Origin of the sequence: Knoellia aerolata DSM 18566 (assembly GCF_000768695.1) — a bacterium.
GTDB classification, from domain to species: Bacteria; Actinomycetota; Actinomycetes; order Actinomycetales; family Dermatophilaceae; genus Knoellia; species Knoellia aerolata.
The window spans coordinates 1-55,984 of record NZ_AVPL01000017.1 but is presented as its reverse complement, the minus strand read 5'-3'; the positions used below and the strand labels follow the sequence as shown (position 1 = coordinate 55,984).

Sequence of the window (55,984 nt, the reverse complement as noted above, 5' to 3'; positions counted from 1 at the left end):
GCGCTGCAGGCGCACACGGACGCACTCCTCGGTCACACGACGATCGACGGGGTCGGGTTCGTCCTCTCCGAGATCTCCCCGTACGAGGTCGACCTCGCGTGGCACGACCTGTCCGAACCGGACGAGATCGGCATCGTCGTCCGCCAGCTCGGCCAGGCGACGGCGAAGATCCACTGCGCCTCCGACGAGGACAGCGACCAGGAGCTCGTGGACTTCCAGGTCGAGGAGGCCGTCGCCGGCTCGGTGGAGGGGCGGCGCACCGAGTTCACGGCGTGGGTGGTCCAGCGGGCGATGGCGTATGCCGGCCAGGTCCGGACCGACCACGCGCTCTTCGTCGAGGCCTTCAGGGACGGCGGACTGGGCATCGAGGCGGTCTGAGCCGGCGCCCGGCGTCAAGCCGAGTGCACCGTCCCCGGGCGAGATCCGGGCGATATCCGGGCGAGGTCCGGGCAAGGCCCGGGAATAGGATCCGACGCTGCGGCTTTGTTCGATGACATGACCTCCTCCGCACGCGCGACCGACCTGCTCGCCCTCCACCGAGCCCCCGAGCTCCTCACCATGGTCAACGTCTGGGACGCGATCAGCGCGAAGACCGTCGCCGCCGTGACCGGCACCAAGGCCCTGGCGACCGCGAGCCACTCGATCGCCGCCACCCTCGGCTACCCCGACGGGGAGGTCATCCCGGTCGAGGAGATGATCGACATGTGTCGTCGGATCGTCGACGCGACCGACCTGCCCGTCAGCGCCGACCTCGAGGGGGGCTACGGAGACGCACCCGACACCGTCCGTCGTGCCATCGGGGCAGGGATCGTCGGCGCCAACCTCGAGGACCAGATGAAGCCGCTGGCCGAGGCCGCCGCCCAGGTCGAGGCCGTGATGGCCGCGGCCGCCGACGAGGGTGTGCCCGACTTCGTGCTCAACGCCCGGACCGACGCGTTCCACCTCGGCCGCGGCCGCGACCGCAGCGAGGTCCTCGCGGAGGCGGTCGAGCGGGGCCGGGCCTACCTCGACGCCGGCGCCCCCGCCGTGTTCGTGCCGGCGATCCTCAGCGAGGAGGAGATCGTCACGCTCGTCGACGCGTTCGGCCCGCAGCGGCTCACGACCATCGCGATTCCCGGTACGCCGTCGCTCGCCCGCCAGCAGGAGCTCGGGGTGGCCCGCGTCTCGCACGGTCCCCTGTCCCAGAACGTCGCCCTCACCGCGCTGCAGGAGCTGGCCGAGGAGGTCGCGCGCGGAGGCGGCGTCCCCTCGTCGATGCGCATCCTCAACTAGCCGTTCCCCGCTCCGCGCTGCGGCGTCAGCGCTCCGGCGTCAGCGCTCCGGCGTCAGCGCGAGGTGGGGGAGGACGAGGACCTCACCGGCCAGGGACGGCGTCCCGGACGCGTCCGCGCCCTCCCGCGAGAAGACGCGCCGGTCGCGGCGTCCGGTCGCCGGTGGTCACTCGCCGGCCGTGCCGTATGCCGCGCACGGGAGCCGCCGGTGCCGGCGTCGAGAACACCGGGCCCATCCCGAGGCCGGCGGCCAACCCCACGCTGAGGCGTCGTAGGACCTCGGCACGACGTGGCACGGGGGACGGTCGCGAGGTCGTGGGGGCCATGGTCGTTCCTTTCGTGGTGGGACCACCGACGATCCCGGCCCCGGCCACCCGCTCGCGTCGGGGACATCCCCCATCTCGGGAGGCATCGCCACGATCCCTCGGGGTCGAGCACGTCGCGCCGGCGGCCGCCACGCGCTGACCACCCTCCTAGGGCGCTTCGGTCGCGTCGTCCGCGCGGGCGAACGAGCGCGCCAGCTCGGTCCTCGACCGGAGCCCGAGCTTGCGCAGCACCGCTCCGACGTGGTGTTCGACCGTCTTCGGGCTGAGGAACAGCGAGGCCGCGACCTCGCGGTTGGTCAGCCCCGTGGCCACGAGGAGGGCGACCCTCGTCTCCTGGGACGTGAGCGGCTCCCCCGTCCCCTCGCGCGTCTGCAGACGCTCCCCGGTGGCCGCGGTCTCCGCGGCGGCCCGCCCGGCCCACAGGGTCAGGCCCATCGCCTCGAACTCACGCTGGGCCGTCCGGAGGTGCGTCCGGGCGTCGACTCGGCGGCCGCCCCGGCGCAGGCGCATCCCCAGGATCAACCGGGTCCGGGCGGACTCGAGGCGGTCCGTGCGGGGGTCGTGGAGGGACAGTGCCTGCTCGAGCGCCTTCTCGGCGCGACCGAGGTCGTCCGCGACCAGACCCTCGCACCGGCTGACCATGGCGGCCACCGGGGGGATCTGGGCCTGCGGTCGCCCCTGCACGACGTCCCGGAAGCGGGCGGTCAGCGCTCGCGCGTCCTCGTCCCGGCCCAGCCCGACGTACGCCTCGACGAGGTCCGGGGCCACGCCCAGGGGCTCGAGGTACGCGCCCACCCCCTCGAACCGGGCGATCTGGTCCTCGAGGACCACCACCACCGTCTCGAGGTCACCGGCGCACAGCGCACACGTGGCGACGATGCGCGCCAGGTGCGGTGGCATCGGGTCGAAGCCGTTCGCGGCGACCACCGCGCGGGCGCGGAGCAGGTGTCGACTCGCCTCGTCGTGCGCTCCGCGGTAGGCGCTCTCGAGGGCCATGACCTCCGAGGCAGTCCCGACGTCGAGGCGCAGGTCCAGCGCCTCGAGCAGCTCGACCGACTCCCCGGCGGCGGCGTAGGCGCGGACGTGGTCGCCCATCCACGCCAGGCCCATCGCATAGAGGGCCAGACCACCGGCGAGCACACCGAGCGCGCCCTGCTCACGGGCGCGGCCGATGCGTCGTTCGGCGTACGGGAGCGCCGGCAACGGGTCCATGAGCCACCGGGAGATGAGGAGCGACGTGACGAGGTGACGCGGGTCGTCCCGCAGCCGATCGTCGGACTCCGCCACAGAGGTCGCGTGGTGAAGCAGGCCTGCTCCCACGTCGGGGTGGCCGTCGACCACCCGCGCCGCCCCGAGGACGTACGACGCGAGCATGTCCTGCTCCGGACGGTCTCGGTCAGCGACCGCAGCGGCCCGCTCGGCGGCCACGAGCATGCCGGCGGTGTCGTCGAGCAGGTGGCAGACGCCGAACAGCTCGACCAGCACGCGGAGCAGGACGTCGCCGCTGGCAAGCTCTGCCGCCTGCGCCAGCCTGCCCTTCGCCGCGGTGAGGGTGCCGTGGGCCTGTTCGAGAGTCCCGAGGACGAAGAGAACGTGTGCGCGAGCTGCCGGGCCGGCGTCGGAGGCCAGCACCTCCGCAGCGAGCTGACGAGCCCGCGCGGAGTCACCGGCCACGAAGGCGTCCTCCGTCGCGACCGCCAGCCACTCGCCGCGCTGCGAGGCGTCCGGAGTGAGCCGTGCGGCACGCTCGATCGCCCGCGAGGCGGCACCCGGGCCGTGCCGTGCCCGTTCCTCCTCCGCCACGGCCGCCAGCTGGTCGGCGAGCGCCGGGTCATGTCCTGTCGTCGCCTCGGCACGGTGCCACACACTCACGGCGCCATCGGTGACTGCTGCCAGGGCGGCGTGGGCGGCGCATCGTTCGCGTCCGGATGCTCGCACCCACGCGGTCGACCGCAGCAGCGGGTGCCGGAAGACCAACGCGCCCGGCGCGAGGTCGAGGACGTCCGCCGCGTCCGCGATGCACACCTCGGCGTCCAGCCCCAGCTCCGCCAGGGCCGTGAGGACGGGCCCCGCAGTCCCGTCGAGGTTCGCGGCGCACACGACGACCGCCTGCCACGCGTCGGGTGGGAGAGCCGCGAGCCGGTCCGAGTACACCGTCCGGAGACGCTGCGGCACTGGGAGCGTGGCGGGTAGGGGGGCGGCTCCCGCCCGTTGCGCCCCGTCCAGCACGCGTCGACACTCGCGCAGGGCCAGGGGGTTCCCCCCGGTCTCGGCCACCAGCCGGGCGGCGACGTGGTTCGCGACCCCGGGGCCGAGCAGCTCGCGCGCCGACCCGGGCGTCAGGCCGGCGAGGTCCAGCACGTCGACGTCAGCGAGACGAAGCGGCAGCGCGACGTCCTCGCGGATGCCCAGCGCGGTCGCCACGCGGTCGTGGCCCAGACGACGGGCAGCGAACATGAGGGCGTCGACTGACCCCACGTCGAGCCACTGCACGTCGTCGAGCAGCAGGAGGACCGGGTGCTGCACCGCCGCGGCGGCGAGCAGGCTCAAGGTCGCAGCGCCCACGAGGAAGCGGTCGCCGGATCCGGCGCGCGCCCGACGCCATCCGAGCACGGCCGCCAAGGCCTCCGCCTGCGCGCTGGGAACCGAGGGTAGGAGGTCGCGGAGGGGGCGCAGGACCGCGAGGAGGCCACCCCCCGACAGACCCGTCTCGGCCTCGACACCGCTGACCCCCAGCACGGTCCAGCCGTCGTCCCTGGCGCGCGCTGCCAGGACCTCCAACAGGTGCGTCTTGCCGCTCCCCGCCTCGCCCCGCACGACCGTGATCGCCGGACGACCCCCGCCTGCATCAGCGAGCAGCCGTGCCAGATGGTCCATTTCGACGTCACGGCCGACCGTCACCCTCCCGGCACCGACCTCATGGCTGAAGATCGCCATGAACCGCACGGTACTCCGGCGTCCGTCGACTCGTCCCCGCTCTCGTCGCCCTGACCGTTGACGTCCGATCCCGTGGCCGCCGCGGAGTGTCGACGCCAGCAGCGCCTGTCCGTGGCTTCAGGCGGGACTGGAAGGTGCGTCCGGTGGACGTACTGGCTCTGCACAGTGCCGATCCTGCGGTCCTGAGAGGATGCTCGGCATGACGGTCGCCCGGTCCGCGTTCCTGTTCGCCTTGGCCGCTCTCGCGGAGATCGGCGGCGCGTGGCTGATCTGGCAGGCCGTCCGGGAGCAGCGGGGGTGGGCGTGGGCCGGAGCAGGGGTCATCGCGCTGGGCCTCTACGGCTTCGTCGCCACACTCCAGGCCGACGCGAACTTCGGGCGGATCCTGGCTGCCTACGGCGGCGTCTTCGTGGCCGGGTCGCTGGCCTGGGGCATGGCGCTGGATGGCTTCCGCCCGGACCGGTACGACCTGGCCGGTGCCGCCATCTGTCTCGTCGGGGTCGGGGTCATCATGTACGCGCCTCGCCCCGCCTAGAGTCACCATCCCTGCGATGCTCGGCGAAGGAGCGCCATGAGTGATCCGGTGGACCGGCAGTCCATTCACGCGGAACTGCAGCGCGCTCGCGGGCTGCTGCACGCCCTCGCAGCCAGCGCCTCGTCCACGGATCTGAAACGGCGCACCACCGGCACACGGTGGACCAACCAACAGATGCTGTTCCACATGGTCTTCGGCTACATGATCGTGCTGCGCCTGCTCTGGTTGGTGCGTCTGTTCGGGCGGCTGCCGGACGGCTACAGCCGGAGGTTCGCCCGGACGCTGAATGCCGGCAGGCGACCATTCCAGGTGGTGAACTACTTGGGCTCGTGCGGGGGCGCGATGGTCTTCCACGGCGCCCGTCTCGAAGCGCAGGCCGACCGGGTCATCACCGTTCTGCACCGGCGCCTGGACCACGAGACTGACGAGTCGTTGGCTCGCCGAATGCACTTCCCTGTCGACTGGGACCCGTTCTTCCGCGACACGATGACCCTGCTGGACGTCTACCACTACGGCACCGAGCACTTCGACTTCCACGCCCACCAGCTGACGCTGCCACCTCACGGCCCTGGCCTGGACCGTCACTGAGCGGTGCAAGCCCATGGAGCAGGGCCTCCGCACTCCTCGCAGCCAGGTGTCCCGAGCTAGAAGCCGCCGTCCTTGGCCATGTTGCTGAAGCGGCTGTAGTGGCCCTGAAAGGCGAGAACGAGGTCGGCCGTCGGGCCGTTACGGTGCTTGGCCACGATGACGTCGGCCTCGCCGTCGCGCTCGGGGTCGGAGCGGTCCCGGTGCAGCAGGATGACGAGGTCAGCGTCCTGCTCGATCGAGTTGTGCACGGAGATGCCGTTCGCGATGAAGTTGTGGCAGTCCAGAACGGTCGCGTCGTAGACCTCCTCGACGCCGTCGGGCTCGATCGCCACGACCGAGTCCCAGAACACGTCGTTGACTGCCATGAGCTCCAAGGACGCATCGTCGAGCACCTCGGCCACCTTCGCCAGGCGCTGGCGTGAAGGGTTGCTCGCGTAGAGGGCGGACCCGCAGTACTGGGTGCCCAAGGCCTGCTGGAACGCGCGGGACGTCATTGCCTTCTCGGACATGGAGTCCCGCACGTCGTCCCACACCTGCTTGGGGACGGTGTCGACGTTGGTGTTGCCGGTGAGCTCGAGGACGATCTGGAGCAACCGCTCAGCCGCGACGGCGCGCGCTCCGTGAACACCGATCTCCCTGAGGAAGCGCCGTTGGCTGTCCACGCCGGAGATGTCAAGCGTGTACCCGTCGCGATAGCCGGGCTTCTTGGTGACACGGACGCGTGTCTGGATACCGAATCGGAGGAGCAGTCTCGACACGTCGTCGACCAGTCGTCGTGATGTCGAGGCGTAGTAGACCCGTCCACCTCGGCCGTTCTTCAACACCGTCACAGAGCCGTCGGTGGCCCAGAGGTGTCGGAGGAACAGAGCGATCTGCTCCTTCGGCAGGGTGAACACGTCCGCCGGAACGAACTTCTCGTGCGACCGGGCCCCGAAGAGGCCCATCCCGTCGAGCCACTCCGCGATCGGGTTCCGCTTGCCCCGAGCCAGCCGGAAGGGCGCCGGAAGCCTCAGATTGGTGCATCGCGCGACGGCATACTCGTCGCGCACCGCCGAGATCCCGAAGGCCAGGGCGGCCTTGGTCACCGCCTCCAGGTTGGCCTCGTAGATGCTCGCGTACCGGATCGGCTGGCGCTTCACGAACGACCCGTCACCGATGAGGTGAGCCAGCATGACCACCTCGGAATCCTGCCAGTCACTGACGAGAAGCGGTGAGGGCACGTGGCGCGGGACTGCCACGCGGTCACCCGATCGCAGTGAGGCCAACGGCTTCCAGCCCTCGTAGGTGTGGAAGGGGTGGTTCTCCGTCGCCCGTACGGTCTTGCCCGACGCCAGCGTGAGCCGGAAGACCGGTGCGACTCCCGTCGAGAAGGCGTGCGTCATCGTCCGCTTGGTGTAGCGGAGCCCGTCATCGAGCGCCCACACCGTGAGGTCCTTCTCACCGGACCTCGCGATCTCGCCGATCGACGTCTCGGCGCCAGTGTCAGCCCGCAGGATGCGCGTCTCAGCAGGCAGGCAACCGGACTCACGGAGGTCGGACATCTGCGGACGCTTGTCCGTGCGCTGCTCCGGGCCACGGTTCAGCTGCGAGATGGCGATGACCGGGACCTCGAGCTCCTTGGCCAAGAGCTTGAGCGCACGCGAGAACTCGGCGACCTCCTGCTGGCGGGACTCGACCTTCTTGCCCGAGCTCATCAGCTGGAGGTAGTCGATGATGACCATCTTGAGGTTGTGCTGCTGCTTGAGCCGGCGGCACTTGGCCCGGATCTCCATGAGCGACATGTTGGGCGAGTCGTCGATGAAGAGCGGGGCGTCCGAGATCTTGCCCATGACGCGGGCCAGCTTGTTCCACTGCTCCTGCCCCTTGAGGCCCTTGCGGAGGTCCTGGAGCTGGATGGTGGCCTCGGCCGAGAGGATGCGCATCGTGATCTCGGTGCGGCTCATCTCCAGCGAGAACACGGCCGTCGCCATGCCGTGCTTGATCGCCGCGGCGCGCGCGATGTCGATCCCCAGCGTCGAGTTGTGGGTGGGGATGCGAGTCGGTCCGGCGAGGTAAAGGTGGTCGTCGTTGTCCACCTCGACGCAGCGCACCAGCACCGACGGCGTGGCCCGGACACCTTCGACGTACCGCACGTCATGAGCGATCTTGGGCCTGAGACCGAGGTCGACCATGTGCTGCGTGGTCACGACCTCCCCGTCTTCGATGGCCCACTGGTGCTCGGCGTCCGCGACGATGACCGATCCGTCGGAGAACTCGACCTCATAGCACGGCCGGCCCTCCATGACCTCGGTCGCCGCCACGACACGCGTCGGCCGCCCCGAGGCGTCGAGCAGGAGGTCGCCGGTCGCGACCGCACCCATCGTCGTCCATCCCGACGGAGTGGGCAGGGGCGTGTCGAGCGACAGCGCCTTGCCGACGGCGGGGCGCGCCGCGATGACGATCATCTGACCGGCGTGCAGCCCGTGGGTGAGGTTGTCGAGCTCGATGAACCCCGTCGGCACCCCGATCATCTCGTCGGTGCGGCCGGCCGCGGCCTCGATCTCCTCCATCGTCGCGTTGAGGAGCTCGCCCAGCTGGTGGTAGTCCTCGCCGCCGCGCTTCTCCGCGACCGAGTACACCTCGGCCTGCGCGCGGTTGACGATGTCGTCGATGTCGCCCTCGCCCTGGCCGTACCCCATCTGCACGATGCGGGTGCCGGCCTCGACGAGCCGGCGCAGGACGGCCCGCTCGTGGACGATCTCGGCGTAGTACCCGGCGTTGGCCGCGGTCGGCACCGACTGGATGAGCTGGTGGAGGTAGGCCTGGCCGCCCACGCGGGTGAGGTCACCGCGCTTGGACAGCTCGTCGGCGACCGTGATGGCGTCGGCGGGCTCCCCGCGGCCGTAGAGGTCGAGGACCGCGTCGTAGATCAGCTCGTGCGCCGGACGGTAGAAGTCGACCGACCGGACGACCTCGAGGCAGTCGGCGATCGCGTCCTTGTTGATGAGCATCGAACCGAGGACGGACTGCTCGGCTCCGAGGTCCTGAGGTGGGAGCCGGTCGTCGGAGGGACCGCCGCTGGAGCCCGTGTAGCCGTTGCTGAGCTCCGCGATCGACACCTGCATACCCTTCCGTTCGAACTCCAGTACGCCGTGTCACCCAGTGCAGCAGCCACCACCGACATCTCGCCGTTCACCCGGCTCGGGCCAACCTAGGGCGTTTGCGGGACCGGTTCCACCGCGCCTGTGGACAACCTGTGGACAGGCGGTGCAAAACGCCCGCCCTTGTTGTGCACAGCCGGTGGACAGCCCTGTGGACAAGCCCGCCGGTGGGGCTCGCTCAGCCCTCTGACCTGCAACGATGCTCATCCACCGATGTGTGAAAAAGAAAGTTTCGGGCGTGTCCTGTCCACATGGGCCGACTCGTCCGGCATGACCCGATCGGCCTGTTCGGGCCCCCGGCAAACCCCCATACCACGCAGTAACCGCCGGCGGGAACCCCTCTCGGCGTCGAGATCCGCGAGTGGTCAGCCGGCCCGCCCGTACCTCTCGGCCGACCGGACCCGCGCCTTGGCCGCCTCGATCTCCCGGTCCTTGGGGGGCGCGGTCGTCACGAGGTGGTCGAGCAGGTGCTGGGTCGCGTCCGCGACCTCCCGCACCGCGGCGTCGAACGCCTCCTGGTTCGCCTGCGACGGCCTGGTCGACCCGCTCACCTTGCGCACGTACTGCAGCGCGGCGGCATACACCTCGGAGTCCGTGGCCGGTGGCTCGAAGTTGTGCAGCTGACGGATGTTTCGGCACATGCCCCGAGCGTATGCCGCACGCTCCGGACCCGACACCCCTCACGTGCCGCGGTGGCTAGGGTCGACGCATGCGCCCCGAGGCCCTGCGTGACGGCACCGAACCCGACCCCCGCTTCACCCTCGCGAACGAGCGGACCTTCCTGGCCTGGATCCGCACCGGTCTCGCCCTCATCGCCGGCGCGGTGGCCATCGAGGGCTTCGGCATCGACCTCGACGAGACGGCCCGCGGGATCGTCGCCGTCGGCCTCACCGTCCTCGGCGTCGCGGTGGCAGTGGGCGCCGGCGTCCGCTGGCTGCGGGTCGAGCAGGCGATGCGCCGTGGGCGCCCGCTCCCCTTCCCCACCCTCATCCCGTTCCTCGTCGTGGCGAGCGTGCTTCTCGCGGCCGCGCTGCTCGTCCTCGTCGTCGCGAGGTAACCGTGGCCGACCGCGCCTCCCCCCGCGCCGACCCGGGGCTTCAGCCGGAGCGCACGACGCTGGCCTGGCAGCGCACGGCGATCTCGTTCCTCGCCGCGTCGCTGCTGTTCCTCCGGTGGGCCACGCAGCACGGTCCGGTCGTCGCCGTCGTCGTCGTCATGGCAGCCGTCACTGCCACGTGGATGTTCTTCCACACGCGCACGAGGCTGCGCCGCGTCGCCCACCACTTCCCGGCGCCGGGCCTCGAGCCCGCGACGACCGAGGTCGTCGTGGTCACCCTGGCCACGGCTGCCCTGGCAGTCGCTGCCCTGTGGGTCACCCTCACCACCTGACCGGCACTAGGTTCACACCCGTGACGACGCCGGCCGAGCAGTCCCAGCACCGCGAGGTGCTCCGGCTCGCCCTGCCCGCGTTCCTCGCCCTCGTCGCCGAACCGCTCTTCCTTCTCACCGACTCGGCGATCGTCGGCCACCTCGGCACACCGCAGCTCGCCGGCCTCGGCGTCGCGAGCGCGATGCTCCTCACCGCGGCCAACATCTTCGTCTTCCTCGCCTACGGCACCACGTCCGTCGTCGCCCGCATGCTCGGCGCGGGCAACCGCAACGGCGCCATCGCCGCCGGCATCGACGGCACCTGGCTCGCGGTCGGCCTCGGCACCGTCACTGCCGTCCTCGTGGCCGTGCTCGCCGGGCCGATCTGCCGGCTCTTCGGCGCCTCCCCCGAGGCGCTGGGCCACGCCGTGACCTACCTGCGGATCTCGGCGATCAGCATCCCCGCGATGCTCGTCGTCCTCGCGACCACCGGTGTGCTGCGCGGGCTCCAGGACACGAGGACCCCTCTCGCGGCGAGCGCCCTCGGGTTCACGAGCAACATCGCCCTCAACCTCCTGTTCGTCTACGGGTTCGGCTGGGGCATCGCCGGCTCCGCGCTCGGCACCGTCATCGCCCAGACCGGCATGGCCGCCGCCCTCGTCGTGGTCCTCGTCCGCGAGTCCCGCCGCCACCGGGTGACCCTGCGGGCCCACCCGGGACGGATCCTCGCAGCCGCGCGGACCGGCATACCGCTGCTCGTGCGCACCCTCGCGCTGCGCGCCGTCCTCCTCGTCACCACGTGGGTCGCCGCCGACCTCGGCGACGTGCCGCTCGCGGCGTACCAGGTGTCGGCGACCATCTGGAGCTTCCTCGTCTTCGCCCTCGACGCCATCGCGATCGCGGCGCAGGCCCTCACCGGCAAGGCGCTCGGCGCCGGCGACCTCAAGCGGGCCCGGTCGACGACGACGCTGATGGTCCGGTGGGGCGTCATCGGCGGGGCCGCCCTCGGAGTCGTCGTGCTCCTGCTCCACACCGTCCTGCCGCAGGTCTTCACCGGCGACCCGCAGGTGCAGGCTGCGATCGGCGCCGCGCTCATCGTCGTCGCCCTCTCGCAGCCGCTCAGCGGCTACGTCTTCGTCATCGACGGCGTGCTCATCGGCGCCGGCGACGGGCGCTGGCTGGCGCAGGCGATGCTCGGCAACCTCGTCGCGTACCTGCCGCTCATCCTCGGCGTGCACCTGCTCGGCGACTGGCTGCTCGCCGACGACTCGGGGCGCGGCACGAGCAACGCGGTGACGTGGCTGTGGCTGGCCTTCGCCGGGTTCATGGCGATCCGCGGCGTGCTCATGTGGGCCCGCGTGCGCACCGACCGGTGGATGGTGACGGGTGCGACCCGCTAGGAGACGCCGACCGCCGCCTCGCGACGCGGGTCACCGGCCGCGCGGAGCCCGCCCGCACCATCGCGGTAGGCCGCGCCCACGCCGCCGAAGTACATCGACAGGTCGCCGTGGTCGAGGCCCGGCAGCCCGGCCCGGGTGACCGCGGCGGCGATCGCGGGGTCGGCCTCGTGCTCGACGAGCGCAGCCCCCGACCGGCCGAAGCGCACGTGCATCCGCGGCGCCCGGATCGCCGCGTCGAGGTCGGCGCCCTGCAGGCACAGCTGGTCGAGCACCTGCATCAGGGCCGTGGTGATGCGGTCGGCTCCCGGCGAACCCACCGCGAGGACGCGCCCGTCCGGGGCGCGCCCCACCGTCGGCGCCATGTTCGAGGCGAGCCGGGTCCCGGGCGTCAGCGCGTGCAGCCCGAGCCGGTTGAGCTCGGGTTCGCCGAGCGCGTTGTTGAGCAGCAGGCCGGTCCCGGCGACCGTGACCCCGGCGCCGTAGCCGCTCGACATCGTCACCGCGCAGGCCAGCCCGTCGCTGTCGACGGCCGAGATGTGCGCCGTCGACGCCGACGTCGGCAGGCCCGCCAGCCCGTGTCGGTCGACCGAGGCGAGCAGCGTGTGACCGTCCGCCTCGAGGTCGCGCGAGTGGTCGTGCACCGTGACCCGGTAGGAGAGCACCGCGCGCTGGATCCGCAGGATGTCGTCCCACGACGGCTCGCCCGTCCGCGCCAGCTCACCGAGCATCACCGCGAGCATCGGCCCGCCGACCGACGGTGGTGGGTTCACGGCGATGTCCCAGACCCCCACCGCGCGCCTCAGCGGCTCCCGGACGACGACCTCGTATGCCGCGAGGTCGGCCTCCGTGACCAGCCCACCGTTCGCGACCATCTCGCTCGCGAGCGCACGCCCGACCTCGCCGGTGGTGAGGAGCGAGGCCCCCGTTCGCGAGATCTCGTCGAGGACGGCCGCGAGCTCGGTGTTGCGCGCCACATCGCCTGCCGTGAAAGGGGATCCGTCGGGCCGGCGGGTCACCGTGCGCGCTCCGTCGTCGTGCCCGAAGAGGACGTCGGCGACGATCGAGAGGTAGCGGGCCGCGGCGCCGCCGATGGGGTAGCCGTCGCGACAGGCCGCGGCGGCCGGCTCGACGACCGACGCCCACGGGCGCGACCCGAATCGGGCGATCGCCGTCTCGCAGGCGGCCAGGGCGCCGGGTACGGCCACCGAGCCGTGGCCGGCATACATCGTCACACCGCCGCCGTAGTCGGTGACGACCTCGCGCACCCCACCTCCGAACGCCTCTCGCGGCAGTCCCCGGCCCGGCATGACGACGTTGCCGTCGAGGAGCACCGGGTCACCCGAGGCCGGCCAGACGGTGACGAACGCACCGCCGGCGAGGCTGACGATGCCGGGCTCGGTGCTCATCGACGTGACCGCGGCGGCGATGGCGGCGTCGACCGCGTTGCCGCCCTCCGCGACGACCGCCTGTCCGGCGGCGAGGGACGAGGGACCCGTCGCCGCGACCGCCACCCGCCTCCTCATGCGAGGCATCCTCGCACCACCGGTAGCGTGACGCGTGTGAGCCGCCAGCCCTTGGGAGTCATCGCCGGCAGCGGCTTCCCCACCCTCGACGTACTGGACGGGGCGCGCGCCGAGAGCGTCGGGACGGCATACGGGCCGGTCGACGTGACCCGCGGGACGTGGCACGGACACCCCGTCGTCTTCGTCCCCCGGCACGGCGTCGGGCACGTCGTCCCGCCCCACCGGATCGAGTACCGCGCGATCGTCCGCGCCCTCGCCGATCTCGGCGTCCGCGACGTCGTCGCGGTCAACGTCACCGGCGGGATCGACCCCGACCTCCGGCCCGGCGAGCTGGTCTGCGTCGACGACTTCCTCGACCTCACCCGCCGTCGGGAGTCGACGTTCCACGACGGTGAGGGTGCGGGCGGCGTCGTCCACACGGACATGACGACCGCCTACGACCCGGAGCTGCGGCGCGAGGTGCTGGACGCCGCGAGCGCGATCGGGCAGCCGGTCGTCGACGGCGGTGTCTACGCCTGCTTCGACGGCCCCCGCTTCGAGTCGCCCGCCGAGATCCGCCTCGCCGCCCTCGCCGGCGGCACGGTGGCCGGGATGACCGGCGTGCCCGAGGTGACCCTCGCCGCCGAGGCCGGGCTCCGGTACGCCGCGGTCAGCCTCGTCGTCAACCCGGCGGCGGGCGTCCGGCCGGGCGAGCCGATCACGATGGCGGAGATCTCGGCCGTCATGGAGACGGGTGTGCCGCGGGTCCTCGCCGTCCTCGACGAGCTCGTCCACACCCGCGCCGTGCTCACCGGCGAGGCCGTGCTCACCGGCGAGGACGACGCGTGAGCCGAGTGGTCGTGCGCGACCTCGCCCTCGTGGTGACGGTCGACGCCGAGGACACCGTCATGCGCGACGTCACGCTCGTCGTGGAGGACGGCGTCATCACGGCGATCGGCCCGGACGTGGCCCCGGCCATGGACGGCGACGGGAGCGAGGTCGTCATCGACGGCCGCGGGCGGCTCGCGCTCCCCGGCCTGGTCAACCTCCACACCCACCTGCCGATGACCCTGCTGCGGGGCATCGCCGAGGGCGTCGACCTGCAGGGCTTCCTCGAACGGGTCTGGGCGGCCGAGGGCGCCGTCATGGACCCCGCGACGGTCGAGCTCGGCGCCACCCTCGGGGCCCTGGAGTCGCTGCTGGGCGGCTGCACGACCCAGCTCGACATGTACTTCCACCACGAGGCCGCGCACCGCGGCGCCGTCGCGGCCGGGTCGCGCCACGTCGGCGGGCCGACCTTCTTCGACGGCCCGGGTCCCGACGGGCTGGCGTGGGAGGAGCGGATCGCCGGCCTGCGCGGGTGGCCGTCGGCGATCCGCGAGGCGGGAGGACCGCGGGTGCCGGTGGCGGCGATGCCACACAGCACCTACACCTGCTCGGTCGAGCACCTCGCCGAGGTGGCCCGGGTCCTGGCCGAGGTCACGGACCCCGAGGCCGGCGACCTCCCCCCGGTCCTGCACACCCACGTCTCCGAGAACGCCGCCGAGAACGCCGACCTGGCCGCCCGCCTCGGCGCCACCCCCACCGAGCTCCTTGCGTCCGCAGGAGTGGTCGGGAACGCGACCAGAGTTGCGGACGCGAGCCGGATGCGGGTCGTGTTCGGGCACGGGGTGCACCTGTCCGGCCCGGACCGGGCGACCGCTGCCGCCGCGGGTGTCACCGTCGCCCACTGCCCCGGGTCCAACCTCAAGCTCGCGTCCGGCGCCCTCGACTGGGCGCGGTGGCGGGCGGACGGCATACGGCTGGGGCTGGGCACCGACGGCTGCGCGAGCTCGAACGACCTCGACATGTGGCAGGTGATGCGCCAGGCCGCCCACCTCGCCGCCCTCACCAGCGGACGGCCCGACCTCCACGCGACCGAGATCCTGCGCGCCGCGACGATCGAGGGAGCACGGGCGCTCGGGATGGACGCCCTCATCGGCTCGCTCGAGGTCGGCAAGCGGGCCGACCTCGTCCTCCTCGACCTCGAGCAGCCGCACCTCGCCCCGGTCCACGACGTCCCCGCGCTCCTCGTGCACGCCGCCGGCAGGGGCGACGTCACGCACGTCCTCGTCGACGGCAGGATCGTCGTCAGCGACCGCCGCAGCACCCTGCTGGACACGCGTGAGCTCCTCGACCGGTGTCGCGCCCGGGCTCGCGACGCGGCCGCGGCCGCCGCCGCCGCCCACGCCCACGCCCACGCCCACGCCGCCGCCGTCGTCGACGCTCGGGAAGCCTGACCCGCATGCGCTCCGCCGAGCAGGTCATCGACGAGCTGAGGATGAAGCCCCTCCCCGACGAGGGCGCGTTCTACGTCGAGGGTCCCCGGACGCAGGAGCTGTCCTCCGTCCTCGTCCTGCTCACCGCCGCCCCCGAGGGCTTCTCGGCGATGCACCGGCTCACCGTCGACGAGGGGTGGCAGTGGCTCGAGGGTGCGCCGACGGCCCTGCTCCGTCTGCACGAGAGCCCGAGGCGCAACCGCGGGACCCTCTCGCTGCTCGACGCCACCCGCCGGCAGATGCTCGTGCGCCGAGGGGTGTGGCAGGGTGCGGCGACCCTGGGCGACTGGAGCCTGGTCTCCTGCTGGTGCAGCCCCGCCTACCGACCGCAGCACTTCACCCTCGGCGAGCGCGCTCCGCTCGTCGCGCGCTTCCCGGAGTATGCCGCGGAGATCGCCGCGCTGACCCGCCAGTAACGAGACGGCAACGGATTGGCAAGCCCGTCTCAGAGGGCGGAGCGGACGGCTACAGTTCGGGGGCATCCTGCACACCCCCAAGGAGTAGACCCCTATGAAGGCCAAGCCTTTCCTCGTCGCGGCCCCCGCCGCCCTCGCCCTCGTTCTCGCCGGCTGTGGCGGTAGCACCGGCGACACCAGCTCGGACGGCAGCTCGGCCGCCCCCAAGGACTGCTCCTCGGCGGACGTGTTCTGCATCGGTCTCGTCACCGACAAGGGCACCATCGACGACAAGTCGTTCAACCAGGCCGCCTGGGAGGGCGTCAAGGCTCTCGAGGGCGAAGGTGTCCAGACGAAGTACATCGAGACCAAGGACTCCAAGGACTACCCGGCGAACATCAAGCAGTTCACCGACCAGAAGTACGACTCCATCGTCACCGTCGGCTTCCTCATGGGCGAGGCGACCGTGACCGCGGCCAAGGCCAACCCGACCGTCAAGTTCATCGGTGTCGACCAGTTCCAGGACGCCGCGAAGACGGCCCCGAACGTCACCGGCCTGATCTTCCCCGAGGCTAACGCGGGCTACGCCGCCGGCTACCTCGCCGGCCTCATGACCAAGACGAGCAAGATCGGCATCGTCCTCGGCGAGGAGATCCCGCCGACCCAGATGTACGCCAAGGGCTACGAGCTGGGGTCCAAGGCCGCCAACCCCAAGATCTCGGTCGCGAAGGTCTACCACCCCGCCGGCCCCAACGCCTTCTCCGACTCCCCGTGGGGTGCCGGTGAGGCCAAGAAGATGCTCGCGCAGGGTGCGGACATCATCTTCGGCGCCGGTGGCGGCACCGGCAACGGCGCCCTCGGCGAGGTCGCCAAGTCCTCCGGCGCGGGCACCTCCCTCTTCTGCATCGGCGTCGACGTCGACCAGTGGGAGACCGTCCCCGAGGCGCACCCGTGCCTCGTGACGTCGGCCGAGAAGAAGCTCGTCGACGGCACCACCGAGCTGCTCAAGCAGGCCAAGGACGGCTCCATCAAGGGCGGCAACTTCCTCGGCAAGACCGGCCTGTCCGAGTACCACGACTTCGACTCGAAGATCCCCGCGGACGTCAAGACCAAGGTCGAGGACGTCATCAAGAAGCTCGAGGACGGCAGCCTCAAGGTCGCCTGACCCACAGCACGACCGCACGCTCGGTCGGCTGTGGCGGCGAGCCGCGAACCGCCCGGTTCACGACCGCTCGTCCGATACAGTCCGAGCATGCTTCCGACGGAACGGGTGCCCTCTCCGGAGGGCACCCGTTCCTCCGTTCCCACACCACCGGAGAGTCATGGCTGACCCCGACCGCCCACCGGCGAAGGACACCCCGCCCGACGCCGGCGGTGCCCCCGCGACGGCGCCGGCCGAGGCGCCCGCGGTGCCCGTCGTCGCCGAGCGCGGCGCCCCGCCGCCCCCCACCGGGCTGCTCGGCTTCCTCGTGCGGCACCAGGCGATCGTCGTGCCGATCCTGGCCGTCGTCCTCGCGTTCGCCATCGGCGCGATCCTCATCCGGGCCCAGGGCTTCAACCCGACCTACGCGTACCAGCGGCTCTTCCAGCGCTCCTTCCTCACCGAGGGCGGGTTGCTCGCCACGCTGCAGAAGACGACGCCGCTCATCCTCGTCGGCCTGGCCGTCGCGATCCCGCTCAAGGTCGGCCTGTTCAACATCGGTGGCCAGGGCCAGCTCATGGCCGGCGGCATCGGCGCCGCCTGGATCGCCCACTCGCTGCGCGACCTGCCCGTCCCGGTCCTCGTCATCGTCAGCGTCATCGCCGGCCTGCTCTTCGGCGCGATGTGGGCCTCGATCGCCGCGCTGCTCAAGACCACCCGCGGCGTCCACGAGGTGATCTCGACGATCATGCTCAACTCGATCGCCGTCGGCCTCATCGACTGGCTCATCAACGGCGGGCCGCTGGCCGACACCAGCCAAGTCTTCCCGACCACCCACGCGGTGCGTGAGGACGCGCGGCTCCTCCCGCTCGGTGTCCTCCCCTGGGGCCTCCCGGTCGCCCTCATCCTCGCCGTCCTCGTCGCCTGGATGCTCAAGCGCACCACCCTCGGCTTCGAGCTCCAGACGGTGGGCCGCAACCGGTTCGCCGCCGGGTACGCCGGGATCTCGACAACGAAGGCGACGATCATCGCCATGGCCACGTCCGGTGCGCTCGCCGGACTGGCCGGGACCCTCGAGCTCCTGCAGATCGAGCCGTACCGCTACCAGAGCGGCATCGCCGGCAGCCTCGGCTTCGACGGCATCACCATCGCCCTGCTCGCCCGCGGCAACCCGCTCGGCACGATCCCGGCGGCGATCCTCGTCGGGGCGATGCGTGCCGGGGCGCCGAGCCTGCAGTTCGAGCTGGGCATCCGCCCCGAGGTCGTCGACGTCCTCCTCGCCATCACGCTGCTCATGGTGTCGCTGCCCGTCATCGCGAAGTGGATCTTCCGCCGACACACGGCGAAGCAGACGCAGCTCGCCGGAAGCTGGGGTGCCTGACATGGAGTGGTTCCTGCGCAACAAGGTCTGGGCGACGACGGCCCTGCTCGTCCTCGTGGCGGCATACGCGTTCTACTTCGTGAACTCCAACATCGCCGTGTCGATGTTCTCCTACGCCTGGTTCCTCGCCGTGCCGCTCGTCCTCGGCGCCATGGTCGGCGTCATCGGCGAGCGCTCGGGTGTGGTCAACATCGGCATCGAGGGCCAGATGCTCGTGGGGGCGTTCGCCGCCTTCTTCGCCGCCGCCGCGACCCAGTCGGTCATCATCGGTGTCATCGCCGGCGCGCTGTCCGGCATCGCGATGGGCGCCTTCCTCGCCTTCACCACCGTCAAGGGCCAGCTCGACCAGATCATCGCCGGTGTCGTCATCAACATCGTCGCCACCGGCATCACGTCGTTCTACTACGAGTCCGGCAAGACGATCCCCCGCGGCCTGCCGAACTTCGACGTGCCCCTGCTCTCGAAGATCCCGCTCATCGGGCCGGTGTTCTTCTCGGACGGGCCGATCGCCCTCTTCGCGCTCGTCATCGCGCTCGTGCTGCACGTGCTGCTCTTCAAGACGCGCTGGGGTCTGCGGACCCGCGCCGTCGGCGAGTACCCGTCGGCAGCCGACACCGCCGGCATCAACGTCGTCGGCCTGCGGCTGTTCAACGTCACCGTCGCCGGCACCCTCGCGGGCATCGCCGGCACCTACCTGTCGATGGAGGCGACGAGCACCTTCGAACGGGACATGAGTGCGGGTCGAGGCTTCCTCGCGCTGGCGATCCTCATCTTCGGCGCCTGGCGCCCGATGCGCGCCCTGGCGGCGGCGCTGTTCTTCGGCTTCATGTCGGCGTCCGCCTCGCAGCTCCAGGCGAGCAACGTCGTCGACATCCCCCAGCAGTTCATCAACCTCCTGCCCTACGTCCTCACCCTCGTCGTGCTCGCCGCGGCGGCCGGTCGGGTCCGGGCACCGGGCGCCGTGGGGCAACCGTTCGTGAAGGGCGACTGACATGACCGACACCCAGGCAGAGGTCCACGAGGCCGGCCGCTCCCGCGAGACCCTCCTCGAGATCGAGGGCCTCTCGAAGGCGTTCGGCACCGTCCGCGCCAACGAGGACATCTCGCTGCGGGTCGACCGGGGCGAGATCGTCGCCCTCCTCGGTGAGAACGGCGCCGGCAAGTCGACCCTGGTCAAGCAGATCTTCGGGCTGATGACCCCCGACGCCGGCACGATCACGATCAAGGGTGACTCGAGCCGGATCAAGGACCCCAAGGACGCCATCCGCCGCGGCATCGGCATGGTGCACCAGCACTTCCAGCTCGTGCCGGTCATGACGGTGGCGGAGAACATGATGCTCGGCCACGAGAGCACCCGCAGCGGGATGCTCGACCTCGACGGCGCCCGCGACATGGTCCGTGAGCTGTCGGCGCGGCACAACCTCTCCGTCGACCCCGACGCCGAGGTCGAGGACCTGCCCGTCGGCACCCAGCAGCGCGTCGAGATCCTCAAGGCCCTCTCCCGCGAGGTCGACCTGCTCATCCTCGACGAGCCGACCGCCGTCCTCACCCCCCAGGAGACCGACGAGCTGCTCGGGGTCATGAAGGACCTCGCCGCCGGCGGGACCTCCATCGTCTTCATCACGCACAAGCTGCGCGAGGTGCTCTCGGTGGCCGACCGCTGCTACGTCCTGCGCCAGGGCAAGGTCGTCGGGGGCGTCGACGACCTGTCGTCCACGACGACGAGCGACCTCGCCAGCATGATGGTCGGCCGCGAGGTCGTCCTGCGGGTCGACAAGGCCGAGGCGACGCCGGGCGAGACCGTGCTGTCGATCAAGGACCTCCACGTCCGCGACGACCGTGGCCTTCCGGCCGTCGACGGCTTCGACCTCGAGGTCCGCGCGGGCGAGATCGTCGGGGTCGCGGGGGTCGAGGGCAACGGACAGCGCGAGCTCGTCGAGAGCCTCGCCGGGATGCGTCCCCCGGTCAGCGGCTCCGTCCACCTCGGCTCGGGAGCCGACGCCGTCGACATCACCCGCTCCAACGCCCGCGACACCAACAACGCCGGCGTCGGCCACATCCCCGAGGACCGCGAGAAGCACGGACTCGTCGGGGGCTACTCCATCGCCGACAACCTCGTCCTCAACCGCTTCGACGAGGCGCCCTTCGCCAAGGGGTTCATCCGCGACTTCGGCGCGGTGCGCGAGTACGCCGAGGGCCTGCGGACCGAGTTCGACATCCGCTCTCCCAACGTCGAGGCACCGGCCGCGTCGCTGTCCGGTGGCAACAAGCAGAAGGTCGTCGTCGCCCGGGAGATGTCCGCGCGTCCGCGGCTGCTCATGGCGGCCCAGCCGACCCGCGGCGTCGACGTGGGCTCGATCGAGTTCGTCCACCGCCGCATCGTCGAGGCCCGCGACGCCGGGGCCGCCGTCCTCCTCGTCTCGGCCGAGCTCGACGAGGTGCTCTCGCTCGCGGACCGGATCGCGGTCATCCACGGCGGCAAGGTCGTCGCGGAGATCGCTGGCAAGGACGCCGACCGCACCGAGATCGGACGCCTCATGGCCGGCGACTCCGACTCCCACTGACGTCGACCTTCCCGTGGCACTCTGGGTTCATGGCTGACGCCCCGAAGGTCGTGACCCGGACGCTCGAGCTCCCCGACGTGGACCTCGTCCACGACGTGCGTGGGCCGCTCCCCACCGCGGACGGGCGGCCGCCGCTGCTCATGATCGGGCAACCGATGTGCGCGGACGGCTTCGAGGCCCTGGCGGCCGAGTTCCCCGACCGCACCGTCGTCACCTACGACCCCCGGGGGCTGGGCCGCAGCACGACGCGCAGGGACGGTCGCACCGACCAGACGCCCGAGGACCAGGCGGCGGACCTGCACGCCCTCGTCAAGCACCTGGGTGCCGGTCCCGTCGACGTCTTCGCCAGCAGCGGCGGGGCGGTCGCCGCCCTCACGTGGGTCGCCTCCCACCCCGGGGACCTCGTCACCGTCGTCGCCCACGAACCCCCGGTCATGGGGGCGCTCCCGGATGCGGAGGCCGCGACGCGCGCGTCCGACGAGGTGGCGCGCGCCTACGCGGAGCGCGGTTTCGGGGCGGGGATGGCCGCCTTCATCAGGATGACCAGCTGGCAGGGCGAGTTCACCGACGAGTACTTCGCACAACCCCCGGCCGACCCCGCCCAGTTCGGTCTGCCGACCGAGGACGACGGGTCCCGCGACGACCCGCTGCTCTCGGACCGCGCCGACGCCGTGACGGACGCCCGACCGGACCTCGACGCGCTCCGGCGCTCGGAGCCCCGCCTCGTGCTCGCCGTGGGCGAGGAGACCGGCGACACCATCACGGCGCGCACCACCCGCGGGCTGGCCGAGCAGGTCGGCCTGCCGGTGGCCGTCTTCCCCAGCCACCACGGCGGCTTCGCGAGCGCGGAGGGTCCGTGGCCGGGCCAGCCCGTCGCATTCGGGGCACGGCTCGCCGAGGTGCTCGCCGACCGGTAGCGCCCGTCCGTGGGCCGGATCACGACCTACGGACTCGTAACCTACGGGAACGTAGGTTACGCTGGCGTCCGTGACTGCAACGCTGAACCGCCTCGCCCCCAGCCGACGCCCCGCGCGCCTGGCCGGGCTGCTCGACGGCGCGCGCAAGGTCGCGGAGGCCATCGCGACGCCGCTGGTCCCCTCCGACTACCTCGACCTCATCGACCCGCTCCGGGCCGGCGCCGAACTGCGTGGACGCATCGTCTCGGTGGCCCACGAGACCGCCGACGCCGCCACGATCACGATCCGCCCGGGGAAGGGCTGGCTCGGCCACCGGCCCGGCCAGTACATCCGGATCGGCATCGACATCGACGGCGTCCGCCACTGGCGCGCGTACTCCCTGACCCACCGGGCCGACGCCTCGGACGGCCTCATCAGCATCACCACCAAGGCCATCCCGGACGGCAAGGTGAGCAACCACCTCGTCCGCCAGGCCACCCCGGGCACGCTCGTCATGCTCGACCAGGCGACCGGCGACTTCACCCTCCCCCAGGCAGTGCCCGCCAAGGCACTGTTCCTCACCGCCGGCTCGGGCATCACCCCGGTCATCGGCATGCTGCGCAACCACCTGGGCGAGCTCCCCGACGTCGCCCACGTCCACTGCGCGCCGACCGAGGCCGACGTGATCTTCCGTGAGGAGCTGCGCGGGTATGCCGCCGCGAGCCGGCTCACGCTGCACGAGAACCACGACGACGTGGCCGGGATCCTCGACCTCGCCTCCCTGGACGACCTCGTCCCCGACTGGCGCGAGCGCGAGGTCTGGGTCTGCGGCCCGACCGGCCTCCTCGACGCCGCCGAGGCCCACTGGGCCGAAGCCGGCCTGGCCGAGCTGCTCCACGTCGAGCGCTTCCGGCCCAGCATCATCGAACCCGGCGAGGGTGGCAGCGTCACCTTCGAGGCCAGCGGCGTCACCGTCGACGCCGACGGCTCCACCCCGATCCTCGACGCCGGCGAGGCCGCCGGCGTCCTCATGCCGAGTGGCTGCCGGATGGGCATCTGCTTCGGCTGCGTCGTCACCATGCGCGACGGCGCCGTGCGCGACCTGCGCAGCGGCGAGATCACCGTGGCGGACGAGTCCACCACCGGCACCAAGATCCAGACCTGCATCAACGCCGTCGCCGGCCGCTGCGACATCGAACTCTGACCCACCTCCCCGATGACCCCGTCCTCAACTCGCCAATTCCCCCACTCGGCACAGACACGCCGACGGACCGTGCCCAACGGGGGAATTGGCGAGAAAAGCACACGACGAAGGAGCACCTCATGACTCTCGCCCCTGAGCGCACCCGCACCACCCCCACGACGAGCGCCCCCACGACCCCCGGCATCAACTCGCGGCTGTCGGTGACGAGCGCCGAGCCCCGGCCGCAGCGCCCCGAGTTCAAGAAGTCCGGCCGCCCCAACCCGGCCGCCCACCTCTCCGCGGAGCAGATCGAGGAGATCGGGCGCGAGCTCGACGCCCTGCGCCAGGAGGTCCTGGACTCACGCGGGGCCAAGGACGCGGCCTATATCCGCAAGGTCATCAAGACCCAGCGCTACATCGAGATGGGCAGCCGCGCCGCCCTCCTCTTCTCCGGCGTCAAGGTCAAGGGCGTCCGCCCCATGTGGTGGCTCGGCACGGCCGGGCTCTCCGTCGCCAAGATCCTCGAGAACATGGAGATCGGCCACAACGTCATGCACGGCCAGTGGGACTGGATGCGTGACCCGAAGATCCACTCGACCGCGTGGGAGTGGGACAACGCCTCCCCGTCGAGCCAGTGGAAGCACAGCCACAACGAGATCCACCACACGTTCACCAACGTCCTCGGCCGCGACAACGACCTCGGCTACGGCATCCTGCGGGTCGACGAGGACCAGAAGTGGACCCTCTTCTACCTCTTCCAGCCGATCTGGCACGTCGCCAACGCGCTGCTCTTCGAGTACTCCATCGCGGCGTACGACCTCGAGCTCGGCGGCTACCTCGCCAAGAAGAACCGGATGAGCGACGAGGACAAGGCCAAGTTCCGCGCGGACGCGCAGGAGGTCGTCACCAAGATCAAGCGCCAGGCGACCAAGGACTACCTCGTCCACCCCGCCATGGCCGCGGCGACGTTCACCGGCTCGACCCGGCACACCCTGACCGCGAACATCGTCGCCAACCTCGTCCGCAACGTCTGGACCAACACCGTCATCATCTGCGGCCACTTCCCGCCCGGGATCGAGACCTTCGAGAAGGCCTCGATCGAGGGCGAGACCCGTGGTGACTGGTACCTGCGCCAGATGCTCGGCTCCGGCAACATCTCCGGCTCCAAGGCGATGCACGTCATGACCGGCAACCTCAGCCACCAGATCGAGCACCACCTCTTCCCGGACCTGCCGAGCAACCGCTACGCCGAGATCGCCCCCCGGATCCGTGACCTCATGGACCGCAACGACCTCAAGTACGTCAGCGGCAACCTCGCCAAGCAGGTCGGCGGCGTCTACTGGAAGGTCGTCGAGCTGTCGCTCCCGCCCAAGCGCGAGGGCACGACGCGACGCGCGACGATCCTGCGCGCGGCGAAGCGGGCCGTCCGGGGCAAGGGCGGGGCCGGCCGGCGGTACTGACCGCCACGGCGACACGCGGCACCAGATGTGGTCCCCGCGATGGCTCGCGCGTCCACATATGGTGACGCCTGCAGCTGGTTCACCGCCGCACTCCGGTGCGGTGGTGAGGCAACAGGGAACCCGGTGCAAGACCGGGACTGCCCCGCAGCGGTGAGTGGGAACGACCGCCATCTCCCCGGCATCCGCCGGGGAAACAGCACTTCGCCTTCGGGCGGGGGAAGCGATGGCCAGTAGGCGGCTTCGGCCGAGCCCGCGAGTCCGAAGACCTGCCAGCGCACCGTGCCCGCCCGGGCACGGTGGTCCGAGGCCTCGTGGGACGGCCGACGACAGGTCAGGACATCGTCGCGGCACCCCGTTTTCGGGTATGCCGTCCGCTCCCCTCTCGTGACCGTCGTCCCCCCGCGCGACCACGGACCTCCAGGTCTGGTCTCGCGAGGAGAGAGTCATGACAGTGGTGGAGCACCGCCCCCAGATGCACGTCCGCAAGCGCAACGGCGACAGCGAACCGGTGGACGTCGGCAAGATCGTCCGCGCGGTCGAGCGGGTCAGCGCCGACCTGCTCGAGATCGACCCGCTGCGGGTCGCGACCCGCACCATCAGCGGCCTCTACGACGGGGCCACGACGCAGGAGCTGGACCAGCTGTCGATCCAGACGGCGGCCCAGATGATCGGCGAGGAGCCGCAGTACTCGCGCCTCGCCGCCCGGCTGCTCGCGGGCTTCCTCGACAAGGAGGTCCGGGGCCAGGGCGTCGCGTCGTTCAGCCAGTCGGTCGCGCTCGGGCACGCCGAGGGCCTCATCGGCGACGACACGGCCCGGTTCGTCAAGGACCACGCCCGCAAGCTGGACTCGGCGGTCGACCCGCTCGGTGACCACCGCTTCGAGTACTTCGGGCTGCGCACGGTCGGCGACCGCTACCTGCTGCGCCACCCGACCTCCCGGCTCGTCATCGAGACGCCGCAGTACTTCCTGCTCCGGGTGGCGTGCGGTCTCGCCACCTCGGCCCGGGAGGCGATCGGCTTCTACCGGCTCATGTCGAGCCTGGCCTACCTGCCCTCGAGCCCGACGCTGTTCAACTCGGGCACCGCGCACCCGCAGATGTCCTCCTGCTACCTCGTCGACAGCCCGCGTGACGAGCTCGACTCGATCTACTCGCGCTACCAGCAGGTGGCCCGGCTCTCGAAGTTCGCCGGCGGCATCGGCATCGGCTTCTCCCGCGTGCGCTCGCGGGGCGCGCTCATCCGCGGCACCAACGGGCAGTCGAACGGCATCGTGCCCTTCCTGCGGACCCTCGACTCGTCCGTCGCCGCGGTCAACCAGGGCGGCCGGCGCAAGGGTGCGGCCTGCGTCTACCTCGAGCCGTGGCACCCTGACGTCGAGGAGTTCCTCGAGCTGCGCGACAACACCGGCGAGGACGCCCGCAGGGCCCACAACCTCAACCTCGCCAACTGGATCCCGGACGAGTTCATGCACCGGGTCGAGGCGGACGAGACGTGGTCGCTCGTCGACCCCGACCAGGCGCCCGAGCTCGTCGACCTCTGGGGCCCGGCCTTCGACGAGGCGTACCGGCTGGCCGAGGCCGAGGGCCGCTGGGTCCGCCAGGTCAAGGCACGCGACCTCTACGCGAAGATGATGCGCACCCTGGCGCAGACCGGCAACGGGTGGATCACCTTCAAGGACGCGGCCAACCGCACCTGCAACCAGACCTCCGACGACGGTGGGGTCGGTGCCCCCGTCGTGCACCTGTCCAACCTCTGCACCGAGATCCTCGAGGTCTCCTCCGACGGCGAGACCGCCGTCTGCAACCTCGGGTCGGTCAACGTCGCCGCCCACCTCACCCGGGACCGCGACGCCGTCGACTGGGACCGGCTGCGGGCGACGGTCCGCACGGCCGTGCCGTTCCTCGACCGGGTCATCGACATCAACTACTACCCCTCGCCCGAGTCCGCGGCGTCGAACCCGCGCTGGCGTCCGGTGGGTCTGGGCCTCATGGGGCTGCAGGACGTGTTCTTCGCCCTGCGCCTGCCCTTCGACTCCCCGGAGGCGAAGGAGCTGTCGACCCGCATCTCCGAGGAGATCTACCTCACCGCGCTCGAGGTCTCGACGGGGCTGGCCGAGCGCCACGGTGCGCACCCGGCATACGACTCGACGCGGGCGAGCACCGGGATGCTGCAGCCCGACCTCTGGGACGTGACCGGCACGCAGACGCAGCGGTGGGCGGCGGTCCGCGAGCGCATCGCCGCCCACGGGCTGCGCAACAGCCTGCTCATCGCGATCGCGCCGACGGCGACGATCGCCTCGATCGCCGGCTGCTACGAGTGCATCGAGCCGCAGGTGTCCAACCTCTTCAAGCGCGAGACGCTCAGCGGCGAGTTCATGCAGGTCAACACCGCCCTGGTGCGCGAGCTCAAGACCCGCGGCCTGTGGACGCCGGAGGTCCGCGAGCAGGTCAAGCGCGCCGAGGGGTCGGTCCAGGGAGTCACCGCCCTGCCCGAGGACGTGCGGCTGCTGTTCCGGACGGCGTGGGAGCTGCCGCAGAAGGCGCTCATCGACCTCGCCGCGGCCCGGCAGCCGTTCATCGACCAGAGCCAGTCGCTCAACCTGTTCCTCGCCTCGCCGACGATCGGGAAGCTCTCGTCGATGTACCTCTACGCGTGGAAGGCCGGGCTCAAGACGACGTACTACCTGCGCTCGCGCCCGGCGACCCGGATCCAGCAGGCGACGACGAGCGTCAGCGCGCCCGTCGCGCCCGTCGCGCCCGTGACCACGTCGAGCACCCCCACCACCGACGAGGCGGCGGTCGCCTGCTCCCTCGAGAACCCCGAGACCTGCGAGGCCTGCGAATGAGCACCACCCAACCCCCCAGCCACACCCCGACGCGGATGCTGCTCGACCCGGGGATGAACCTCACCCTGCGGCCGATGCGCTACCCACACTTCTACGACCGCTACCGCGACGCCATCAAGAACACGTGGACCGTCGAGGAGGTCGACCTGCACTCCGACCTCGCGGACCTGCGGCGGCTCACCGACGCCGAGCGGCACCTCGTGTCGCGGCTCGTGGCCTTCTTCGCGACCGGGGACACGATCGTTGCGAACAACCTCGTGCTCAACCTCTACCAGCACGTCAACTCGCCGGAGGGCCGGCTCTACCTCTCGCGCCAGCTGTTCGAGGAGGCCGTGCACGTGCAGTTCTACCTCACGCTGCTCGACACCTACGTGCCCGACGAGGCCGAGCGGCACGAGGCGTTCGCGGCCGTCGACACCATCGCGTCGATCAAGCACAAGGCGGACTTCTGCTTCCGGTGGATCGACACCGTCTTCGAGCTCGACGCCCTCGAGACGCGGGAGCACCGTCGCGCGTTCCTGCTCAACCTCATCTGCTTCGCGGCCGTCATCGAGGGGCTGTTCTTCTACGGCGCCTTCGCCTACGTCTACTTCCTGCGCTCGCGCGGGCTGCTCAACGGGCTGGCGTCGGGGACGAACTGGGTCTTCCGGGACGAGTCGATGCACATGGCGTTCGCGTTCGACGTCGTCGACACCGTCCGCGAGGAGGAGCCGGAGCTGTTCGACGACGAGATGGCCGGCCAGGTCCGCCAGATGCTCGTGGAGGGTGTCGAGGCCGAGGCGCAGTTCGCCGACGACCTCCTCGGGGGCGGGGTCGCGGGGCTCTCGCCGACCGACATGCGCAGCTACCTCGAGCACGTCGCCGACCGCCGGATGCAGCGGCTCGGGCTCGAACCGATCTACGGCTCGCCGAACCCGCTGGCCTTCATGGACCTGCAGGACGTGCAGGAGCTCTCGAACTTCTTCGAGCGCCGGGTCTCCGCCTACCAGGTGGGGGTGAGCGGCTCGGTCGGCTTCGACGAGGACTTCTGAGCCGTCGACCCGACCGCACGTGTATGCCGTGTGCCCACGCAGGGGTGGGCACACGGCATACGCGCTGCTGGGTGTCCGACCCGCACCCGGCGTCGGCACGCACCCGGCGGAGCCGTCATAATTCATCCACCAGGGATGTTGTCCCGGGGAGCTTGTCCACGACGAGAGACCTCAGTCAACCCCCATCACACAGACCACTGCGCGGATGGAGGCACTCACGATGATCACGATCGTGGCGCTGCACTTCCTCGCGGCCGCACTGGCTCCCGTCCTCGTCCGCCATCTGCAGCGACGCGCCTTCCTCCTGCTCGCGCTGGTCCCGCTCGGGTCGTTCGTCTGGCTCCTCGGGCCGGCCGAGGCGGCGTTCGACGGCGACGTGCGGACCGAGCAGGTCACGTGGATCCCGTCCATCGACGTGCAGATCGACCTCGCCCTGACCCCGCTCAACGCCCTCATGGCGCTCGTCGTCACCGGGGTCGGCGCGCTGGTCCTGGCCTACTGCACGTGGTACTTCCGGGAGGGCGACCGCGAGATCTGGCGCTTCTCGGCGGTGCTCACCGCCTTCGCCGGGTCGATGCTCGGGCTCGTCGTCGCCGACAACCTCTACGTGCTCTACGTCTTCTGGGAGCTCACGACCGTCCTGTCGTTCCTGCTCATCGGCCACAACCCCGAGCGCAAGGCCAACCGCCGGGCGGCGATGAACGCCCTCATCGTCACGACCTTCGGCGGGCTGGTCATGCTCGGTGGGCTGTTCGTCCTCGGCCACGAGGCGGGCACCGCGCGGATCACCGAGATCGTCGCCGGGCCGCCGACCGGGACGGCCACGACGGTCGCCGTCCTCCTCATCCTCGTCGGGGCGATCAGCAAGTCCGCGCTCGTGCCGTTCCACTTCTGGCTGCCCGGGGCCATGGCCGCGCCCACCCCGGTGAGCGCCTACCTGCACGCCGCGGCGATGGTCAAGGCCGGCGTCTTCCTCGTCGCCCTGCTCGCCCCCGCCTTCTCCGACATCCCCGGCTGGCGCCCCCTGCTGCTCGTGACCGGCCTGGTGACGATGATCATCGGCGGGCTGCGGGCGCTGCGCCAGCACGACATCAAGCTCCTCCTCGCCTACGGCACCGTGAGCCAGCTCGGGTTCCTCATCGCGGTCGTCGGCGCGGGCACCCAGGCGGCCGCGTTCGCCGGGCTCGCGCTCGTCCTCGGCCACGCGCTCTTCAAGTCGGCCCTCTTCCTCGTCGTCGGGGTCATCGACCGCAGCACCGGCACGCGCGACCTGCGCGAGCTCACCGGGCTCTTCCGCTCGCTCCCCGTGCTGTTCGGCGCCGCGCTGCTCGCCGCCGCGTCGATGGCCGGCATCCCGCCGCTCCTCGGCTTCACCGCCAAGGAGGCCGCACTCGCCGCCTTCCTCGACCTCGGGGAGGACGCCGACCTCGGGGTGTGGGGTCCGCTCGCCCTCGTCGGCCTCGTCGTCGGGTCGACGCTGACGGTCGCGTACACGGCCCGCTTCATGTGGGGGGCGTTCGGGGTCCGCACCGTCACGCCGCCCTCGGTCGCGACGCCCCGCGCCGGCCTCGTCGCCGCCCCGGTGGTCCTCGCCGGCCTGTCCCTCGTGGCCGGGTTCGCCGGCGCCCCGCTCACCTCGCGTCTCATGGCGTATGCCGGTGAGTTCCCCTCGGGTGCGCACGCGCCGCTGCTCACCCTGTGGCACGGCCTCACCCCGGCCCTCGGGCTGTCCGTGCTCGCCGTCACCGGCGGCCTTCTCCTCTGGGTGGCCCGGCGCCGGGTGTCGTCGGCGCAGGGTCGGCTCGTCGACCGGCTGCACGTCCCCGAGGCCGAGATCGTCTACCACGGCGTCATCCGCGCGGTGGACCGGCTGTCGATCGAGGTCACCGGCCGGACCCAGCGGGGCTCGCTGCCGGTCTACCTCGGCATCATCCTGCTCGTGCTGGTCGTCGTCCCCGGCATCACGCTCGTCACGACATGGCAGGGCGTCGACGTCCGCGGCCCCGACAACCTCCTCCAGGTCGCCATCGTCGCCGTCGTCGTCGTGGCGGCCATCCTCACCGTGCGCTCCCGGCGGCGGCTGCGGGCCGTGCTGCTCCTCGGCGTCACCGGCTACGGCACCGCCCTGCTCTTCGTCGCGCACGGCGCCCCCGACCTCGCGCTGACCCAGGTACTCGTCGAGACCTTCTCGATCGTGACGTTCGTGTTCGTCATGCGCCGGCTTCCCCCGTTCTTCTCCGACCGCCCGTTCACGTCGGCGCGACGCATCCGGGTCGCCATCGGGTGCCTCACGGGGCTGGCCGTCGGCGGCTACGCCCTGCTCGCCGCGGACGCCCGGACGGCGTCCCCGGTGGGGTACGACTTCGCCGGGCCGGCCTACGACTACGGCGGCGGCAACAACATCGTCAACATCACCCTCGTCGACATCCGGGTCTGGGACACCTTCGGTGAGATCGCCGTCCTCGTCGTCGCCGCGACCGGTGTCGCGAGCCTCATCTTCCTGCTCACCGACCGGGCCACCTCGCACCGCGAGAGCCGGCGCATCCGGGCCGCCGAGGACTCCGGGTGGCTGCGTGGGGCCGGGCTCATCGCCGACCGCCGACGCTCGGTGGTCTTCGAGATCGTCGCACGCGTCGTCTTCCCCGTGCTCATGGTCTTCTCGATCTACCTCATGTTCGCGGGGCACAACCTGCCCGGCGGAGGCTTCGCCGGTGGGCTCATCGCTGGGCTGGCGCTCATGGTCCGCTACCTCGCCGGAGGACGCGCCGAGCTCGACACCGCGGCCCCGATCGACGCCGGCGTGGTCCTGGGGTCCGGCCTGGTCATCGCCGCCCTGTCAGGTGCCGTCCCGGCGCTCATCGGCTTCAACGCCTTCCAGAGCGGCATCTTCGACATCCCCGTCGGACCGTTCGGCGAGGTCCACCTCGTGACGTCGCTGTTCTTCGACATCGGCGTCTACCTCGTCGTCGTCGGTCTCGCACTCGACGTGCTCCGCAGCCTCGGCGGCGGCATCGACAAGCAGGGTGAGGACAGCGGCGCGGTCGAGGCCGCACCGCGGGAGGTGTCCGTCCCATGAGCACCAACGTCGTGCTCGTCGTCGCGATCGTCGTCCTCGTCGCGTGCGGAACGACCCTCGTCCTCGAGCGGAGCCTCACCCGCATCCTCGTGGGCTTCGTCATGCTCGGCAACGGCGTCAACCTCGTCTTCCTCGTCGCGTCCGGCCCCGCCGGACGTGCTCCGATCATCGGCACGGGCGACGAGCCGATGACCGACCCCCTGCCGCAGGCGATGGTGCTCACGGCCATCGTCATCACCCTCGGCGTCACCGCGTTCGGCCTCGCGCTGGCCTACCGGGCGTGGCAGCTCACCGGGCACGACGACGTGCAGGACGACGTCGAGGACGACCTCGTGATCCGCCGCGCCGACCTCGACCGCCCCTCCGCCTCCTTCGACGACGTCACCGCGGGCATGCCCGACGAGGAGGGCGAGGACGAGCAGTCCGCGTCCGGCGACAACACCGGGACGGACGCGGCCGACCGAATCGCCGCCGAGAGGGGGGAGGCGTGACCCAGATCGTCGTCCTCCCGGTGCTGTTGCCGCTGCTCGGCGCCGGGCTCTGCCTCGTCTTCGGCCGCTCGGCCTCGGCGCAGCGCCTCATCTCCGTCCTCGTGCTCGGCACCGTCGTGGTCACCGCAGCGACCCTGCTCGTGCGCGCCGACCGCTACGGCCCGCAGTCGGTCTCGATCGGCGGCTGGGGGCCCGACATCGGCATCTCGCTCGTCGCCGACCGGCTCTCGGCGCTCATGCTGCTCGTGTCGACCTTCGTCACCCTCTGCGTCCTGCTGTACTCGTTCGGCCAGGGCATCGTCGAGTACGGCCGCGAGACCCCGCTGTCGGTCTTCCACCCGACCTTCCTCGTCCTCAGCGCCGGGGTGTCCAACGCGTTCCTCTCGGCCGACCTGTTCAACCTCTTCGTCGGGTTCGAGGTCCTGCTCGCCGCGAGCTACGTGCTCATCACCCTCGGCGGCACCGAGGCCCGCATCCGGGCGGGCACGATCTACGTCATCGTCAGCCTCATCTCGTCGACGATCTTCCTCATCGCCCTCGCCTGCGTCTACGCCGCGACCGGCACGGTGAACTTCGCCGAGCTCGCCGTCCGCGTCGGCGACCTGCCCCCCGGCGTGGCCCAGATGCTGCAGCTGCTGCTGCTCACGACGTTCTGCATCAAGGCGGCGGTGTTCCCGCTGTCGGCCTGGCTGCCCGACTCGTACCCGACGGCGCCGGCACCCGTGACCGCCGTCTTCGCCGGTCTCCTCACCAAGGTCGGCATCTACGCGATCGTGCGGACCCAGACGCTGCTCTTCCCCGGCGACAACCTGCGCGGCCTGCTCCTGTGGGCCTCGATCCTCACGATGGTCATCGGGATCCTCGGCGCGGTCGCACAGTCCGACGTCAAACGCATCCTGTCCTTCACGCTCGTCAGCCACATCGGGTTCATGCTGTTCGGCATCGCCTACGCCACGCAGCTCGGGCTCTCGGGCGCCATCTTCTACATCGCCCACCACATCACCGTGCAGACCGTCCTGTTCCTCATCGCCGGGCTCATCGAGTACCGCACCGGCACGACGAACCTCAGCCGTCTCGGCGGCCTGGCCCGCTCCGCTCCGGTGCTGTCGGTGCTGTTCTTCGTGCCCGCGATGAACCTCGCCGGCATACCGCCGTTCTCCGGCTTCCTCGGGAAGGTCGCCCTCGGGCAGGCCGGCATCGCGGCCGGCGACTGGCTGGCGATCACCGCGGTGGCCGCCTCGATCCTCACGAGCCTGCTCACCCTCTATGCGATCGCCAAGGTGTGGAACCGTGCGTTCTGGCAGCCGGTCGACCCCGACGCCGAGCACGACGACGACGACGAGTGGTCGCACGGACCGCTGCACGGGCACCAGCAGGTCTCCACCGGGACCCAGGTCATGACCATGTGGGAGAAGGTCGCGACCACGCAGCGGATCCCACTCGCGATGGGCCTGCCGACCGTCCTGCTCGTCGCCTTCAGCGTCGCGCTCACCGTCTTCGCCGGACCGCTCTTCGAGATCACCGACCGGGCCGGCGCCGAGCTCCTCCAGCGCACGCCGTACATCGAGGCCGTCCTCGGGGACCGGCCATGAGCGGGTCCTGGCCGATGATCGTCGTGCTGACCGTCATCTGGGTGCTGCTCTGGGGTGCCGTGACGCCGACCATCGTCGTGGGTGGCGTCCTCGCCGCCGTGCTCGTCGTCACCGTCTTCCCGTTCCCCAAGGCGCCGTGGACGTGGGTCGTGCGTCCGTGGCCGACGCTCGTCCTCACGGTGCGATTCCTGTGGGACCTCGTCCGGGCGAGCATCGAGGTGTCCTGGTTCGCGCTGCGCCCCAGCGGCCCGCCACCCAGCGCCCTGCTGCGGATCGACCTGCGCAGCCGCTCGGAGCTGCTCATGACCATCACGTCCGAGCTCGTCTGCCTCGTCCCGGGGTCCCTGCTCGTCGAGCTCGACTCCGAGGAGGGCGCCATCTACCTGCACGTCATGTCGGCCGCGACCGACGACGACATCGAGGCGTTCCGCCTGTCCGTCCTCGAGCAGGAGCGGCGGGTCGTCAGGGCGTTCGCCCCCCGCGTCGAGCGCGACGCCGTGTGCAGCGGAGTGCGGGCATGACCGTCGTCGGGATCATCTGTGCCGCCCTGCTCGCCGTCAGCGGGGCCCTCTGCCTCATCCGCGTCGTCCGGGGGCCCTCGATGCTCGACCGGACCGTCGCCACCGACGTCTTCGTCGCGGCCATCGTCGGCGCGGTCGGGGTGCACGCCGCCGTCGGGCGCTACTCGACCACCGTCTCGGTGCTGCTCGCCCTGTCGCTCGTGGGCTTCCTCGGGTCGGTGAGCATCGCCCGGTTCGCCGCCCGCGACGGCGACGGCAGCCCGCACCTCGAGGACGGTGACCACGCATGATCGACGTCCTCGCCGGGGCCTGCCTCATCCTCGGTTCGCTGCTCGCCCTCATCGCCGGCATCGGCCTGGTGCGCTTCCCCGACGTGCTCACCCGGATGCACGCGGCGACCAAGCCGCAGACCCTCGGCGTCCTGCTCATCCTGCTCGGCCTGGCCCTGCGCGTGGAGGACCGCAGCGTCCTCGCCGTCATCGCCCTCGCGGCCGTCTTCCAGCTCGTCACCGCTCCGGTGTCGGCGCACATGCTCGGCCGGGCGGCCCTGCGGGCAGGCCACATCGACCGCGCGCGACTGTCCCGCGACGACCTCCTCGAGCACGACGCCGAGACGAGGTCCGACCCGGCGGCGGACGGCCCGACGACGACCCACAGGGACCACGGCTAGCCTGCCCGCATGGCTGACATCGTCGAGGTCCTCGGCGTCTATGACGCGGACGGCGGCGTGCGCGGCGAGGTGTCCTACGTCGTCGGTCACCTGCTCGGCCGCGTCGAGTGCGCATTGTGCGACGTCACCCACTCGCTGGTGCGTCGCAAGTCCCGGTGGGACGCCATGGTCTCGCGGCTGCCCGTCCCGGTGCGCCTCGTGCACCGCAACGAGGTGACCGCTGCCGAACGCACCGCGTGGTCGGACGTCGGGCTTCCCGTCGTGCTCGCAGCCACGCCGATCGGCGGGCACCACGTGCTGCTGGACCGAGCCGACCTCGCGGCCCTCGATGGCTCGGTCGAGGCGTTCGACGCGGCCCTGCGTGACGCCCTCGTCGCGGCCACCGACGCCCCATGAGCTCCCTGCGGCCCGTCCCCGACGTGCCCGGCCCCGGTCAGGAGTCGGTCTGGGACTACCCCCGACCGCCTCGCGTCGAGGCGACCGGGGAGACCGTCGAGGTCCGGCTGGGCGGCGAGGTCGTCGCCCGCTCGACCCGGGCCCTGCGCGTCCTCGAGACGAGCCACCCGCCGACCTACTACGTGCCGGTCGCGGACTTCGCCGCCGGAGCCCTGCGGCCGGTCGCCGGGTCGAGCTGGTGCGAGTTCAAGGGCGTCGCGGCCTACTTCGACGTCGTCGCCGGTCCCGTCACCGCGGCTCGCGCGGGCTGGACGTACCCACGCCCGACACCCGGCTTCGAGGCGCTCGTCGACCACGTCGCGGTCATGCCCGGCGAGGTGGACGAGTGCACGGTCGACGGTGAGGTCGTGCTCGCCCAGGAGGGCGGCTTCTACGGCGGGTGGGTCACGAGCCGCGTCGTCGGCCCGTTCAAGGGCGGACCCGGCACCCGAGGCTGGTGACCGAGCCCCCAGCCTGTGCTCCCCATGGGCGAAGGTTGGGGGTCCGCACCCGCCGTATGCCGTCCGCGCCAGCCGGCGCGGGCCGCCCGGTCAGGTGTTCTGCGGGAACCCCAGCTCGATCCCGCCGTGGCTGGGGTCGAGCCAGCGCGAGGTGACGACCTTGCCGCGGGTGAAGAAGTGCACGCCCTCCATGCCGTGGGCGTGGCTGTCGCCGAAGAGCGAGTTCTTCCAGCCTCCGAACGAGTAGTACGACACCGGCACGGGGATCGGCACGTTGATCCCGACCATGCCCACCTCGACCTCGTGCTGGAAGCGGCGCGCGGCACCACCGTCGTTGGTGAAGATGGCCGTGCCGTTGCCGTAGGGGTTGGCGTTGATGAGCGCGAGGCCCTCGTCGTAGGACTGGACCCGCAGCACCGACAGCACCGGACCGAAGATCTCGTCCCGGTAGATCGACATCTCGGGTGAGACCTTGTCGAAGAGCGTCGGCGCGAGGAAGTAGCCGTCACCGTCGGCGTCGAAGTCCGCCTCGCGCCCGTCGACGACGAGCTCCGCGCCCGCCTCGACACCCGCGTCGAGGTAGGACGTCACCTTGTCGCGGTGCTGCGAGGTGACGAGCGGCCCCATGTCGGTGCCCCGCGTCCCGTCGCCGGTGACGAGCTTGCCCACCCGGTCCTTGATCTTCTCGATGAGCTCGTCGGCGATCGGCTCGACCGCCAGCAGGGCGGAGATCGCCATGCAGCGCTCGCCCGCCGAGCCGAAGCCGGCGTTGACGGCGGCGTCCGCGGCGAGGTCGAGGTCGGCGTCGGGGAGCACGAGCATGTGGTTCTTCGCGCCACCCAGGGCCTGGACGCGCTTGCCGTGGGCCGTGCCGGTCTCGTAGACGTAGCGGGCGATCGGCGTGGACCCGACGAACGACACGGCCTTGACGTCGGGGTGGGTGAGCAGCGCGTCGACGGCCTCCTTGTCGCCGTGGACGACGTTCATCACGCCGTCGGGCAGCCCGGCCTCGCGCCACAGCTCGGCGACGGCGACCGCGGCGGAGGGGTCCTTCTCGCTCGGCTTGAGGATGACCGCGTTGCCGCAGGCGATCGCCACGGGGACGAACCACAGCGGCACCATGGCCGGGAAGTTGAACGGCGAGATCACCGCGACGACGCCGATCGACTGGCGGATCGAGTAGACGTCGACCTTGGTCGACGCGTTCTCGGTGAAGCCGCCCTTGAGCAGGTGGGGGATGCCGCAGGCGAACTCGGCGACCTCGAGGCCACGGGTCACCTCACCGAGGGCGTCGGAGAGGACCTTGCCGTGCTCGGCGGTGATGAGCGCGGCGATGTCCTCCTTGCGCTCGTTGAGCAGCTCGCGGAAGCGGAAGAGCACCTGGGTGCGCTTGGCGAGCGAGGAGCTCCCCCAGCCCGAGGCCCAGGCCTCCTTGGCGACGGCGACAGCCTCGCCGACGAGCTCGGCGGAGGCGAGGTCGAGGTCGGCGCTCTGCTGACCCGTCGCGGGGTTGAATACCGGGCTGGTGCGGGCGGCGGTGCCGTCCCAGGACTGGCCACCGAACAGGTGGGTGATGCGGGTGGGCGTGCTCACGGCAGGCTCCTTCGTGCTGGAAGTGACTCTAGGACAACGTATCTGGACTGACGAGGTGGACATCGACGCGCTCACCGGAGGCGAGCGAGGCCATGCCGGCGGTGGACACGGCGGTGGCGGCGTACCCGTCCCAGGTGGACGCGCCGACGGCCTCGCCGCCCAGTGCCGAGTCGACCCAGGCCTGCACCTCGATGTCGTATGCCGTCGCGAACCTCGTGCGGTAGTCCGCCGGGACGCTGCCGCCCCACCGTCCACCCCCGACCGCGACGGAGGTGGAGTAGAGCCCGGTGGACGGACGGCCGATGACGAGCGAGCCGCGCTCGGCGACCGCCTCGCACCTGACCTCGTAGCGGACCTGGCTGTTGACGAACACCTCGTTGGTGACGAGTCCGCCACCGGCCATCGTGAAGATCGCGACCTGCGGGTCGACGACCCCCTCGGCCGCGTGGGACGTGGGGGCGGGCGACATCACCTGGATCGCGACGACCTCCTCACCGAAGAGGAAGCGCGCGACGTCGACCTCGTGGACGAGGCTGTCGCGCACGATCATCTCCGAGCGGAAGTCGGTGCTGGGGACCGAGGCGTTGCGGTGCACGTTGTGCAGCAGCAGCGTCCGGCCGAGCGAGCCGCCGGCGAGGACCGACCGCACCTGGGCGTACTCCGGGTCGAAGCGCCGCATGAAACCCACCTGCACGAGTCGGCGGCCGACCTCCCGCTCGGCACGGACGAGCCGCAGCGAGGACTCCGAGTCCATGGTCAGGGGCTTCTCGCAGAGCACCGGCTTCCCCGCCGCGAGACAGGCGAGGACCTGTTCCTCGTGGACGAAGCCCGGTGAGGCGATGACGACCGCGTCGACGTCGTCCGCGGCGATGAGCTCCAGCGCGTCGGCGCCCGAGCGCACGCCGTCCCAGCGGGTGGCGAGCTCCTTGGCCCGGACCTCGTCGGGGTCGGCGACGGCGACGAGCCGGGCACGCGCGGTGCGACGGGCCAGCCGTTCGGCGTGGTCGGCGCCCATGATGCCGACGCCGATGACGCCGATGCGGAGGTCGTCGGTCATGGCTGCTCCCCCGGGGTCACGTGGCTGCGCTGGTCTCGCTTGTGCTCGACGTAACCGGCGTGAGCCGACTGGGTCGAGGAGAGGGTGCTCTCCTGCGCGACCGGCACGTCCCACCAGCTCGCACTGTCCGGGGCGAAGACGCGCGGATCGGTCTCGACGTGGATGACGACCGGACCGCCGTCGGAGGGCCACGCCTTGGCCGCGGCGATGGCCTCGGCGAGCTCGTCCCGGGAGTGGACCTCGATGACGTGGGCACCGAGGCTGCGCGCGTTGGCGGCGAGGTCGACGGGCAGCACGTCACCCTCGAGCCGGTGGGACGCGGCGTCTCGCATCCGGTACGCCGTGCCGAACCGCTGCGACCCGAGGCCCTCGGAGAGCGAGCCGATCGAGTGGAAGCCGTGGTTCTGCACGAGGACGACGATGACCTTGACGCGCTCCTGCACCGCGGTGACGAGCTCGGTCGGCATCATGAGCCAGCCGCCGTCTCCGACCATGGCGAAGACGTCGCGTGTCGGGTCGGCGAGCCGGATCCCGATCGAGGCCGGCACCTCGTAGCCCATGCAGGAGTAGCCGTACTCGACGTGGTAGCCCTTCCGGTCGCGCACGCGCCACAGCTTGTGCAGGTCGCCGGGCATGGAGCCGGCCGCGCAGAGGACGACGTCGCGCGGGTCGCTCAGGTCGTTGACCGCGCCGATGACGCTCGCCTGGGTGAGCAGCCCGTCGGCGAGCCGGTCGGTGACCGAGGACGGCGGGTCGTATGCCGTGTCGACCTGCGCGTCCCACTCACCCCAGAGCGTGGCCTGGTGATCGCGGTAGTCCTGCGGGACCGACCATCCGGCCAGCGCCCCGGTGAGGGCGGTCAGTGCCTCCCGGGCGTCCGCGACCACCCCGACACCGGACTGCTTCCCGGCGTCGAACCCGGCGACGTTGATGTTGACGAAGCGCACCCCGTCGTGGGCGAACGCCGTCCGCGAGGCGGTGGTGAAGTCCCCCCAGCGCGTCCCGATGCCGATGACGACGTCGGCCTCGGCGGCGACGGCGTTGGCGGCGGTGGTGCCGGTGGAGCCGATCGCCCCGAGCAGCCGGTCGTGGCCGTGCAGCAACGATCCCTTGCCGGCCTGCGTCTCGACCACCGGGACGCCGGTCGCCTCGGCGAATGCCGCCAGGGCGTCCTCGGCTCCCGAGTAGTGCACGCCACCACCGGCCACGACGAGCGGTCGGCGGGCCGAGCGGATGACCTCGGCGGCGGCGGCGATGCGCGACGCCTCGGGCACGGGGCGGGCCACGTGCCAGACCCGCGCGTCGAAGAGCTCGACCGGCCAGTCGAAGGCCTCCGCCTGGACGTCCTGCGGCAGCGACAGCGTCACCGCACCCGTCTCGGCCGGGTCGGTGAGGACGCGCATCGCCGAGAGCAGCGCCGACGGGAGCTGCTCGGGCCGCACGACCTCGTCGAAGAAGCGGGACAGCGGACGGAAGGCGTCGTTGACGGTGACGTCACCGGCATACGGTGCCTCGAGCTCCTGGAGCACCGGGGCCGAGACGCGCGTCGCGAAGGTGCCCGAGGGCAGGAGCAGGACGGGGATCCGGTTGATCGTCGCGAGGGCCGCGCCGGTGAGCATGTTGGTGGAGCCGGGTCCGACCGAGGCGGTGCACACCCACGTCTGGAGCCGGTCCTTCTGCTTGGCGTAGCCGACGGCGGTGTGCACCATCGCCTGCTCGTTGCGCGCGAGGACGTAGGGCAGGTCGGCAACCCGGCCGGACTCGCTGGCGGCCAGCTCCTCCTGGAGGAGCGCCTGGCCGATGCCGGCGACGTTCCCGTGCCCGAAGATGCCGAGGCAGCCGGCGAAGAGGCGTTGCCGCTCGCCGTCGCGCTCGGACCACTGCTGGCCGAGGAAGCGGATCGTGGCCTGGGCCACCGTGAGCCGCACGGTCTCACTCATCGTCGGCACCTCCGTCGTGGGTGAAGGGGAGTCTGGGGTCCACCGCGTCGTCGGCCCAACCCTCGCGCACCCAGGCGTGGGCCGGGTCGTCGCGGATGAGCCAGGCCCGTTCGGCCCCGGGCCCGGCCATGACGTTGAGGTAGTAGAGGTCGGCGTCGGGGGCGGCCATCGCCGGGCCGTGCCAGCCGTGCGGGACGAGGACGACGTCGCCGGTGCGGACCTCGGCGAGCACGTCGATCGGGCGCTCGTCGGTGCCGTAGACGCGCTGGTAGCCCACCGGGTCCGTACCGCGCGGGTCGGTCGAGCGGACCTCGAAGTAGTAGATCTCCTCGAGCTCGGACTCCACCCCGGGCCGGTCCTCGTCGTGCTTGTGCGGCGGCCACGAGCTCCAGTTGCCGGCCGGGGTGATGACCTCGCACACCAGAATGGCATCCGCGTGCAGGGTTGGAGGCAGGCCGAACGCCCGCACCTCACGGCTCGCGATCCCGGCACCTCGCAGCTCCGGCTGGGCGTCCTCGGCGGCGATCCGCCTGGGCTCCCGGTCGGTCGTCCCGCGGGCACCACACAGAGCCACGCGCGAGCCGGCTCCGTTGTCGCGCAGCGTCATCGTGCGACCACGGGGGACGTATGCCGTGTCGCTCGGTCCCTCGAAGACGCTCACCCGGCCCTCGAGCCGGATCGGCTCGGAACCGGAGATCTCGATCGTCACCGACCCGGCCAGGGGCACGACCACGAGCTCCTCGTCGGCAGTGGCGTGCGTGATGGAGCCGCCGGACGGGAGCTCGGCGACCCGCAGGGACGTGTGCTGCCAGCCGTCGACGGCGTCGGTGACCGACACGGTGAAGTCACCGTCCGCTGCCGCGCCGAAGGCGTGGTGCCAGCGGGCGTTGTCGTCGCCCCGGCTCACCGCGCACCCCCGTGGACGAGCCCGGAGGCGATGTCGACCGCGGCGGCGACGTCGCCGTCGGGCGGGTAGAGCAGGGCCCGGCCGACGACGAGCCCGGTCACGGAGGGGAGGGTGAGCGCGTCGGACCACGCGGCATACGTGTCGTGCGGGTCGCCCTGCGGGTCCCCGCCGAGGAGCAGGGTCGGCAGCGTCGTCGCATCCATGACCCGGGCCAGGTCGTCCACCACGGGGAGCTTGAGCCAGGTGTGCGCGCTGCTGGCCCCGAGCCCGCTCGCGATCGCGATCGACAGGATCGTCGAGTCGGGGTCGAGGAGGTTGCGCACGCGGCCGTCCTCGACGACGGACATGAACGGCTCGACCATCGCCATGATCTCGTGGGCCGCGAGGTCGGTGACGGCGCGGGCGCTCGCCTCGAGGGTCGCGGCGGTGCCGGGGTCGCCGAGGCAGATGCGGGTGAGCATCTTCCCGCCGTCGAGGCCGCGGGCCGCGAGCTCGTCGGCGGTCCACCCGGTGAAGCGGTCGTCGAGCTCGAACACGGCGCCCTGGAGACCGCCTCGGTTCATCGAGCCGATGGCCACCTTGTCGTCGAGCGCCCCCAGGAGGAGCAGGTCGTCGAGGATGTCGGCGGTGCCGAGGACGCCGTCGACGCCGGGCCGGGCCAGGGCCGTGACGAGCCGGTCGAGCAGCTCGCTGCGGCTCGCCATGGCACCGGCGTCGCCGCGCACCCCGAGGGCGCCGCGGGCGGGGTGGTCGGCGGCGACGAGGAGCATGCGTCCGTCGTCGGCCACGAGCGCGCGACGCCGGCGCTCGGCCCACGCCTTGGCGATGCGACCCGGCTCGGTGGTGCGGATGCGCGAGATCTCGGCGAGGTCCATCAGCTCCTCCCCTTGAGGGCGGTCTCGACCTCGTCGGTCGTGGGCATGGCCGTCGAGCACTCGAGCCGGCCGGCGACGATGGCGCCGGCGACGTTCGCGAACTCGACGAGGCGGCGCAGGTCCCAGCCGGAGAGCAGCCCGTGGACGAGGGCCCCACCGAAGGCGTCGCCCGCGCCGAGACCGTTGACGACGTCGACCGGGAACGGTGCCACCTCGACACGCTCGTCCCGGGTCGCGGCGAGCACGCCCTTGGGACCCTGCTTGACGACGGCGAGGTCGAGCCCGCGCTCCAGCAGGGCGTCCGCGGCGCGGTGCGGGTCGGTCTCGCCGACGGCGACCTCGCACTCCTCGCGGTTGCCGACGGCGACGGTCACGTGCTCGAGCGCCTTGCCGACCTGCTCGCGCGCCTCGGCGGGGTCCGCCCAGAACATCGGCCGGTAGTCGAGGTCGAGGACGGTGTGCTCCCGACGTGCCCGGGCCTCCCAGGCCGCGAAGTGCGCCGAGCGGGAGGGCTCCTGGGACAGGCCGGTCACGGTCGACCAGTGGATGCGTGCCTCCCGGATGTCGTCGAGCGGCATCTCGGAGGCCTCGATGAGCAGGTCGGGGGCCGCGGGGTAGCGGTAGAAGTAGAGCGGGAAGTTGTCCGGCGGGAACACCTCGCAGAACGTCACCGGGGTGGGCGGTCCCGGGTCCTGCGTGATCGCGGTGATGTGGACCGGGTCGACGCCGAGGCGCTCGGCCTCGAGCCGGACGTAGCGGCCGAAGGCGTCCCGCCCGACCCGGGTGACGAGGCTGACGCGACGCCCGTGCCGGGCCGCGGCGACGGCGACGTTGGTGGCGCTGCCGCCAAGGAACTTCTCGAAGGTCCTGACCTCCTCGAGGCCCACCCCGTGCTGCAGCGGGTAGATGTCGACCCCGGTCCTGCCGACGGCGACGAGGTCGTAGGCCGGCCCACGCAGGGCGTCGGACGCGCGCTCACCCATGGTGGCGCCCCTCCAGCCGCTCCGCGACCTCGGTGATGTGGGCGATGGAGGTGCGCACGTCGGCCGCGGGGTCGACACCCGTCTGTGCGGGCGACCCGGCGAGGATCGTGTCCTGCTCGAGGACGTACCACCCGGCATACCCGTTGTCCTCGAGCGACTCGACGATCGCCGCGACGTCGACGTCGCCCTCCCCGAGCGGGACGTACATCCCCGCGGTGACCCCCTCGGTGTAGGTCAGCTCGCCGGAGCGGACCCGCTCGGCGACGTCGAGGCGGACGTCCTTGAGGTGGACGTGGCCGATCCGCTCCGGGTGGTTGCGGGCGACGGCGACCGGGTCGCCTCCGCCGATGAGCAGGTGGCCGGTGTCGAGGCAGAGCCCGATGCGTGACCCGGCGAGCACGCGCTCGGTCTCCTCGCCGGACTCGACGATGGTGCCGACGTGGGGGTGGAGGGTCGCGGTGAGCCCGTGCGCCTCGGCCGTCGCGGTGACGAGGTCGAGGTTCTGCAGGAGGGTGTCCCACTCGCTGTCGCTGAGCACCGGCCGGGCGTCGTAGCCCTCGACGCCCGTGGCCGCGGCGACGACGACCGTCGTCGCGCCGGCGACGGTGAGGGCCTCGATCGCCGACTCGACCTCGGGCACCGGGTCGTGGTCGGGGTCGTGGAGGACGACGGGGACGAACTGGCCGACGGCCCTGAGGTGCGCGGCCGCGAGCGCGTCTGCCTTCTCGACCGGCTCGTCGGGGAGGAAGCCGTCGGGACCGAACTCGGTCGCGACGATGCCGACCTCGCGCATCTGGCCGAGGACGGTGTCGACGTCGAGCTGGTGGCCCCAGCCCGGGACCTCGCAGACACCCCAGGAGATGGGGGCACCGGCGATCCGTTCGGCGATCGGCGGACGCACGGTCGTGGTGGGGGCGGACGGGGTCGACGGGGTCGTCATGCGATGGCCTTCGCGGTCGAGGGGGCGTCGGGGATCTCGGACATGGACACGGGGCGGCGCTGCGCACGGGAGTGCTCGCAGGCCTCGGCGGTGCGGAAGGCCTGGAGGGCGTCGCGGACGGTGCAGGGGCTCGCGGTGAGCCCAGCCGCCACGTCGAGGAAGGCGGTCAGCTCGGCCCGGTAGGCCGGGAGGAAGCGCTCCATGAAGCTGGCGTGGGCGGGCCCGGTCGGGAAGTCGACGCCCTGCTCGGCCGAGCGCAGCGCGAGGGAGTGGTCGAGCCCCACGGCGATGGCACCGTCCGATCCCATGACCTCCATCCGCACGTCGTGGCCGCCGCCGCTGTAGCGGGTGGCGGTGGCCGTGACGAGGGTGCCGTCGTCGAGGGTGAGGATCGCGGCGGCGGTGTCGACGTCCCCGGCGGCGGAGAAGAAGTCGGCGCCCTTGTTCTCGCCCGTGGCGTACACGGTCGCGACCTCGCGGCCGGTGACGAACCGGACGATGTCGAAGTCGTGGACCGAGCAGTCGCGGAAGATGCCGCCGCTCGTCGGGATGTAGGCGGCGTGCGGGGGCGCCTGGTCGTGGGTCTGGGCGCGGATGGCGTGGACGGTGCCGAGCTCACCGGACGCGACGGCGTCCCGGGCCCGGCGGTAGCCGACGTCGAAGCGTCGCTGGAAGCCGATGTGGACGGCGGTGTCGCCCGACTCCGCGAGCTCGGTGAGGGCGATGGTCTCGTCGAGCGTCGCGGCTACCGGCTTCTCGCAGAACGTCGGTATGCCGGCCGCGAGCGCCCGGCGGAGCAGCGGGGCGTGGCCGGGGGTGGCCGTCGCGATGACGAACGCGTCGATGCCCGAGGCGAGGAGGGTCTCGATGTCCGGGGCGAAGGACAACCCCTGGTCGGCGGCGACCTTCTCGGCGAGGGCGGCATCGAGGTCGGCCACGACGAGCTCGTCGACCGCGTCCAGGCCCGCGAGGGTGCTCGCATGGAACGCTCCGATGCGGCCCACGCCGGCCAGTCCGATCCTCATGACGAGAACTGTTCCGCGTGGGCTGGCCTCGTGTCAACCTTTGTTAGGACATTTGGCCATTTGGACGTCGGTATCGCTACTCTGCCGGTCATGGCAGCGCGAGAGGTGGACGTGAGCATCGACCGGAGCTCTCCGGTCCCGCTCTACCACCAGCTGTCCGAGCAGCTGTGCGCGGCGATCAGCGACGGCCGCCTGCAACCGGGCGACCCGTTCGAGAACGAGGTCGCGCTCGCGGGGCGGCTCTCGCTCTCCCGGCCGACCGTGCGCAGGGCGATCCAGGAGATGGTCGACAAGGGCCTGCTCGTGCGGCGCCGCGGGTTGGGGACGACCGTCGCGAACCGCAAGGTGCACCGTCGGGTGGCGCTGAGCAGCCTCTACGACGACCTCGCCCGCGAGGGGCGGGCGCCGCGGACAGTGCTGCTCGAGCACGAGATCGTCACCGACGACGCCGCTGCGGCGGCCCTGGACCTCGACCCGCAGACGCCGCTGCTGGCGATCGTCCGGCTGCGGCTGGCCGGTGACGCGCCGCTGGCGGTCATGCGGAACTGGCTGCCGCCGGCATACGGGGACATCACGCGCGAGGAGCTGGAGTCGACCGGCCTGTACGCCGCGCTGCGCACCCGGGGCGTCCACGCCGTCGTCGCGCACCAGTCGATCTCGGCCCGGATGCCGACGCCCGCCGAGCGCAAGCACCTGCGGATCCGCGGGACCCAGCCGGTGCTGGCGATGACCCGGATGGCCTTCGACGGCGCCGGGACCGCCGTCGAGTACGGCGACCACAGCTACCGGGCCGAGGACTACACCATCGACCTCATGGTCGACGAGCGCTGACCCGGGCGTCCACAGGTCCGAGCGCAGTCGGGCCCCGTCCACAGCGCCACGACTGCTGCTGGCGCCCCGGCCCGCGGTCGGATGGGCTGGCCGGGTGGATCGGTACGGGCCAGGCGGGACGGGAATGGACGGTGAGGCCGTCGGAGCCATGATGCGGCTCGGCCGGCGACGGCTGGGGCTGAGCCAGCGGGCGCTGGCCGACGCTCTCTGCTGGGACCGGGCGAAAGTGGGGCGGTGGGAGAGCGGGCGGGTGCCCGACGGCTTCGACGAGGTCGTCTCGGTGGCGAGGATGCTCGGGTTCGAGATGGTGCTTCGGGACCTCGAGCCTGACCGCTGGGCCGCGTGGGACGAGCCGGCGGAGCACGTCCTCGACCGGGGGGACCGGCGGTTCCCGGCCCACCTCGAGCTGTGCGCCGAGAACGCCGGGTCGACCTGGAACTGGACCCGGCACCGCGGTGAGCCGTCCCCGAACGCCTCCCTGACCTCCTTCCGGCGCCAGACGGTGGTCGAAGGGCTGGCGGAGATGCGACGAGCACACGACGGGGACGCCCGGGAAGGTCGGGGAGGGGACGAGGGTCCGGAGACCCCCGAGCCCTCCTGAGGCGGGGCGGTCGCGGTGGCGGTCGCGGTCGCGGTCGGGGTGGCGGTCACGGCTGCGGCTGCGGCTGCGGCTGCGGCTGCGGCTGCGCCGCACACCTTCCCTGCCGGCGCTGTGCACTGCTGCCCCCCAACCGCAGCAATGCACATCCTCCCCGCCCACACAGTGCACTGCTGCCGCCCAGCGCAGCACCGCACACCCTCCCCCGCCCCAGACTGTGCACTGCTGCCGCCAGGCGCAGCGGTGCAGACCCTCCGCCCGGGACTGTGCACTGCTGCGGCCCGGCGCAGCAGTGCACAGGGGGAACGGGGAAGGATCGTGGGTCCCCAAGCCCGTGCGGCCCCGTGCCGCCTCCCCACCCGCGTCACCCCAGCCGAACGCCCCGACCCCCGAGGAGGACACTCGACCCCATGGACGCCACCGAACTCCGCGCCCGCCAGGCGCCGCTCAAGGAGCAGTACCGCAGCGACCCCGAGTCCGCCCTCACCCCGGTCGGAGCGCGCGCCGACTGGCGCGGCTCCGGCGTGACGACGAGCGTCGACACGTGGTCCGGTCGCACCCGCGCCGGCCTGCACGAGGCGACCGGCGGCGACGGTGACGACGCCTGCTCCGCGGACATGCTGCTCGAGGCCGTCCTCGCCTGCGCCGGCGTGACGATGCGCGCGGTCGCGACGTCCATGGGGTTGGCCGTCAGCGCCGCCGACCTCTCCGCGGAGGCGGAGTTCGACGCACGGGGCACGCTCGGCGTCGACCGCAGGGCTCCCGTCGGCATCCTCGGCCTGACGATCACCGCCAGCCTCGCCACCGACGCCACCGACGACGAGCTCGCGAAGCTCGCCGTGGCCACCGAGCGCTACTGCGTCGTGGGGCAGAGCCTCGCGCACCCCCCGACCATCCGCATCCGTCGCCGCTCGGCGGAATGACGCGCGTCCGGAGCACCCAGCCGCCCCTCGTACCCTTGAGGACGTGAGCGAGACCCCCGGCGACACCACCACCGCGACGATGACGGCCCCTGACTCGGAGCTGTCCGAGCAGCAGCGCATCCGACGCGAGAAGCGCGAGCGCCTGCTGGACGCCGGCACACCGGCATACCCGGTGTGGGTCGAGCGGACCCACGGCCTCGCCGAGGTGCGCGAGCAGTGGGGCCACCTCGAGACCGGGCAGGAGACCGACGACGTCGTCTCCGTGGCCGGCCGCGTCGTCTTCGTCCGCAACACCGGCAAGCTCGCCTTCGCCACCCTCCAGGAGGGCGAGGGCATCCGCCTCCAGGTCATGCTCAGCCTCGCCGAGGTGGGCGAGGACTCCCTCGCGGCCTGGAAGTCCGACGTCGACCTCGGCGACCACGTCGCCGTCACCGGCCGCGTCATCAGCAGCCGCCGGGGCGAGCTGTCCGTCATGGCGACCAGCTGGAGCATGGCGAGCAAGGCCCTGCGCCCGATGCCGGTCCTGCACAAGGAGCTCTCCGAGGAGAGCCGGGTGCGCCAGCGCTACGCCGACCTCATCGTGCGCCAGGAGGCGCGCGACATGGTCCGCACCAAGGCGCGCATCCTCAGCGCCATGCGCCGGGAGCTCGAACGCCAGGGCTACCTCGAGGTCGAGACCCCGATCCTGCAGCTCATCCACGGCGGCGCGGCGGCCCGGCCCTTCCGGACCCACCTCAACGCGTTCGACCAGGAGATGACGCTGCGCATCGCCCTCGAGCTCAACCTCAAGAAGGCCGTCGTCGGGGGGATCGACCGCGTCTACGAGATGGGACGCATCTTCCGCAACGAGGGGGTCGACGCCACCCACTCCCCCGAGTTCACGATGCTCGAGGCCTACCAGGCGTGGGGCGACCAGACCACCATCGCCCGGCTCATCCAGGACCTCTACCTCGCGGCGGCGGACGTCCATGGTTCCCGCCGGGTCGAGACCCCACAGGGCACGATCGACCTTGACGGCGACTGGCGCTGGCTACCCGTGCACGAGGCCGTCAGCGAGGCGGTCGGCGAGAGCGTCACCATCGACACCGACGCCCACACGCTGCGAACCCTCGCGGCGAAGCACGACGTCTCGGTCGACCCCACGTGGGAGCGCGACAAGGTCTTCCTCGAGATCCTCGGTGAGCTCGTCGAGCCCACGCTCCTCCAGCCGACCTTCCTCTGCGACTACCCCGCGAGCGCCCAACCACTCGCGCGTCCGCACCGCAGCGAGCCGGGCCTCATCGAGGCGTGGGACCTCGTCATCGGCGGCGTCGAGCGAGGCACCGGGTTCTCCGAGCTCATCGACCCCGTCATCCAGCGCCGGGTCCTCACCGAGCAGTCGTCCCGGGCCGCCGGCGGCGACCCGGAGGCGATGCAGCTCGACGAGGACTTCCTTCGCGCACTCGAGTACGGCGCCCCGCCCATGGGTGGCCTCGGCCTCGGCGTCGACCGGCTCGTCATGCTCTTCACGGGCGCGAACATTCGCGAGACCATTCTCTTTCCCCACCTCAAGCCGGAGGCATGATCATGTGGGACTCGATTTGGCCATATCTGGCCGCCATCCTGCCCACGATTGTCGTGGCCATCCTCTTCTATTTGCTCATGAAGAGCATCCTCGAGGGTGACCGGCGCGAACGAATCGCACAAAGCCAGTGGGAATCCGAGAACGAATCCTCGGAGGACAACTCGCACTGATAGTCTCCTTTTCGTCATATTCGACGTGTGAAGGGAATTGTCAGATGGCACAGCGTGTCCAGGTGCTGCTCGTCGATGACATCGACAACAGCGATGCAGACGAAACGGTGACGTTCGCCCTCGACGGCGTCACGTACGAGATCGACCTCAACGCGGCCAACGCCGCCAAGCTCCGTGACGAGTTCGCCACGTGGGTCGGGCACGCCCGCCGCTCCGGCGGCCGCAAGGCCTCGGGTCGCGCGAGCAGCGGCAGTGGTGGCGGGACACGGCGCAAGGACGTCTCCGCCGTTCGCGAATGGGCCCGTCAGAACGGTCACGACGTGAGCGAGCGCGGGCGAATTCCGGCAGCCGTGCAAGAGGCCTACGACAAGGCCAACCACTGAGCCCACCGGGTCTCCACGAGGCGGCGGCTCCCGATCCGGGGGCCGTCGCCTCGCTCATGTCACATCACCACGGATATCTGTCCTTTGTCGGTGGAAAACACCTTTCCATGCCCCTGACCAGCGCATTTGGCTTTGCCGAGCAGTGGCAGGACGCACTCACCGCTTCCCACAGCCGCCTGTATGCCGTCCCGTCACCTCCGCAGGTCGCCGCCGCATTCGTCCTCCAGCACCTCCTGAGCATTCCCGCGCAGGTGTCCGCATTCGCCGCCCTCAGCGGTCCGTGGCAGATCGACCTCGGCACCCTCGAGGACGCGAGCATCTCCTGCGACCTCGCGCCCGGCCTCTACCCGCAACGCCTGGGCTTCCTCTCCGTGCAGGCGGCGGCGCCCGAGGTGGAGGAGCGCATCGCGGGTGCGCGGACGGCATACCGAGATCTGGCGACGGCGATCGCGCACGGCTACCCGTCGCCGGTGAAGATCTCCAGCCAGCAGCGCTTCGGGATGGTCGAGGACCTGTGGGAGATGGCGCTGCGCGAGGCGCGGGCCTCCGTCGAGCGCCTGGCCGCCCCCGCGGTGGAGCGTCGGTCGTGCTGCTTCATCTACGCGCTGCCCGGCGCCCACGAGTGTGCCGGGTGCCCGCGCGCCCTCACGACCGGCTGAGCTGCGCCCACCGCGGCCTCGGTCAGAGCAGGTCGGCGATGAGGTCGCCGTGCGTGTCGAGCCGCTCGAGCATGTCGTCGAACATCACCTGCTCGAAGGTCTTGCCCGCAGCGCCCGCCTCCACCTCGTCCCACGTCCGGGGGGCGGCGACGCAGGGCAGCTCGCGACCTCGCAGCGAGTAGGGGCTGATCGTCGTCTTGGCGGCGACGTTCTGGCTCCAGTCGAGGAAGATCTTGCCCGGCCGCAGCGACTTGGTCATCTTCCACAGGACGAGGTCCGGGTGCTTCTTCGTCATCTCCTGGGCGAGCTGCTGCGCGAGGTCGCGCACCTGGTCGCTCGTGAGGTCGCCGCCGAGCGAGGCGTACAGCTGCATGCCCTTGCTGCCCGACGTCACCGGGTGGAGGGTGAGCCCGAGCGAGTCGAGCCGGTCGCGCAGGAGCAGCGCGACCTGGGCGCACTCCCTGAGGCCGGCCGGGCTGCCCGGGTCGAGGTCGACGACGAGCCGGTTGGGGTTCTCGACCTCGCCGGCCTCGGTGACGGTCCACTGCGGCACGTGGACCTCGAGCGAGTTGAGGTTGACGAGGTAGGTGAGGTCGGCGAGGTCTGCGACGAGCGGGTAGGTCACGTCGTCGACCCTGACCCGCGGCAGCCAGGACGGCGCCCCGCTCGGGAGGTTCTTCTCGAAGAAGCTCTGGTCAGCCACGCCGTGGGGCCACCGCACCCGCGTCACCGGGCGGGCGGCGAGGTGCGGCAACAGGATCGGTCCGACGGTGGCGAAGTAGTTGAGCACCTCGGCCTTGGTCGTCTCGGTCGACGGGTACATGACCTTGCTCAGGCTCGAGAGCTTGAGCGTGCGCCCCTCGACCTCGACGCGGGTGATCTCCTGGACGTACTTCTCAGCCATCGCTCACCTCGTGCAGGTCGTCGGGCGTCAGGTCGGTGCGGAGCCCGAGGTATGCCGGCTGGCGCAGCTTCCCGGTCGAGCCGCGTCCCAGCGACTGCACCTCGACGACGACCCGGGGCTCGACCCAGGTCGCGCCGGCCGCGTCCTCGCGGGGGACGTCGGTGGAGAACGGGGAGCGGTCGCGCCGCGACGACGCGAGCAGCGCGCCGAGCCGGGCTCCGGCGGTGCCCGCCAGCCCCGCTCCGACGCGGCCGGCATACGCCCATCCACCTCGACCGTCAGGGGTGCCGACGAGCACAGCGCCCATCCGGTTCGTCGTCCCGGTCTCGGGACGCCACCCCCCGACGACGACCGACAGGGTGGCCCGGTGCGGGGACTTGCGCCAGTCCGCGGACCGGCGCCCCGCTGCATACGGGGACGACCGCCGCTTGCTCACGATGCCCTCGAGCCCCTGGTCACGCGTGGCCTCGTAGAGCTCCGCCCCGTCCTCGTAGACGGGTGGCACCTGCCACGCCGAGCTGTCCAGCTCGAGGCGTTCGAGGAGCTCGCGGCGGGACGACCACGGCTGGCCGGTGAGGTCGGAGCCGAACAGCCGCAGCAGGTCGAAGGCCATGAACGTCACCGGACGGGTCGACGCGAGCCGTGCCGCCCTGCGCGGCGACGAGACGTGCATCCGCTCGGCGAGGGCTGCGAAGGAGGGCAGCCCCCCGTCGAGGGCGACGACCTCCCCGTCGAGGAGCAGGTCGTCGTAGGTCTCGGCGAGCCCCTGCAGCTCGGGGAAGCTCACCGAGACGTCGCGCCCGGTGCGGCTCGACAGGACGAGACGCCCGTCGCGCACGTCGGCAAGCACGCGCATGCCGTCCCACTTCACCTCGTGCACCCACTCAGGCCCGGAGGGGATGCCGTCCGCGACGGAGGCGAGCATGGGCTGCATGCGGCCATCCTGACCTACCCCACACTCTCGCGGGTGTTGGATGACCCTCATGGGGACGTCGCCGGGGTCCGAGCACCGGGGCAACCTGCGGTGGGCCCTGCTCCTCGCCGGGGCGGTGCTCGCGCTGTGGTTCGTCGGCCTGCCCGTCCTGGGCGGAGTGGTGCGCGACGACCGCCCGGACCGGGCGATGTTCGCTCTCGCCGCTGTGACCATCCTCCTGGCTCCGGTCGCGCTGGTCTGGGTCGTCGGCGAGGCACACCTGCGGTGGTCCCCGCGCGCACGCGGTGCCCGTGGGGTGGTCGGCTGGACCCTGGCGCTGGCCTGCCTCGGGCTGCTGCTCTGGCTCGCACCCCCGGCCCTCTACCTCCTGGTCTCGTCCCTGGCTGTCGTCTTCGGCTGATCGGGACCACCCCTGTGGCGTGAGCACGCGGCATACAGTGGATCCATGCGTGCGATCTGGAAGGGTGCGGTGTCGTTCGGGCTGGTCAACGTGCCCGTACGGCTCTACTCGGCGACGGAGAACCATGACGTGCAGTTCCGTCAGGTGCACCGGGAGGACGGCGGCCGCATCAAGTACAAGAGGACGTGCAGCATCGACGGCGAGGAGGTGGCCTACGACGACATCGCCAAGGGCTACGAGACCGAGGACGGCGACATGGTCATCCTCACCGACGAGGACTTCAAGGACCTGCCGAGCAAGTCGTCCAAGGAGATCAACGTCGAGAAGTTCGTGCCGACGGAGCAGATCGACCCCATGCTCCTCGACAAGAGCTACTACCTCGAGCCCGACAAGACCGCGACCAAGCCCTACGTCCTGCTGCGCGAGGCCCTCGAGTCCGAGGGCCGGATGGCCGTGGTCACCGTCTCGATCCGCACCCGGATGACGATGGCCGTCCTGCGGGTGCGCGACGGCGTCATCGTCATGCAGACGATGCTCTGGCCAGACGAGATCCGCCAACCCGACTTCGCCCACGTCGAGGAGGCCGGGGAGGCCACCGACAAGGAGATGGCGATGGCCAAGCTCCTCATCGAGCAGCTCGCGGGCGACTTCGAGGCCGACGACTACGAGGACGACTACGCGATCGCACTCCAGGAGCTCGTCCGCGCCAAGGTCGAGGGCGGCGAGGTCCGGGCCCCGGCGGCCAGGGCCGAGGAGTCCGGCGAGGTCGTCGACCTGCTCGCTGCGCTGGCGAAGTCGGTCGAGAAGGCCAAGGCGTCACGGGGCGAGGCCCCGTCGGCCCCGTCGGCCTCGTCGACCGCTACGTCCGAGCCGGCGAAGGCGCCGACCAAGAAGGCCGCCGCGAAGAAGTCCGCGACCGCGAAGACCGCGAAGACCGCGAAGACCGCGAAGGCCGCGACCAGGAAGACGACCGCGAAGAAGGCGACGAAGAAGGCCTCCTGACCCGCCGTCAGGCGTTCTCGCGACGGAACGTCGCGGTGCCCCACCACAGCGACAGGACGAAGAGCACCGCCGCCCACGCGGTGCCGTAGAGCATCGGGTCACGGGCGAAGTCCCCGGAGAAGGACGTGCGCACTCCGTCGGTCACCCACTTGAACGGCATCCAGTCCGAGACGCTCTGGAGCCACTGCGGTCCCAGCGTCATCGGCAGCAGGATGCCGGAGAGCAGGAGCACCGGCATCATCACCATGTTGATGACCGGCGCCATGACGTCCTCGGACTTCGTCGTGAGGGCCAGGGCGTTCGACGCGGCCGCGCACGCGCCACCGACGAGCAGCGTGAGCAGGACCCCGAAGACGATGCCCCTGGCCGAGCCGGTCATCCCCAGCAGGTAGCCGAGGCCGACGAGGATCCCGGCCTGGACGAGCAGCTGGAGCAGGTCACGCACCAGCCGCCCGACGAGCAGGGCCGTCCGGCTGGCGGGGGTGACCCGTTCGGCCTCGATGACGCCCTCCCGCCACTCGCCGATGAGGCTGAAGCCGGCGAAGAACGCGCCGAAGATGCCGAGCTGGACGAGCATGCCGGGCACGAAGAAGGTGTACTCGTTCTCGACGCCGAGCTGGCCGATGAGCGGCTTGAGCAGGGGTCCGAAGAGGAAGAGGTACATGACCGGCTGCAGCATGCCGATGATGACCCACGCGGGGTTGCGCAGGTTCATCCGCAGCTGGCGGCGGAAGACGATGAAGGACTCGCGAAGGAACTGCATCACTGCTCCTGTCGGACGAGGGCGGGCGTGGCGGGTGGGGCCGGCTCGCCCGGGCCGGCGCCGTCGGTGGTCGTCTCCTGGGCGTCCCGCAGCGAGCGCCCGGTGAGGGTGAGGAAGACGTCGTCCAGCGTCGGGCGGTGCACCTCGATCGACTCGAGGGTGATGTCGGCGCGGGACAGGTCGGCGAGCAGCCCGGGAACCGCCCGGCCGGCCTGCGCGACGCGGGCGCGGACGTGGAAGCCGTCGACCTCGACGGCCTCGGCGCCGCCGCGACCCGGCTCCGCCATGGACCCGAGCCGCCGGGCGGCGCTGGTGACGTCGCCGGCGCTGGCCAGCTCGAGGTCCACGAGGTCCCCGGAGATGTTGGCCTTGAGGTTCTCGGCGCTGTCCGAGGCGACGATCCGGCCGTGGTCGATGATGACGATCCGGTCGCTGAGGTGGTCGGCCTCGTCGAGGTAGTGGGTCGTGAGGAAGACCGTCGCACCCCGGCGGCGCCGCAGGTCGGCGATGTGCTCCCAGAGGTTGGCGCGCGCCTGCGGGTCGAGCCCGGTCGTGGGCTCGTCGAGGAAGACGAGCGTCGGGTCGTGGATGAGGCCCATGGCGATGTCGAGCCGGCGCCGCTGGCCCCCGGACATGTTCTTGGGCATCCGGGTCCAGAGCCCGTCGAGGTCGAGCTGCTCGAACAGCTCCTTGCCCCGCCGGGTCGCGTCCGCGCCGCGCATCCCGTAGAGCATCCCGTGGTCGACGACCTCGTCACCGGCGCGGGCGGAGCTGAAGGCGCCCCCGGTCTGCGAGACGTAGCCGATGCTCCGGCGGACCTGCTCGGACTGCGTGACCACGTCGAACCCAGCGACGGTCGCCGTGCCCTCCGTGGGCCGCAGCAGGGTGGTGAGCATGCGCAACGTGGTCGTCTTGCCGGCGCCGTTGGGGCCGAGGAAGCCGACCACCTCACCCTCGGCGACGTCGAGGTCGACGCCGTCGACGGCCCGCACCTCGGTCTTCTTCCTACCCTCGCGCGACCGGAAGGTCTGCACGAGTCCTCGTGCCTGGATCATCGGTGCTCCTCGCCTCGACGAGTTGGTCTGACAGCACCTTCGAGACTAGGACCGCGCACCGACAACGGTCACCGGTGCGGCGATGATGGGCGCATGCCCGAAGGCCACACCCTCTTCGCCCTCGCCCGCGACCTCGACACCGCCTTCCGCGGCACCAGCCCGGAGGTCTCCAGCCCGCAGGGCAAGTTCGCCGGGGGGGCCGCGCTCCTGTCCGGCCACGAGGTGGTCGAGGCGACCTCCTGGGGCAAGCACCTCTTCGTCGAGTTCGCCGGTGACCGCGTCCTCTGGGTGCACCTCGGCCTCATCGGCACCTTCACCATCGACACGACCTCGTATGCCGGTGAGCTTCCGGTCGTCGGGCAGGTCCGGTGCCGCTTCGCGACCGACGACCACGTGGCCGACCTGCGCGGCCCGATGGTGTGCGACGTCGTCACCCCCGAGAAGGTCGACGAGGTCCTCGCCCGCCTGGGCCCGGACCCCCTGCGGCCGGCCGACCCCCGCTCCGACCCCGACCTCGCGTGGGCCCGGATCCAGCGCTCGAGCAAGCCCATCGCCGAGCTGCTCATGGACCAGGCGGTCCTGGCAGGCGTCGGGAACGTCTACCGCTCCGAGGTCCTCTTCCGGCTCCGGGTCCACCCGTTCCGCCCGGGCAACAAGCTGCAGCGCAGGACGTGGCGGGCCATCTGGGCCGACCTCGTCGCCCTGCTCCCGCTCGGCGTGGCCACGAGCAAGATCGTCACCGTCCACGAGCAGGTCGACGAGGTGGCGCGGGCGCTCGAGGCGGGCGAGGAGGTGCGGCTCACCTCGCGCGACTCCTACGTCTACAAGAGGCAGGGCGAGGCCTGCCACGTGTGCGGCTCGAGGATCCGCACGCAGGTGGTCGCCGGCCGCAACCTCTTCTGGTGCGGCAACTGCCAACGTCGCGGCTGACCCCCGCCCCCCGGCCCCCCC

General features: G+C 71.6%; 53 protein-coding genes and 1 riboswitch (1 of these 54 cut by a window edge). Of the genes, 37 read left to right on the top strand and 16 right to left on the bottom strand.

From position 1 onward, the window contains the following. Both N801_RS08555 and N801_RS08550 read left to right on the top strand, forming a co-directional pair. Positions 1-378: the 3' portion of a DUF2252 domain-containing protein gene (locus N801_RS08555; RefSeq protein ID WP_035936275.1), read on the top strand. 945 nt of this gene lie to the left of the window's left edge; the window shows 378 of its 1,323 coding nt (coding positions 946-1,323); its start codon lies off the left edge, out of view; its stop codon occupies positions 376-378. 117 nt (positions 379-495) lie between these two features. Next, complete coding sequence (locus N801_RS08550; protein ID WP_035936271.1) at positions 496-1,272, top strand: isocitrate lyase/PEP mutase family protein; 777 nt, start codon at positions 496-498, stop codon at positions 1,270-1,272. Positions 1,273-1,744: 472 nt separating this feature from the next. On the opposite strand, the gene N801_RS08540 is transcribed toward N801_RS08550, so the two are convergent. Continuing rightward, positions 1,745-4,534 (bottom strand): helix-turn-helix transcriptional regulator, encoded by a 2,790-nt coding sequence (locus tag N801_RS08540; protein WP_156996629.1) that lies wholly within the window; start codon positions 4,532-4,534, stop codon positions 1,745-1,747. Between the two features lie 199 nt (positions 4,535-4,733). Between N801_RS08540 and N801_RS08535 the strand changes: the two genes are divergently transcribed. Together N801_RS08535 and N801_RS08530 are read left to right on the top strand one after the other, a co-directional pair. Then, positions 4,734-5,069 carry a YnfA family protein gene (locus tag N801_RS08535; protein WP_035936260.1) on the top strand — a complete coding sequence of 112 codons (336 nt, stop codon included), beginning with the start codon at positions 4,734-4,736 and terminating at the stop codon, positions 5,067-5,069. Between the two features lie 36 nt (positions 5,070-5,105). Next, positions 5,106-5,657: a DinB family protein gene (locus tag N801_RS08530; protein WP_211254694.1), complete on the top strand. Its 552-nt coding sequence runs from the start codon at positions 5,106-5,108 to the stop codon at positions 5,655-5,657. Between the two features lie 56 nt (positions 5,658-5,713). On the opposite strand, the gene N801_RS08525 is transcribed toward N801_RS08530, so the two are convergent. Together N801_RS08525 and N801_RS08520 are read right to left on the bottom strand one after the other, a co-directional pair. Continuing rightward, positions 5,714-8,755 carry a replicative DNA helicase gene (locus N801_RS08525; RefSeq protein WP_211254693.1) on the bottom strand — a complete coding sequence of 1,014 codons (3,042 nt, stop codon included), beginning with the start codon at positions 8,753-8,755 and terminating at the stop codon, positions 5,714-5,716. A gap of 407 nt (positions 8,756-9,162) precedes the next feature. Next, entirely contained in the window at positions 9,163-9,438 is a 276-nt protein-coding gene (locus N801_RS08520; protein WP_035936255.1) for a DUF2277 domain-containing protein, read from the bottom strand. 68 nt (positions 9,439-9,506) lie between these two features. Here N801_RS08520 and N801_RS08515 point away from each other — a divergent pair, with 68 nt between their 5' ends. From N801_RS08515 to N801_RS08505, 3 genes are read left to right on the top strand one after another with little or no spacing between them, the layout of a single operon-like run. Beyond that, positions 9,507-9,854 (top strand): YidH family protein, encoded by a 348-nt coding sequence (locus N801_RS08515; protein WP_035936252.1) that lies wholly within the window; start codon positions 9,507-9,509, stop codon positions 9,852-9,854. Between the two features lie 2 nt (positions 9,855-9,856). Further along, positions 9,857-10,186: a DUF202 domain-containing protein gene (locus tag N801_RS08510; protein WP_035936251.1), complete on the top strand. Its 330-nt coding sequence runs from the start codon at positions 9,857-9,859 to the stop codon at positions 10,184-10,186. 20 nt (positions 10,187-10,206) lie between these two features. After that, positions 10,207-11,565 carry an MATE family efflux transporter gene (locus tag N801_RS08505; protein WP_035936248.1) on the top strand — a complete coding sequence of 453 codons (1,359 nt, stop codon included), beginning with the start codon at positions 10,207-10,209 and terminating at the stop codon, positions 11,563-11,565. Here N801_RS08505 and N801_RS08500 read toward each other — a convergent pair. Then, positions 11,562-13,088 carry a gamma-glutamyltransferase gene (locus N801_RS08500; protein ID WP_035936246.1) on the bottom strand — a complete coding sequence of 509 codons (1,527 nt, stop codon included), beginning with the start codon at positions 13,086-13,088 and terminating at the stop codon, positions 11,562-11,564. The two genes, N801_RS08505 and N801_RS08500, sit on opposite strands and share 4 nt — an antisense overlap. Before the next feature lie 36 nt (positions 13,089-13,124). On the opposite strand from N801_RS08500, the gene N801_RS08495 reads away from it, so the two are divergent. The 20 genes from N801_RS08495 (at position 13,125) to N801_RS08400 (ending at position 35,527) form a co-directional block, all read left to right on the top strand. Continuing rightward, positions 13,125-13,916: an S-methyl-5'-thioinosine phosphorylase gene (locus N801_RS08495; RefSeq protein WP_052112775.1), complete on the top strand. Its 792-nt coding sequence runs from the start codon at positions 13,125-13,127 to the stop codon at positions 13,914-13,916. Further along, entirely contained in the window at positions 13,913-15,346 is a 1,434-nt protein-coding gene (locus N801_RS08490) for an amidohydrolase family protein (protein WP_156996627.1), read from the top strand. Before N801_RS08495 ends, N801_RS08490 begins: the two co-directional genes overlap by 4 nt. A gap of 5 nt (positions 15,347-15,351) precedes the next feature. Further along, positions 15,352-15,801, top strand: a complete 450-nt coding sequence (locus N801_RS08485; protein WP_035936244.1) for a cupin domain-containing protein — start codon at positions 15,352-15,354, stop codon at positions 15,799-15,801. Positions 15,802-15,895: 94 nt separating this feature from the next. Then, positions 15,896-16,945: a BMP family lipoprotein gene (locus N801_RS08480; RefSeq protein ID WP_035936241.1), complete on the top strand. Its 1,050-nt coding sequence runs from the start codon at positions 15,896-15,898 to the stop codon at positions 16,943-16,945. Positions 16,946-17,102: 157 nt separating this feature from the next. Then, a complete protein-coding gene (locus tag N801_RS08475; protein ID WP_052112773.1) occupies positions 17,103-18,302 on the top strand; it encodes an ABC transporter permease in 1,200 nt (399 codons plus the stop codon). 1 nt (position 18,303) lies between these two features. Next, entirely contained in the window at positions 18,304-19,293 is a 990-nt protein-coding gene (locus N801_RS08470; protein WP_245618312.1) for an ABC transporter permease, read from the top strand. A gap of 1 nt (position 19,294) precedes the next feature. Beyond that, positions 19,295-20,866 (top strand): ABC transporter ATP-binding protein, encoded by a 1,572-nt coding sequence (locus tag N801_RS08465; RefSeq protein ID WP_035936235.1) that lies wholly within the window; start codon positions 19,295-19,297, stop codon positions 20,864-20,866. A 29-nt stretch (positions 20,867-20,895) separates the two neighbouring features. Continuing rightward, a complete protein-coding gene (locus N801_RS08460; RefSeq protein ID WP_035936232.1) occupies positions 20,896-21,783 on the top strand; it encodes an alpha/beta fold hydrolase in 888 nt (295 codons plus the stop codon). A 70-nt stretch (positions 21,784-21,853) separates the two neighbouring features. Then, entirely contained in the window at positions 21,854-22,966 is a 1,113-nt protein-coding gene (locus N801_RS08455; protein WP_211254692.1) for a ferredoxin reductase, read from the top strand. Positions 22,967-23,085: 119 nt separating this feature from the next. Further along, positions 23,086-24,405: a fatty acid desaturase family protein gene (locus N801_RS08450; RefSeq protein ID WP_035936231.1), complete on the top strand. Its 1,320-nt coding sequence runs from the start codon at positions 23,086-23,088 to the stop codon at positions 24,403-24,405. A 58-nt stretch (positions 24,406-24,463) separates the two neighbouring features. Further along, positions 24,464-24,693: riboswitch (cobalamin riboswitch) on the top strand. Positions 24,694-24,850: 157 nt separating this feature from the next. Continuing rightward, a complete protein-coding gene (locus tag N801_RS08445; RefSeq protein ID WP_035936229.1) occupies positions 24,851-27,250 on the top strand; it encodes a ribonucleoside-diphosphate reductase subunit alpha in 2,400 nt (799 codons plus the stop codon). Next, a complete protein-coding gene (locus tag N801_RS08440) occupies positions 27,247-28,281 on the top strand; it encodes a ribonucleotide-diphosphate reductase subunit beta (RefSeq protein WP_211254691.1) in 1,035 nt (344 codons plus the stop codon). Before N801_RS08445 ends, N801_RS08440 begins: the two co-directional genes overlap by 4 nt. A gap of 220 nt (positions 28,282-28,501) precedes the next feature. Then, positions 28,502-31,357, top strand: a complete 2,856-nt coding sequence (locus N801_RS08435; RefSeq protein ID WP_035936225.1) for a Na+/H+ antiporter subunit A — start codon at positions 28,502-28,504, stop codon at positions 31,355-31,357. After that, the gene (locus tag N801_RS08430; RefSeq protein ID WP_035936223.1) at positions 31,354-31,848 is read left to right on the top strand and encodes a Na(+)/H(+) antiporter subunit C; all 495 of its coding nucleotides are present in this window, start codon (positions 31,354-31,356) and stop codon (positions 31,846-31,848) included. Before N801_RS08435 ends, N801_RS08430 begins: the two co-directional genes overlap by 4 nt. After that, positions 31,845-33,440: a Na+/H+ antiporter subunit D gene (locus N801_RS08425; RefSeq protein ID WP_035936220.1), complete on the top strand. Its 1,596-nt coding sequence runs from the start codon at positions 31,845-31,847 to the stop codon at positions 33,438-33,440. Before N801_RS08430 ends, N801_RS08425 begins: the two co-directional genes overlap by 4 nt. Further along, positions 33,437-33,961 (top strand): Na+/H+ antiporter subunit E, encoded by a 525-nt coding sequence (locus N801_RS08420; protein WP_035936214.1) that lies wholly within the window; start codon positions 33,437-33,439, stop codon positions 33,959-33,961. The genes N801_RS08425 and N801_RS08420 overlap by 4 nt, the downstream gene beginning before the upstream one ends. Next, positions 33,958-34,251 (top strand): MrpF/PhaF family protein, encoded by a 294-nt coding sequence (locus N801_RS08415; protein WP_035936211.1) that lies wholly within the window; start codon positions 33,958-33,960, stop codon positions 34,249-34,251. Before N801_RS08420 ends, N801_RS08415 begins: the two co-directional genes overlap by 4 nt. Then, positions 34,248-34,631: a monovalent cation/H(+) antiporter subunit G gene (gene mnhG, locus N801_RS08410; protein WP_035936208.1), complete on the top strand. Its 384-nt coding sequence runs from the start codon at positions 34,248-34,250 to the stop codon at positions 34,629-34,631. The genes N801_RS08415 and mnhG overlap by 4 nt, the downstream gene beginning before the upstream one ends. 9 nt (positions 34,632-34,640) lie before the next feature. Beyond that, positions 34,641-35,027 (top strand): hypothetical protein, encoded by a 387-nt coding sequence (locus tag N801_RS08405; protein WP_035936206.1) that lies wholly within the window; start codon positions 34,641-34,643, stop codon positions 35,025-35,027. After that, positions 35,024-35,527: a DUF427 domain-containing protein gene (locus N801_RS08400; RefSeq protein ID WP_035936203.1), complete on the top strand. Its 504-nt coding sequence runs from the start codon at positions 35,024-35,026 to the stop codon at positions 35,525-35,527. The genes N801_RS08405 and N801_RS08400 overlap by 4 nt, the downstream gene beginning before the upstream one ends. Positions 35,528-35,617: 90 nt before the next feature. On the opposite strand, the gene N801_RS08395 is transcribed toward N801_RS08400, so the two are convergent. The 8 genes from N801_RS08395 to N801_RS08360 are packed head-to-tail and all read right to left on the bottom strand — an operon-like array spanning position 35,618 to position 44,847. Continuing rightward, the gene (locus N801_RS08395) at positions 35,618-37,120 is read right to left on the bottom strand and encodes a CoA-acylating methylmalonate-semialdehyde dehydrogenase (RefSeq protein ID WP_035936201.1); all 1,503 of its coding nucleotides are present in this window, start codon (positions 37,118-37,120) and stop codon (positions 35,618-35,620) included. Positions 37,121-37,148: 28 nt separating this feature from the next. Further along, complete coding sequence (locus tag N801_RS08390; protein ID WP_035936198.1) at positions 37,149-38,177, bottom strand: Gfo/Idh/MocA family protein; 1,029 nt, start codon at positions 38,175-38,177, stop codon at positions 37,149-37,151. Further along, positions 38,174-40,117, bottom strand: coding sequence for a 3D-(3,5/4)-trihydroxycyclohexane-1,2-dione acylhydrolase (decyclizing) (iolD, locus tag N801_RS08385; protein ID WP_052112771.1), 1,944 nt, complete (start codon positions 40,115-40,117; stop codon positions 38,174-38,176). Before iolD ends, N801_RS08390 begins: the two co-directional genes overlap by 4 nt. After that, positions 40,110-41,024: a 5-deoxy-glucuronate isomerase gene (gene iolB, locus N801_RS08380; RefSeq protein ID WP_035936196.1), complete on the bottom strand. Its 915-nt coding sequence runs from the start codon at positions 41,022-41,024 to the stop codon at positions 40,110-40,112. The genes iolD and iolB overlap by 8 nt, the downstream gene beginning before the upstream one ends. Then, positions 41,021-41,899 (bottom strand): Cgl0159 family (beta/alpha)8-fold protein, encoded by an 879-nt coding sequence (locus N801_RS08375; protein WP_035936193.1) that lies wholly within the window; start codon positions 41,897-41,899, stop codon positions 41,021-41,023. Before N801_RS08375 ends, iolB begins: the two co-directional genes overlap by 4 nt. Further along, the gene (iolC, locus tag N801_RS08370) at positions 41,899-42,882 is read right to left on the bottom strand and encodes a 5-dehydro-2-deoxygluconokinase (protein ID WP_035936190.1); all 984 of its coding nucleotides are present in this window, start codon (positions 42,880-42,882) and stop codon (positions 41,899-41,901) included. Before iolC ends, N801_RS08375 begins: the two co-directional genes overlap by 1 nt. Then, complete coding sequence (locus N801_RS08365; protein ID WP_052112770.1) at positions 42,875-43,822, bottom strand: TIM barrel protein; 948 nt, start codon at positions 43,820-43,822, stop codon at positions 42,875-42,877. The genes iolC and N801_RS08365 overlap by 8 nt, the downstream gene beginning before the upstream one ends. Continuing rightward, entirely contained in the window at positions 43,819-44,847 is a 1,029-nt protein-coding gene (locus tag N801_RS08360; protein ID WP_035936188.1) for a Gfo/Idh/MocA family protein, read from the bottom strand. The genes N801_RS08365 and N801_RS08360 overlap by 4 nt, the downstream gene beginning before the upstream one ends. A 90-nt stretch (positions 44,848-44,937) precedes the next feature. Between N801_RS08360 and N801_RS08355 the strand changes: the two genes are divergently transcribed. The 7 genes from N801_RS08355 to N801_RS08325 all read left to right on the top strand — a co-directional run bounded on the left by N801_RS08355 (position 44,938) and on the right by N801_RS08325 (position 49,975). Further along, complete coding sequence (locus tag N801_RS08355) at positions 44,938-45,678, top strand: GntR family transcriptional regulator (RefSeq protein ID WP_035936185.1); 741 nt, start codon at positions 44,938-44,940, stop codon at positions 45,676-45,678. A 148-nt stretch (positions 45,679-45,826) separates the two neighbouring features. Continuing rightward, positions 45,827-46,279 (top strand): helix-turn-helix domain-containing protein, encoded by a 453-nt coding sequence (locus N801_RS08350; RefSeq protein WP_169744230.1) that lies wholly within the window; start codon positions 45,827-45,829, stop codon positions 46,277-46,279. Between the two features lie 407 nt (positions 46,280-46,686). Then, positions 46,687-47,199, top strand: coding sequence for an OsmC family protein (locus N801_RS08345; RefSeq protein WP_035936180.1), 513 nt, complete (start codon positions 46,687-46,689; stop codon positions 47,197-47,199). A 79-nt stretch (positions 47,200-47,278) separates the two neighbouring features. Continuing rightward, on the top strand, positions 47,279-48,763 hold the full coding sequence (gene lysS / locus N801_RS08340) for a lysine--tRNA ligase (RefSeq protein ID WP_035936315.1): 1,485 nt from the start codon (positions 47,279-47,281) through the stop codon (positions 48,761-48,763). Continuing rightward, entirely contained in the window at positions 48,760-48,933 is a 174-nt protein-coding gene (locus N801_RS08335; protein ID WP_084108520.1) for a lysyl-tRNA synthetase, read from the top strand. Before lysS ends, N801_RS08335 begins: the two co-directional genes overlap by 4 nt. 44 nt (positions 48,934-48,977) lie before the next feature. Then, positions 48,978-49,316, top strand: coding sequence for a histone-like nucleoid-structuring protein Lsr2 (locus N801_RS08330; protein ID WP_035936176.1), 339 nt, complete (start codon positions 48,978-48,980; stop codon positions 49,314-49,316). A gap of 107 nt (positions 49,317-49,423) precedes the next feature. After that, on the top strand, positions 49,424-49,975 hold the full coding sequence (locus N801_RS08325) for a (2Fe-2S)-binding protein (RefSeq protein ID WP_035936173.1): 552 nt from the start codon (positions 49,424-49,426) through the stop codon (positions 49,973-49,975). 22 nt (positions 49,976-49,997) lie between these two features. Here N801_RS08325 and ligD (N801_RS08320) read toward each other — a convergent pair whose 3' ends face one another. Together ligD (N801_RS08320) and ligD (N801_RS08315) are read right to left on the bottom strand one after the other, a co-directional pair. Next, entirely contained in the window at positions 49,998-50,879 is an 882-nt protein-coding gene (gene ligD / locus N801_RS08320; protein ID WP_035936170.1) for a non-homologous end-joining DNA ligase, read from the bottom strand. Next, positions 50,872-51,813, bottom strand: coding sequence for a non-homologous end-joining DNA ligase (gene ligD / locus N801_RS08315; protein ID WP_035936167.1), 942 nt, complete (start codon positions 51,811-51,813; stop codon positions 50,872-50,874). Before ligD (N801_RS08315) ends, ligD (N801_RS08320) begins: the two co-directional genes overlap by 8 nt. A gap of 49 nt (positions 51,814-51,862) precedes the next feature. Between ligD (N801_RS08315) and N801_RS08310 the strand changes: the two genes are divergently transcribed. Together N801_RS08310 and ku are read left to right on the top strand one after the other, a co-directional pair. Then, entirely contained in the window at positions 51,863-52,213 is a 351-nt protein-coding gene (locus N801_RS08310) for a hypothetical protein (RefSeq protein ID WP_156996625.1), read from the top strand. Positions 52,214-52,258: 45 nt separating this feature from the next. Continuing rightward, positions 52,259-53,215: a non-homologous end joining protein Ku gene (gene ku, locus N801_RS08305; RefSeq protein ID WP_035936160.1), complete on the top strand. Its 957-nt coding sequence runs from the start codon at positions 52,259-52,261 to the stop codon at positions 53,213-53,215. Between the two features lie 7 nt (positions 53,216-53,222). On the opposite strand, the gene N801_RS08300 is transcribed toward ku, so the two are convergent. Together N801_RS08300 and N801_RS08295 are read right to left on the bottom strand one after the other, a co-directional pair. Beyond that, positions 53,223-53,978: an ABC transporter permease gene (locus N801_RS08300; RefSeq protein ID WP_035936157.1), complete on the bottom strand. Its 756-nt coding sequence runs from the start codon at positions 53,976-53,978 to the stop codon at positions 53,223-53,225. Beyond that, a complete protein-coding gene (locus N801_RS08295; RefSeq protein ID WP_035936154.1) occupies positions 53,978-55,033 on the bottom strand; it encodes a daunorubicin resistance protein DrrA family ABC transporter ATP-binding protein in 1,056 nt (351 codons plus the stop codon). Before N801_RS08295 ends, N801_RS08300 begins: the two co-directional genes overlap by 1 nt. A 93-nt stretch (positions 55,034-55,126) precedes the next feature. On the opposite strand from N801_RS08295, the gene N801_RS08290 reads away from it, so the two are divergent. Beyond that, a complete protein-coding gene (locus N801_RS08290; protein WP_035936151.1) occupies positions 55,127-55,963 on the top strand; it encodes an Fpg/Nei family DNA glycosylase in 837 nt (278 codons plus the stop codon). The last annotated feature ends 21 nt before the right edge of the window (positions 55,964-55,984 follow it).

What these genes read in the sequence shown, in the direction of transcription:
- N801_RS08550 (WP_035936271.1), top strand. Translation starts at nt 496, where the DNA reads ATGACCTCCTCCGCACGCGCGACCGACCTGCTCGCCCTCCACCGAGCC.
- N801_RS08540 (WP_156996629.1), bottom strand. Translation starts at nt 4,534, where the DNA reads ATGGCGATCTTCAGCCATGAGGTCGGTGCCGGGAGGGTGACGGTCGGC.
- N801_RS08535 (WP_035936260.1), top strand. Translation starts at nt 4,734, where the DNA reads ATGACGGTCGCCCGGTCCGCGTTCCTGTTCGCCTTGGCCGCTCTCGCG.
- N801_RS08530 (WP_211254694.1), top strand. Translation starts at nt 5,106, where the DNA reads ATGAGTGATCCGGTGGACCGGCAGTCCATTCACGCGGAACTGCAGCGC.
- N801_RS08520 (WP_035936255.1), bottom strand. Translation starts at nt 9,438, where the DNA reads ATGTGCCGAAACATCCGTCAGCTGCACAACTTCGAGCCACCGGCCACG.
- N801_RS08515 (WP_035936252.1), top strand. Translation starts at nt 9,507, where the DNA reads ATGCGCCCCGAGGCCCTGCGTGACGGCACCGAACCCGACCCCCGCTTC.
- N801_RS08500 (WP_035936246.1), bottom strand. Translation starts at nt 13,088, where the DNA reads ATGAGGAGGCGGGTGGCGGTCGCGGCGACGGGTCCCTCGTCCCTCGCC.
- N801_RS08485 (WP_035936244.1), top strand. Translation starts at nt 15,352, where the DNA reads ATGCGCTCCGCCGAGCAGGTCATCGACGAGCTGAGGATGAAGCCCCTC.
- N801_RS08480 (WP_035936241.1), top strand. Translation starts at nt 15,896, where the DNA reads ATGAAGGCCAAGCCTTTCCTCGTCGCGGCCCCCGCCGCCCTCGCCCTC.
- N801_RS08475 (WP_052112773.1), top strand. Translation starts at nt 17,103, where the DNA reads ATGGCTGACCCCGACCGCCCACCGGCGAAGGACACCCCGCCCGACGCC.
- N801_RS08470 (WP_245618312.1), top strand. Translation starts at nt 18,304, where the DNA reads ATGGAGTGGTTCCTGCGCAACAAGGTCTGGGCGACGACGGCCCTGCTC.
- N801_RS08465 (WP_035936235.1), top strand. Translation starts at nt 19,295, where the DNA reads ATGACCGACACCCAGGCAGAGGTCCACGAGGCCGGCCGCTCCCGCGAG.
- N801_RS08460 (WP_035936232.1), top strand. Translation starts at nt 20,896, where the DNA reads ATGGCTGACGCCCCGAAGGTCGTGACCCGGACGCTCGAGCTCCCCGAC.
- N801_RS08450 (WP_035936231.1), top strand. Translation starts at nt 23,086, where the DNA reads ATGACTCTCGCCCCTGAGCGCACCCGCACCACCCCCACGACGAGCGCC.
- N801_RS08445 (WP_035936229.1), top strand. Translation starts at nt 24,851, where the DNA reads ATGACAGTGGTGGAGCACCGCCCCCAGATGCACGTCCGCAAGCGCAAC.
- N801_RS08440 (WP_211254691.1), top strand. Translation starts at nt 27,247, where the DNA reads ATGAGCACCACCCAACCCCCCAGCCACACCCCGACGCGGATGCTGCTC.
- N801_RS08435 (WP_035936225.1), top strand. Translation starts at nt 28,502, where the DNA reads ATGATCACGATCGTGGCGCTGCACTTCCTCGCGGCCGCACTGGCTCCC.
- N801_RS08430 (WP_035936223.1), top strand. Translation starts at nt 31,354, where the DNA reads ATGAGCACCAACGTCGTGCTCGTCGTCGCGATCGTCGTCCTCGTCGCG.
- N801_RS08420 (WP_035936214.1), top strand. Translation starts at nt 33,437, where the DNA reads ATGAGCGGGTCCTGGCCGATGATCGTCGTGCTGACCGTCATCTGGGTG.
- N801_RS08415 (WP_035936211.1), top strand. Translation starts at nt 33,958, where the DNA reads ATGACCGTCGTCGGGATCATCTGTGCCGCCCTGCTCGCCGTCAGCGGG.
- mnhG (WP_035936208.1), top strand. Translation starts at nt 34,248, where the DNA reads ATGATCGACGTCCTCGCCGGGGCCTGCCTCATCCTCGGTTCGCTGCTC.
- N801_RS08405 (WP_035936206.1), top strand. Translation starts at nt 34,641, where the DNA reads ATGGCTGACATCGTCGAGGTCCTCGGCGTCTATGACGCGGACGGCGGC.
- N801_RS08400 (WP_035936203.1), top strand. Translation starts at nt 35,024, where the DNA reads ATGAGCTCCCTGCGGCCCGTCCCCGACGTGCCCGGCCCCGGTCAGGAG.
- N801_RS08390 (WP_035936198.1), bottom strand. Translation starts at nt 38,177, where the DNA reads ATGACCGACGACCTCCGCATCGGCGTCATCGGCGTCGGCATCATGGGC.
- iolD (WP_052112771.1), bottom strand. Translation starts at nt 40,117, where the DNA reads ATGAGTGAGACCGTGCGGCTCACGGTGGCCCAGGCCACGATCCGCTTC.
- N801_RS08375 (WP_035936193.1), bottom strand. Translation starts at nt 41,899, where the DNA reads ATGGACCTCGCCGAGATCTCGCGCATCCGCACCACCGAGCCGGGTCGC.
- iolC (WP_035936190.1), bottom strand. Translation starts at nt 42,882, where the DNA reads ATGGGTGAGCGCGCGTCCGACGCCCTGCGTGGGCCGGCCTACGACCTC.
- N801_RS08365 (WP_052112770.1), bottom strand. Translation starts at nt 43,822, where the DNA reads ATGACGACCCCGTCGACCCCGTCCGCCCCCACCACGACCGTGCGTCCG.
- N801_RS08360 (WP_035936188.1), bottom strand. Translation starts at nt 44,847, where the DNA reads ATGAGGATCGGACTGGCCGGCGTGGGCCGCATCGGAGCGTTCCATGCG.
- N801_RS08355 (WP_035936185.1), top strand. Translation starts at nt 44,938, where the DNA reads ATGGCAGCGCGAGAGGTGGACGTGAGCATCGACCGGAGCTCTCCGGTC.
- N801_RS08350 (WP_169744230.1), top strand. Translation starts at nt 45,827, where the DNA reads ATGATGCGGCTCGGCCGGCGACGGCTGGGGCTGAGCCAGCGGGCGCTG.
- N801_RS08345 (WP_035936180.1), top strand. Translation starts at nt 46,687, where the DNA reads ATGGACGCCACCGAACTCCGCGCCCGCCAGGCGCCGCTCAAGGAGCAG.
- lysS (WP_035936315.1), top strand. Translation starts at nt 47,279, where the DNA reads ATGACGGCCCCTGACTCGGAGCTGTCCGAGCAGCAGCGCATCCGACGC.
- N801_RS08335 (WP_084108520.1), top strand. Translation starts at nt 48,760, where the DNA reads ATGATCATGTGGGACTCGATTTGGCCATATCTGGCCGCCATCCTGCCC.
- N801_RS08330 (WP_035936176.1), top strand. Translation starts at nt 48,978, where the DNA reads ATGGCACAGCGTGTCCAGGTGCTGCTCGTCGATGACATCGACAACAGC.
- N801_RS08325 (WP_035936173.1), top strand. Translation starts at nt 49,424, where the DNA reads ATGCCCCTGACCAGCGCATTTGGCTTTGCCGAGCAGTGGCAGGACGCA.
- ligD (WP_035936170.1), bottom strand. Translation starts at nt 50,879, where the DNA reads ATGGCTGAGAAGTACGTCCAGGAGATCACCCGCGTCGAGGTCGAGGGG.
- ligD (WP_035936167.1), bottom strand. Translation starts at nt 51,813, where the DNA reads ATGCAGCCCATGCTCGCCTCCGTCGCGGACGGCATCCCCTCCGGGCCT.
- N801_RS08310 (WP_156996625.1), top strand. Translation starts at nt 51,863, where the DNA reads ATGGGGACGTCGCCGGGGTCCGAGCACCGGGGCAACCTGCGGTGGGCC.
- ku (WP_035936160.1), top strand. Translation starts at nt 52,259, where the DNA reads ATGCGTGCGATCTGGAAGGGTGCGGTGTCGTTCGGGCTGGTCAACGTG.
- N801_RS08300 (WP_035936157.1), bottom strand. Translation starts at nt 53,978, where the DNA reads ATGCAGTTCCTTCGCGAGTCCTTCATCGTCTTCCGCCGCCAGCTGCGG.
- N801_RS08295 (WP_035936154.1), bottom strand. Translation starts at nt 55,033, where the DNA reads ATGATCCAGGCACGAGGACTCGTGCAGACCTTCCGGTCGCGCGAGGGT.
- N801_RS08290 (WP_035936151.1), top strand. Translation starts at nt 55,127, where the DNA reads ATGCCCGAAGGCCACACCCTCTTCGCCCTCGCCCGCGACCTCGACACC.